This window comes from Vibrio sp. McD22-P3, assembly GCF_021568915.1.
Taxonomy (GTDB): Bacteria; Pseudomonadota; Gammaproteobacteria; order Enterobacterales; family Vibrionaceae; genus Vibrio; species Vibrio mediterranei.
Genome location: NZ_JAKGTN010000031.1, coordinates 1 through 57,671 on the forward strand (window position 1 = coordinate 1; position 57,671 = coordinate 57,671).

Sequence of the window (57,671 nt, forward strand, 5' to 3'; positions counted from 1 at the left end):
ACTACAAACAGTGTGAAGACCAACTGCTGTGCGACTTCTTAAATGGTGTGCAGTTTACCAATCGTCCCGATTCTGAAGAGTTTACTGGGTAATTTTTATCTCGAATCGAACGTGGTAATTGATTCAAAAAGCGAGAACCATTTCATTTTGGCTACTCGCTTTTATCATGTTAAGGACCGATACTAGAGCTTCACAATCACGTCTACTCTTTGTCTTTCTTCAGTAGATACCTATCATACCACGCTGAAATCTGGTCAGCTTTTAGAATCAAGACATACACCGCCCCTATAACCCAACTAAGATAAACCCAAGCTAAAACCTTAAGCCAGTTAGGTGCCTCTATTCTGGTCATTCGATCAGGGTCACGACTGACGCCATTAGTAACACGAATTTGCCCCTTTAAGAGTTGAGCTACTAACCGGAAAAATGCCCAAACTCAGGTCCTGTCATTCCTGCGAAGGCAGGGATCTACTGACAACGCCCACTGAATCATATGGTCCACTCCACAAACTGGCTGACGAAGCTAGCTTATTTTTGCCCCTTGTCGTGTTCACAGCATCCCCAAGAATTACAGTCATCCCCTTGAAAAAGGGGATCTCATTCAGCGCGTCGCGAAGCTGATTTACGTGACTTAGTCGAAGGTTTTCAGTTGCCTACACGCGGTAGGAGATCCTCACTTTCGTGAGGATGACGGCCAGTTGGGGCACGGAGAATACGAACAGACGTAGACTATTTTTGTCCATTTACTTACCATTCCAGCAATCACTGGCAGCGTACTTTTCGACTTTTAGTGTGTGCGTGAGTAGTTTCCGCATCAAATGCGGAATGACGAAAAATTGTACATTTTTGTTATTAGTGTCATAGATGATCTGTAATATTCTAAGTATTTTTGCCTTTCTAGAGCTTTTTGTTTACCCCTCAAAAAGAACGCTAACCACTTAGGTTCGCTTTTAAGTTCCTGGGGTGGAATCATCAAAAAAAAAAACAGAGTGTATATTTGATAACTAACGCTTGGCTAAAATAGGTATGCTATTGAAGTTCATTATATTATTAGTGATGTCATTTCGCGGATGTTAACTTACCGAATAGAGTCTAGCCCATCATCTGGGTAATAAAGGTTTGCTCATCATCCACAAAAGCCACAAAGCCGCCGTGATAGATAAACACCCGACCACGTCCTTCAACTAGGCAGGCAAGCTGTGGGTTCAAATCTTCTTCGTTATTTTGACGTTGAAATGTGCCGGTATCGGTGATTTCGCCGTCGAGTGAAGGCAAATATCCATGAGTACGTTTGGCTTGGTCAATCAGGCTTAATTCGCTGGTGTTAGAGAAGCAAGAGGGGATCGCTCCGGCATCTTCTATAAACATGGTTTTTAGTTCTTCAAAGGCTGTAATCACCAGCCAGTCGATGCCATTAACGTGATGGATAAACATAGTGTATCTCGATAATTCTGATGCGGAGATATTATCACTAATCAGGGGAGGGTGTAGCAGAGATTTAATTACTAAATCTGATAATTCGCTTTAATGCCAATATCGAAGTGAAGCGGCATTTGCCATTTCTTAAATGATAAGAAACCCATAATTCCGCCGACAGCGATGTAGAGCGCAACTAAAACTGGTAGTTTGTTCAGGGCAGTGCAAAGTACTGCAATAACGAGAAGAACAGGTATCAGTTTGAGCCCGGGTACTTTGAAGCAGAATGATTCTTTGAGTGCAATGCCGGAAAACACCACAAAGCAAAAGCCAAGGGATACCCACGTTGGGAGGTCTGTGACCACAAATAGGAGTGCTAACCAGCCACTCCACATTATCACCGTTCTTACCGTTTTGTCGTAAACGTGGATGTTGGCGGCGGATAAAACCGTGGATGTAAGCAGCATCCAGAATATCCATTGATCAAATGGAGATGTGACACTGGCGAGTGTGATACCTTCGTAGCTTAATGCGGCTGCCAGCAAACAGCCGATGGAAAATAGTGATATACCCAACCGATAAAGGCAGACACTGAGCTTATCCAGTGCATCTAAGTCTTCTTTAAATTCAGGATTTGCCATGATTATTTCACGCTTTTTATCTGGTTATTTATAAAACATAGCTGTTCATAAAGCATCTGAGTTTTTGGCATAGCGACACCTTGATCTTTCGCTAAATCAATCGCGTTTTTATACATGTATTGAATCTCAAGTTCTCGATGGTTGCGCCTGTCGAGTAACATGCTAGTGAGGTAAGGCTTCATCTTAGCGGTGTTTGATAGCATGGTATCAATCAAGGTGTCTGAAATGTCAGTGTCCGTGGTTTTTGCGGCATGTTGAACTTCAATCATGATTTCTTTTGAGAGATTAACCAGCTCCTCGCAGCTCATCATTTCAGCAGTATCGGTGTTGAGTACGGTCGACAGTCCATTGAAAGGGACATTCCACAACAGCTTCTTCCATCTTGCGTCTATGATACGTTGATCGACATCGACTTCTACGCCGCTTTGAGTCAGGTGATTGGCAAAGTCTTCGAGTGCTTCAATGCCGGCATCGCCATAAGTGCCGATAGTGATACGGCCGTAATCAATATGGTCAATATGTCCAGGTGCCACTTTATTTGAGCAAATAAAGCACAATCCGCCTCCGACAAAAGGAAGGTTAAATTGTTCAGCTACCTCTCGCTCCGCACCAATGCCATTTTGAAGCAACATAACAAGTGTATTGGGTTTTAATAAAGGGCGAAGCAGTGCTTCGAGAAGGTGGTTTTGGGTGGTTTTTAGCGCGACAAGAACGACATCGGCTTTGGGCATATCACGCGTTGCATTATAAGCATTTAAGCTTTCAGCTGAAATTGAATAATCGCCATAATGGGAGTCGACTTTTAAGCCGTTTTTGATGACATGTTGATAATCGCTGTTGAAGAGAAAGTGCACATCATCGCCGCCGTGATGGAGTCTTGCTCCGTAATAACCTCCAATAGCGCCTGTGCCAATAACTGCGAATACCTTTTTGCTCATGTCATATCCCTAAATCAATGTTGTTATCGTACTAATGTACATGAATTTTATTATGAATGAAGTGCTACGCTTGTAAGAGAGTGTTTTGACGGGAGACTGATGTGAACGTAACAAGTGTCGTACTGGTGATACTCAGCGTTGTTGTTGGGGTTGGTTTAGTGTCTCAAGCTGGCGTCAACGCGCAATTGAAAATTGGTATGAGTTCATCGTTACAAGCGGCCTTTGTTTCGTTTGTGGTTGGAACAGCTGTGCTAGGCATGCTGGTCGTGATTGAAGGCAAACCTTGGTTTCCTCAAGGCTCTATATCATCGCTACCTTGGTGGGCATGGGTAGGTGGGCTTTTAGGGGCTTTTAATATCGCTATGTCGATCTATTTAGCACCGCAACTTGGTGCGTTGGCGTTGGCGATTTCTATCGTCTGTGGTCAGGTTATCGCGTCGATTTTCTATGATCAGTATGGGTTATTGGGATATCCGACAATTGAAATGACGCCACAACGAATTGGCGGAGCGTTATTGATCATATTGGGTGTGATGTTGGTAACCTATCAGCCAAACAAAAGCGGCTGAATGACAGCCGCTTTTGAAAATGGGATGAGTATTGTTGGCTATTAACCCGCGATGACAACGCGTTTAACGTCGACTGTTGCATCTTCCAACGTGTCTTTGTCTACGCTACCAGTAATTGTTACACGGTCATTTGGAGTAACGTCCACACCGCGCCAATCTTCACGATCGATTTCAATCACAATGGTGTTCGCGCCGTCTGTAAATTGGTATTTCTCGTCACCCAAAGAGTGCGTGATGTTACCTGTTATTTGAACCGGAGCGTCATCATTGGCACTTAGCGCTTGAGCGACTGTTGTTTGTGCGCCTTTGATAGGGCCGTTAAAACCACCTTGCTCAGGCATAGATTTCGCAGCTGCAAAACCAGAAGTAAGGATAAGTGCTGTAGTGATGATTACTTTTTTCATAAAAACCTCAAAGTAGGCGTTGTGTTCATTTGATGGTGCTACTATGCCTGAGTCAATCTTAACGAGATTTGAAGTTAATATTCAGAATTCGTTCATCTAACAAAAAAATGCGCTTTTTTTTAAATTATTTCTTGAAATTGTTTATCTAGATAAAACAAAAGGCCCATTAAGGGCCTTCGATTTATTGCTATGTTTTGTTAACTGACTAAGCGCTTATCACGCTCGCCTTGAACGTCATAAGCTTTGTCGCCAAAGATATACGTCTCGCAGACTGTTCTATCGTCACCAAGGCTCATCAATACAAACAGTTTCTCTTCTAGAGTAGTGGCTTGCTTCATTCTAAAGCGCATCAATTGAGTTGCGTGAAGATCTAACACCACGAAATCGGCTTCTTTGCCAACGGCTAAGTTACCAATCTTGTCTTCCAAATGAAGAGACTTAGCGCCGCCCAGTGTTGCTAAGTAGAGCGATTTCAATGGGTGCAGCTTTTCTTGTTGGAGCTGCATGATTTTGTACGCTTCACTCATTGTTTGTAGAATCGAAAAGCTGGTTCCTGCACCCACATCGGTGCCCATACCAACACGCACGCCATGTTCTTCAAGCTTATTCAACTTAAATAGGCCTGAACCAAGGAACAAGTTGGAAGTAGGGCAGAAAGCGATAGCAGATTCTGTATCCGCCAACCTTTGACATTCGCAATCAGATAAGTGAATGCCATGAGCGAACACCGAACGCTTGTGAAGCAGTCCGTAATGATCGTAGACATCAAGATAGCTTTCACGTTCTGGAAAGAGGTCAAGTACCCACTCAATCTCTTTCTTGTTTTCCGATAAATGCGTATGCATGTAAACGTCTGGGTATTCTTCAAGCAGCTTGCCTACGGTTGCAAGTTGCTCTGGCGTGCTGGTTGGCGCAAATCTCGGCGTGACGGCATAGAGTAAACGGCCGCGATTATGCCACTTTTCGATTAGCTCTTTAGACGCTTGGTATCCTGATTCTGGCGTGTCGGTTAGATAGTCTGGTGCATTGCGGTCCATGAGCACTTTACCTGCTATCATACGAAGCTTACGTTTCTCTGCCTCTTCAAAGAAAACATCGACCGATTCTTTGTGTACAGTACCGAACACTAAGGCTGTAGTGGTTCCGTTACTCGCCAGTTCATCCAAAAATAGTTTCGCGACTTTGTGTGCGTAAACCGGGTTTTTGAATCGTCTTTCTTCTGGGAAGGTATAGTTTTCCAACCAATCCAATAGCTGTTCGCCGTAAGAGGCAATCATGCCTGTTTGTGGATAGTGGATATGAGTATCAATAAAACCTGACGTAATCAGCTTGTCTTTATAGGTGGTGACTTTTAGCGGCTTTGGGTGTCTTGCTAGTACGTCTGTAGCTGAGCCAATATCGATGATATGACCGTGTTCAACGACAATCATGCCGTCTTCAAAAAACTCATACGAGTTCTCTAACCCGACGTCTTTCGGGTCAGCAATGCTGTGTAAAATACTGGCTCTGTAGGCCTTACGCTGTGATGTCATGGTACTTCCTTTTAGCCAACTCCTCACAAATTGGCCTTCAAATTCTGAGTCCTTTAAGTAAGCATTTAACTTACTTCATGCAGTGCTTGCGACGGATCCGGACGTTTTTGCTCTACTGGATTGCCTTGATAGAGTGAGATCAGTTCCCCTGCGACAGATACAGCGATTTCTGCAGGGTGTTTGCCGGTAATTGCGCCTATACCGATAGGGCAGGTCATGGTGTTGATCTGCTCTTGTGTATAGCCGCGCTGAGATAACCTAAAGTCGAACTTCTTACGTTTGGTCAATGAACCGATCATTCCAAAGTACGCACTGTCATTACGATCAATGATGGCTTTTGACAGGTCGAAGTCGAGTTGATGATTATGAGTCATGACCAAATAGTAGCTATTCGGTGGCATGTGTTTGACTTCACCAACAGGGTCATCTGACACCAATTTCTTCACGCCATCTGGGAGTACTTCTGGGAACTCTGCCTCTCGTTCATCAATCCAGGTCACTCTAAATGGTAATGTCGACACTATGTGCAGTAGTGCTTTTGCGACATGACCAGCGCCGAATAACACCAAGTGTTTCTGCGCTGTTCCAATAGGTTCGAAGCTTAACGTCGCCATTCCGCCACAGCATTGACCGAGGCGGGCTCCAAGATTAAAACGCTCTACTTTTAGTGCGCCCTCTCCTGAAATAAGCATCTCTCGTGCCATTTTTGATGCTACATGTTCGAGATGACCACCGCCGATAGTGGCGATAATCTTGTCTCGTGTTACCAGCATCTTCGTGCCCGCGTCACGCGGCACAGAGCCTCGGTCTTCCAAAACGGTCACCATGACACAAGGCTCGTGGTTTTCTTCAAGCTTCGCGAGTTCATGAATCCAATTGTCCTTAAACATAGTGACCTCTCTTATTAGTTTGCTTCCGTTGTTGTAGTGGTTGTATTTTTCTGCCCTTGTGTGACGGCTTGTACCGCCATTAATACACGTTCAGGTGTTGCTGGTGTGTCGAGTTTTGGAATTGCACCGTCCACGGCGACATACGAGATCGCATCTTTGAGCGCACTCCACACTGACATACCTAGCATAAATGGTGGTTCACCAACGGCTTTTGAATTGAACACCGTATCCTCTGGGTTGCTGCGGTTCTCCAGAAGGTGGGTTCTAAAGTCGATAGGCATATCCGCAATCGCTGGGATCTTGTAACTTGCAGGTCCGTTAGTCATTAGGCGGCCCTGTTCATTCCAAACCAGCTCTTCGGTTGTTAGCCAACCCACACCCTGTACAAATCCGCCTTCAACCTGACCAATATCGATCGCAGGGTTAAGTGATGCGCCAACATCGTGCAAAATGTCGACGCGCAGGATTTTGTACTCACCTGTCAGCGTATCAATGATTACTTCTGAGCACGATGCTCCGTAAGCGAAGTAGTAGAAAGGGCGACCGCGCGCTTTCTCATGGTCATAATAGATTTTTGGCGTGCGGTAAAAGCCGGTGCTCGACAATGAAATTTGGTTCATCCATGCCAGCTGAGCAAAGTCCGCAAACGTCATAATTTCTTCACGAATCTGTACCATACCATTCTTAAAAATCACTTCCTCTGGCGTGACTTTAAAGTGTGACGATGCAAATTCTATGAGGCGCTGTTTGATGGTTATTGCAGCGTTTTGCGCGGCTTTACCGTTGAGGTCGGCGCCCGATGAGGCCGCAGTGGGCGAGGTGTTCGGCACCTTGTCGGTGTTAGTTGCAGTGATTTGGATACGGTCAACATCTACTTGAAACTCCTCTGCTACGATTTGAGCCACCTTGATATTCAAGCCTTGGCCCATTTCAGTGCCACCGTGATTCAAATGAATACTGCCATCGGTGTATATGTGAATCAGTGCTCCAGCTTGGTTTAGGAAAGTCGCGGTAAACGAGATCCCGAATTTCACTGGAGTAATGGATAAGCCTTTTTTCAAAATCGGGCTGTTGCGGTTGAACTCGGCAATTTCTTTACGTCGCGCGTGGTAATCACTGCTTTGTTCGAGTTGCTCAGTAATTTCCGGCAAGAAGTTATCTTCTACAGTTTGATAGTAGTGGGTAACATCACGACCTTCTTCACCGTAGTAGTTGGCTTTGCGCACTTCGAGCGGATCTTTTTTCAGGTAACGAGCGATCTCGTCCATGATGTGTTCGATAGTCATCATGCCTTGTGGACCACCAAACCCACGGTATGCAGTATTAGATGCCGTGTTGGTTTTACAACGATGGCCTGTTACGGTTGCATCGCCTAAATAGTAGGCGTTGTCCGAGTGGAACATGGCGCGGTCGACAATAGAGCTTGATAGGTCAGGGGAGTAACCGCAGTTACCAGCGACAATGATTTCAGCTCCCTCAATCACACCATCATCGTTGAAACCGATCTTGTATTGGTTGTAGAACGGGTGACGTTTACCCGTCATGGTCATATCTTCATTACGCAGCAAGCGCATTTTGGTTGGACGACCTGTTAGGTGTGCGATAACCGCTGCCATACAAGCAGGTCCAGCCGCTTGAGTCTCTTTACCACCAAAGCCACCACCCATGCGGCGCATGTCAATAACTACTTTGTGCATGGCAACGCCGAGCACTTCCGAGACAAGCTTCTGAACCTCAGTCGGGTTTTGGGTCGAGGTATAGACAATCATGCCACCATCTTCGGTTGGCATAACACTACTGACTTGGGTTTCTAGATAGAAGTGCTCTTGCCCGCCGATCTCAAGCTCGCCTTCAATAATGTGTTTGGCCTTTGCGAGTGCTTTTTGAGAGTCGCCACGCTTTTGCTGGTGGCTTTCAGTAACAAAGTGCTCTTTGGCAAGGGCTTCTTTGACATCAAGGATAGCAGGTAGTGCTTCATATTCGACGATGGCGGCATGAGCGGCTTTACGGGCCGTTTCTAGGTCGTTTGCAGCTACAGCGATAACAGGCTGGCCGTAATACTCCACAACGCCATCGGCTAACAGAGGGTCACCAGGTAGAATCGCGCCGATATCTAATTGACCGGGCACATCTTTGGACGTAATTGCGATGGCAACGCCATCGAATTCATAACAAGGCGATACGTCCAATTTGGTGATTTTCGCGTGCGCTTGTGTGCTTAAAAGAGCATACACATGCAGCTGATTTGGAAACTCAAGACGATCGTCAATGTAGACCGCTTCACCAGTTACCTGTTTAGGTGCACTGTCGTGCTTAACGCTCTTACCCACGCCGGTTTTCAAATCTTGTTTGACAATGGCAACCATCTCTTCGTGAGTCAGTTGCTGATGATTCACGTTAGACATAAGACGTTACCCTCGTTTCGATCAGATTACTGGTGTTATTGGTTTCAATGTAATAGCGCTTAAGCATATTGGCAGCTGAAATAGTGCGGTACTCTTGGCTTGCTCGGAAATCGGAAAGCGGCTCGAAATCGTTTTTCACCGCTTCCATCGCGGTGGCAATGGTCTCTTCATTCCATGCTTGACCGATAAGCGCTTGTTCGCAAAGTGTGGCGCGCTTCGGTGTTGCTGCCATGCCGCCGAAAGCGACTCGTGCGTCTGTCACGACGTTATCTTCCACAGTAATGGCGAAAGCGCCGCATACTGCTGAAATGTCATCATCTAAACGTTTTGACAATTTATACGCTCGGAAGCTGTCGTTACTTGGTTTTGGAATGATGATCTTTTCGATGAATTCACTCTCTTGCTGCGCTGTCACTTTGTAGCTAATGAAATATTCTTCCACCGGAATCACACGCGTTTCATCACCACAACGAAGCTGAATGCTAGCATCAAGCGCTATCAGTAGCGGCGGGGTGTCACCGATAGGGGAAGCATTGGCAATGTTGCCGCCAATCGTGCCTTGGTTACGCACTTGCAGTGAGGCGAAGCGATGTAGAAGTTCTCCGAAATCAGGGTAGTGCTTAGTCAGCAGTTGGTACGCATCGGAAATAGGCAGATTGGCACCAATTTCTAACGTTTGGTCCGTCTCTTTACACACTTTCATTTCTTCAACCAGATTTACACTGATTAACGTTTCGATTTCACGATGGAATTGAGTTACTTCCAGCGCTAAATCGGTGCCGCCAGCAACCAATTTGGCTTGGGGATGTGCTTTGTAAAGCTTGGCCAGTTCGTCAGTAGTTTTTGGTGAAAAAGCAGTGAGATGACCAAGGCGTAAGCTTGCATCTTCATTTTGAATACTCTCAAGCTTCTGAATGGTTGCACGCTCTAATTCAGAGAATTGGTCAACAATACGTTCTTCTGAGCAAAGTGATAAAGCCGAGTCGACGATAGGACGATAACCCGTACAACGGCATAGGTTACCCGCAAGAGATTCCATAACATCGGGCTTGCTTGCGTTAGGTTTATTTTTGGTCAATGCAAACATCGACATGATAAAACCCGGTGTACAATAACCACATTGTGAGCCGTGAAACTCGACTATTGCCTCTTGTACCGGGTGGAGTGATTGACCTTTTTCTTGTAAGTCTTCCACCGTAATGAGCTGTTTTCCGTGTAGAGCAGAAATAAACGTTAGACACGAGTTGACGCTGCGGTACTTCAGCTGCCCGTCGACGAGCTCACCTAATACGACAGTGCATGCCCCACAGTCACCAGAACCACAACCTTCCTTTGTTCCAGTTTTCTTTACATGAGTGCGTAGATAGTTCAGCACTGTCATGTTGGGGGAGACATTTACTTCCTGCTTGATTTCTTGATTGAGTAGAAAAGTAATCAAGAGACCTCCTTGTTCCGTGATAGTTCGTTTTTATAATTTTCTGACCTTTGGGTCAATAATTGGATAATTTGACCAAGAGGTCAACTAAAATTTTACAAAATAGCAACAAAACTAAGGCTTTTAATCGATTTTAGAATGAAGTAGGTGTTGTATGTATATGATTTTATTTAATAAAATGTGGGATAAGACGTCGATTCTGTGTTACAAAAAATCAGTCATGATTATTTCGTTGTTTAAAACGATAAGTTGCGGAAATTTCGAGGGAACAAGCAGGATCAAAAAAGCCAACCGTATTTGGTTGGCTTATAACGTGTTATCCAACTTAGCTCGCTTTGTTCTTAAGCACGTCTGAAAACACCACATGAAGATCGTTGGAGGCGTTGTTTCCATCGAGATTCAATTTAGAACGAATGTGTTCTAAGTGTTCTTTCATAAGCTCAAGTGCGACTTCTTCATCGCCGTTCTCAATGGCATCAAGCAACATGGTGTGTTCGTCTTGAGAACAGTTGGAGTGGTTGCCCGTTTCGTACATAGCAATAAGCAGTGACGACTGCGAGACAATACTGCGTTGAAAGGCTAGCAAAGGTGCGTTGTCTGCCATTTCGGCGAGCTTGATATGAAACTCACCAGATAAACGCAGGCCACTGCCGTAATCGTCTTTGGCAAAGGCGGCGTTTTCCTCTTCGACTAATTTACGGCACTCAGCAATTTGCGCCTTGGTTGCGCTTACAACCGCGAGTTCAGTAATGGCGAGCTCAAGCACTTCTCTAGCTTTGAAAATCTGTTGTGCTTCTTCAACCGAAGGCGCGGAAACAATAGCGCCACGATTCGGTCGAATATCGACGACTTTTTCAAGCGATAATCGAAGCAGTGCACGACGAATAATGGTGCGACTAACTCCAAAAATTTCCGCTAAAGCTTCTTCATTTAGTTTGGTTGCGGGAGGAAGGCGTTGTTCTAATATGGCATCAAAAATATGACAATAAACGACGTCATCTTGCGTCTGACCAGCGACTTTGGTCTTTACGCTTTTACTTACAGAGTTTTTCAGGCTTCCCATCTGATTACAGCACTCTCATGATTTATGTCCCTAATAAAACAATAATACTTCAGTTTGTATACAAGTGGCTATACAAAGATGGAATTGTGACGAACTAAGCAATATTGGCGCGTATTCACTGTTTGGGGTTGCATGTATCAATTTATGAATCAACGACATGTTTGGTTACATTCTGACATATTGCTCGTTAGAGGGTTTGGTGATTTACTTGCGATCCCTAAGTAACAGAGGTATTAACCCTAAATGGACGACCCCTATAGTCGACTTTACAATTCCATTGGTTCCACTTTCCTGGAGCCGCAATCATGTTAGAACTTTTCCTTCAGCCTGAAGCATGGGCTATTTTTGCCACACTATTTGCCTTAGAAATCGTACTCGGTGTTGATAACGTCGTGTTTATCTCCGTACTTTGTGAGCGCCTTCCACTACATCAACGTAAACTGGCTCGAAACCTGGGTATTGGCTTGGCGGTTATGGCGCGTATTGTGTTAGTTTTTTCGATCACTTGGGTCATGTCATTGACGCAACCGTTATTCGAAATCGCTAAATTCGCCTTCACCGGACGAGATGTCATTATGATCTTGGGTGGTGCGTTTTTGTTAGCCAAGAGTCTGAAAGAGCTTTGGAGCTGGCTGACTCACGATGAAAGTATGCATTCGACACGAGTAAGTGCAGGCTTGGCAGTGGTGTTATTGCAGATTGTCGCGGTGGATGCGGTCTTTTCTATGGACTCTGTCATTACGGCGGTTGGTTTAACAAGTGAAGTGCCAATCATGGTTGCTGCGATATTAGCGTCGGCGGTGGTCATGGTGTTGACGGCAGAGAAAATCAATAACCTTGTCACCCAGTACCCGGGCTTCAAAACCCTAGCGTTATTGTTCTTGGTGTTGTTAGGTGGCTTGTTGATGGCAGAAGGCTTCGCAATTCATATCAACAAAGGTTACGTATACTTTGCGATGGCGTTTGGTTTGATATTGGAACTTTGTCACATTCAATTAAAACGCACTCAAGCTAAAAGGTTGTCTGTGCAAGGTGGTCAAAATCCAATAACTATCCGGAAAATTCGTCCGTTTAGAGTGGGGACGATAGCCTAGTCAGGGTCCTGTATTTAAAGACTGGTATCAGTGTGCTAAGACTATTCAAACCATCAAAAAGGAGAGCTTATGCTCTCCTTTTTTGTATTTGTCTATGAGTTAAATTCCAAAATCGTAGCCTTGGTAGATATCTGACAATGTTTTGGGTTTCTTGCTACGTTTGCTTGGAGTGGGATGATATTCGTGTTTAATCGCATCAGCGTGTGCTTGCGCAGACTTCATGAATTCAGGATCAGACATCGCTTGTTTGCGAAGCTCATTGATGCGTTCTAGTTTTTCTTGCAACATAACTACACCTCATGAATTGCTGTATGTACAACCAGTATAGACTTGTGCTGTATAAATATCCAGTATTTTGTGTTGAGGGTAAAAATAACGCCTAGGTGAGTGATTAAACTCAACTAGGCGTCTGGTTTATGTTCAGAGTTCTAAGACCAGAATTAGGTAGGGATGGGCATTGGTTTTAATGCAGGGGAAATACGAAGTTCAGCTTCTGTTGCTTGCTGAACGTCTTCAACAGAAAACTCCGGAGCTAGTTCAGTGAGCAGCATCCCTTGTTCAGTCAGTTCTATGACGCCCATTTCCGTGACAATCAAATCCACTTGATTTACAGCCGTGAGTGGCAAAGTACAGTCGCGTAATAGCTTCGCTTTGCCTTTGACAGTGTGCTCCATCGCAACGATCACCTTCTTTGCTCCAACCACGAGATCCATCGCGCCACCCATGCCGGGCACCATTTTTCCTGGAATAATCCAGTTCGCGAGATTACCTTTTTCATCCACTTGCAATGCGCCCAACACGGTGGAATCGACATGGCCGCCGCGAATAATGGCGAACGAATCCGCGCTATTGAAATAGCAACTTCCTTCGATTGCGGTAATTGGTTGTGCGCCTGCGTTAACCAAGTCAGCGTCTATTTCATGTTCTTCAGCTAAATTATCAATACCAAGCAGTCCATTCTCTGCTTGAAGAAGGATTTCGACATCTTTGTCGACTTCGTTAGCCACTAGAGTAGGTAGACCAATGCCTAGATTGACGATATCTCCGTCACGCATTTCTTGAGCGACACGCCAGGCGATGCGACGGCGAATAGTATGTTTGTCTAGTTGAGTGCTCATTACGCGTCCTCCGTTAAGATATAGTCCACATATAGGCTAGGGGTGTGCACGGCTTCAGGTTGAATGTTGCCTATGTCTACCAGAGACTCCGCTTCAACAATTACTGTGTCAGCAGCGGTTGCCATCAAGGGGTTAAAATTTTGTGTGGTTTTGCTGTAAAACACATTGCCACGACGGTCGACGATGGAGCCGCGAATAAGTGCGATGTCTGCCCTCAAAGGGGTTTCTAGCAAGTAGTCTTTTCCTTGAACATTAATAACTTGTTTGCCTTCGGCGACAATAGTGCCCAGGCCAGTAGGCGTCAAAACACCACCGAGTCCGGCTCCTCCGCTGCGAATTCGTTCGGCAAGAGTGCCTTGAGGGACGAGTTCGACATCCAAGATTCCCTCGTTCATTTGTGTCCCGGTTTCTGGGTTAAGGCCGATGTGTGATGCATAAAGCTTTTTGACTCGCTTTTCAGCAATCAGTCGACTCGTACCTCTACCGGGTGATGCCGTATCGGTAGTAATGAGTGTGATGTCTTTGATGTCGAATTCGATTAGTAGGTCGATAAGTTTTTCTGGCGCACCGGTTGCCATAAAACCGCCTACCATGATGGTCATGCCGTCATGAAGAATGTCTTTGAGTTGTTGAGGTGATGCTGCTTTTTTCATGGTCGTTTCCTCTTTAACAACGTTTGATAATGACGGCTGTGCCCATGCCGCCACCGATACACAATGAAGCCAAACCCAAATCACTCTGAGTTCGATGCAATTGATAGACAAGAGTGGTAAGAATCCGGTTACCTGACGCCCCGATAGGGTGGCCGAGTGCGATCGCTCCACCACTTAAATTGGTTCGCTCTAATAGCCATGGCACATCAATGTTGTGTTGTTCCGCTAATGAATGAGCAACGCCAAGAGCTTGGGCCGCGAAGGCTTCGTTAAGCTCGAACACATCAATATCAGTTATCGACAAATTGGCTTTATTTAGTGCGTTGGCAATCGCGGGAACTGGACCAAGTCCCATAACCTCGGGCGCGATAGCTCCTTGTCCGTATTCAATAAGCTCTGCAAGTGGTATTAAACCATGACGTTGTACTGCGGATTCAGAGGCCAATAGAATGGCTGAACCACCGTCATTGATGCCAGATGCATTACCTGCGGTAACCGTCCCTTCGGCGGTGAATGCAGGTCTGAGTTTTTGTAGAGCTTCGTAGGTGCAATCGGGTTTTGGGTATTCGTCACTTTTTACTTCAGTTTGACGCCGGCGGCTTATAATAGTGAGTGGGGCAACTTCGTTGGTGAAATCACCGCTTTCTAAGGCGTGGACAGCTTTCTTTTGACTCGCCAGTGCAAAAGCATCTTGCTCTTCACGTGTTAGTTCAAATTTCTTGGCGATGTTTTCTGCCGTGATACCCATATGGTATTGGTGGAACGCATCAGTCAGCCCATCCTTAATGATGCTGTCTTCAAGGTTTTGATGGCCCATTTTATATCCGCGTCGGATTTGACCGTTGGCGATAAAGGGCGCGTTGGACATACTTTCCATTCCACAAGCCATGACGATGTCGGCATCGCCTGCTCGAATGTGGCTTGCGCCATCCATTACGACTTTCATTCCACTGCCACAGATCATGTTAAGGGTGTAGGCAGGAACGGAATCTGGGATCCCCGCTTTAATAGCCGCTTGGCGGGCAGGACCCATACCAGAACCTCCGGTTAACACATTGCCTACGATCACTTCATCGATCAGGTCTGGCGCAATATCAGCCTGCTCGATTGTGGCTTGAATAGCGTGTGCACCAAGCTCAACTGCGGATAGTGAGCTAAGTGAACCATTGAAGCTCCCTATAGGGGTACGTTTTGCTGCGACAATAAAAATTCGTTCCATCTCTGTCTCCCAATACCTTAAATGATGCGTCTGTTTGAGCGCTTTGTTTCAGTCTAAAAGGGAGCAGCGACTATGTGTTATAGACAAGAATTCAAAGCGGCTTTGCATAAATGCAAATACCAAATTGGTGGTTGATCACGTCTTTTCATTATTAACACTTTTATCTTGGTATCAGGATAATTGGAGAAAACGTTATGCATAATCGAATAGCTTGCGCCCCTTGCTGTTGGGGTATCGAAGAGCCAGACAATGGGCTGAACCCAAGTTGGGGTAAAGTGCTAATGGAGGCAAGTGACTGCGGATATCGTGGTATTGAACTGGGGCCAGACGGCTACTTTCCAGAGGAGTCGATGCTGACCAAAAGTGCGTGCCGAACGCGAGGACTAGAAATATGTGCTGGTAAGCTGCAACAACCCTTTAGTGACAGCGAAAAAATGCCAGCAATTCTCAAACAAACTGAGAAAACGTGCGCTCGTTTAAAGGCGCTAGGAGTGGGTACGCTACTGCTTATGGAAGGTAATCATCCTGAGCGCTTTGGCAGTCTCGGTCAAAGTGCAACAGCACCTCGATTAACCTCTGAACAGAAACCTCACCTCATCAACAACATGAGACAAATCATTAGTCTAGCTCAGGAGCATGGATTGCGTTGTTTACTGCATCCCGGTGTTGGTGGGTATATTGGGTTTAAAGATGAGATAGAGTTTGTATTGCATCAATTTTCCGATTCCGAACTTGGATTATGTCTCGATATTGGTCATACGTTTTTAGATGGAATGGACCCTTTGAGCCTGATCAGACAGTATGCGAATAGAATTGAGCATGTTCATTTGAAAGATGTATCTATCGACAAGTTACGTGTAGCAATTAGAGACAAACAGCCGTGGTTTGATGCCTATTCTGACGGGCTTGTTACTCCACTTGGAGACGGCGATATCAAACTCAATCAAGTCATTGCGAGTTTAAAATCAATTGACTATCAAGGGTGGTTAGTTGTGGAACACGAGCACAACGTTAAACAGTCGCAACAGGTAAAAGTTGACCTTCAGCGCAGCCGCAACTACCTCGCTTCATTAGGAGTCTAACCATGCCGATAGTCAGCGATCCTTGGTTTTACATAATGGCAATACCTGCTGTGTTGATTTATGGCATAGGTAAAGGTGGGCTAGGAGGGGCATTGGGGATCATCGCGGTTCCGTTAATGGCACTCATTATCTCTCCTACTCAGGCAGCGGCAATTTTACTGCCCATTCTTATTGTTATGGACGCGTTCGCCGTTCGTCACCATTACAAGAACGCTGATTATCGGATTTTAAAGCAAATGCTTCCTGGGTCGATTCTAGGTGTGGTGCTCGCGGGGTTATTCTTAAGTGTGACACCTGAAACTGGCCTAAAACTCACCATAGGTTTGCTGTCTTTGGCTTTTTGTTTTCAGCACTGGTTTGGCGGTAAACAGTCGTCATCGACTCCAGGGAAATTGAGCGCGTGGTTTTGGAGTGCATTGGGCGGGTTTTCCAGTACGGCTATCCATGCAGGTGGTGGCCCAGCAAGTATTTACTTGCTGCCACTGCGCTTAGAGAAAGTCACACTTATCGCAACTATGGCGGTGCTGTTTGCCATTATCAATGTGGTAAAAGTAGTCCCATATGTGGCGCTAGGGGAGTTTGATGAAACCAATTTATTCACTGCATTGTTACTTATTCCGTTCGCTCCGGTGGGAGTGAAACTTGGTGTAATGCTACTTCATAAAGTTAGTCAGGAGCGAATCTATCAGCTTTGCTACGCGTTCTTATTTTTATCTGGTGCGAAGCTATGTTACGACGCGATACAAAGCTTCGTAATGGTATAAGTCAGCTATGCCGTTCTTCTTTGCTGGCAAGCAAAAAATCCTTAAATTTTGTCGCCGTGGGAGAGGCGGTCTGCGGCGAATGATAATACAGATTTAAACTCCAAATACTGGTTTGATAGTCGGGCAGTAGTGCGATTAGCTTACCATTATCAATGTAACTTCTCGCGACAAACTCTGGCAGGTACGCAATTCCAATTCCATTCAAAGCCCCTCTTAACAACAAATCACTATCATTAACCTCAACGGTTTTCGGTACTTTTAAAATGATATTTTCCGCTTGCTGACGAAAGATCCAATCGTTACTTCCGGTGAGCGTGGTGGCGATCAAACAAGGGTGTTGAGCCAAGTCACTAGGGTGAGAAGGTAGGTTGTGCGATTCAAGATATTGTGGAGAGGCGACGACAATAAACGGACATTGCATCAATTCTCGCTTCACCAGCAGTAAATCTTTTTCGCGATAACCTTGGAAGCTGGCATTGGCGCTGATCATTAAGTCAGAGGTACTTGCATGGTCTAACGCCCAAGGCGTGACGTTGATATTAAATGTCACGTCTGGGTGAGCCTTGGAGTATTGGGCAATAATATCCATCAAATAATGATTGGCATAGACAGGCGTGCAGACGATGTCGATATGGCCTTTTTCTTGTGACTGGTAATCTTCTAGCTTTCTGCTGATGCGTTCTGCGCTATCGACTAGGGGGGAGAATTCTTCGAATAGAGTTTGACCGGCCTGAGTGGCTTCCAAAAGTCGATTTGAACGACGACACAAAGTGGTTCCAAAGTGGTTTTCAAGTTCCTGTAACCAGCGGCTGCCAGCCGAAACTGAAATATTGAATCGTCGTGCCGCAGAAGAAATGGAGCCAGAGCGAATCACGTAAACAAAAAACGCCATTTTATCGAGCATAAACGCCTCATTGTGTTGGCCAGGTTAAAAACAAAAAAGGAACAGACCTTAAGTTAGCCTGTTCCCGTTTTGTTGTGGAGTCTTATTGATTAAGCACGTGCTTCAGATGTGGACTGTGGCACTTTTTTGCCCAATTTTTTCGCCATGGCTTCTTCCATTTTTTCCAGACTGACGCCTTTGGTTTCAGGAACATACTTAACAACAACGTACATACAGATGATAGAAAGAATCGCAAATAACCAGAACGCAAATGCACCATTAAAGTTCTCTTTTAGATAGGCATTTTCGTTGAGCATAGGGAAAGATTGAGTGACGATAAAGCCAGTAAACCATTGAGCACCAACGGCGATCGCCATCGCTCTAGAGCGGATGCTGTTCGGGAAAATCTCAGAAATCATGGTCCAACATGCGCAGCCCCATGAAGTGGCATAGGAAACAACGTATAGACATAGCGCGAACAAGGCGGCATAACCTTCCGTTTGTTGATACAAAACATAGCCCACAACAAACATACCAAGTGCACAGCCGAAGGTACCGTATTTCATTAGCGGTAGACGTCCGACTTTGTCGATAAGATACATGCCAAGCGCATTACCTAGAATGAATACCACGCCAACGAAGGTAGTTTGGAATAGAGCGTTTTCTGTAGAGCCCGTAATCGGTTTCAGGATCTCAGGGGTGTAATACATGATGACGTTGATACCCGTTAACTGTTGCGCCGCAGCAACAAAGGTACCGATGACAAGAATAGCGAATAAGAGAGGAGAGCGTAAACTCACTTTGTTCTTAGCAGTGCTTAAACTGTCTTTAAGGGAGTCTTGGATTTCCAGAATAAGTTGTTCTGCATGTTTTGGGTTAGAGATTTTAGACAGAGTGGTTTTCGCTTCATCGATTCTTCCTTTGAGTACCAACCAACGAGGGGACTCTGGAATAATAAACAGTAACACTGCAAACAGTGCCGCCGGAATCACTTCGGAGCCCAGCATCCAACGCCAGCCTAGATCCACTAACCAAGCTTCTGACATACCTTTAGCGATAAGATAATTGACGTAGAAAACACCTGTTTGACCAATAACGGCAGACTGTTGGAACATACTGACGGCGCGCCCTCGAAAGTCTTTAGGAGCGACTTCAGACATATACATTGGGGAAACAACACATGCCAGACCGACGGCGACACCACCGACAATTCTTAAGATGACATAGAAGCTAAATGTGGCGGCTAAAGCTGAACCAATGGCCGAAATCATAAAGAGCACGGCTGCGATGAATAGGGTGTTGCGACGGCCATACTTAAGAGCAGCCCAACCGGCACTGACTGCGCCGATAATACTGCCTAGTACGACACTGGATACGGCCCAGCCAGTTTGTGCTGGGGTTAAACCAAAGTGTTCTCTAATAGGGCCAATGGCGCCTGAAATTACCGCGGTATCATATCCTAGTAGTATCCCGCCTAGTGCTGCAATACAGCAGATTCGAACAATATAGGCAATATTGTGTTTTCGTGCTTCTGCCTTGGATGTTGCTTCCATTTTATTTTCCTTATTGAGATTCCCCAAAGCTGTCCCTTTACCATCGAACCAGTTCCAGTTGGGTAACGCCCAATACTTCGGTTTGTAGGGTACGAGTATTGGCATTCTATAAGTCCAGCAGATGTTATAGTTGTGTAATTTGAAAATTATTTTTCATTTTGCTGGTGTTTTAATCATATTGACTCTTTTCTGTTTCGACTACCGCTAAACTGTCATTTTGTCCAAAAATGTTATCTTCATCAAACTATGAAAAATCTTTTTCAAATCCTACAAATGTTATAAGTATTTGAAAAGTATATATTTAATAAAAGTGAGATCTAGATCAAAAACAGTGGTAAGCCGCGTGCTATATAGGTTTTTTCCAATTTCATCTTGTTTTGAAAATCTCACTGGATGATATGAAAAATATTTTTCATTGATGTTTTTTTTGGCTAAAGTAGTCCTCAGTGAAACAACAGGAGATGTTCAAAGTTTGCTAATGCGATGAATTGATCAACATGAGCGCTTTGAATCACTTGGAAAATCTTTAAAACATTGTCGGAGAATAAAAATGAGCAACGTGCAATATGGAATTAGCCCACTGACTTGGACCAACGATGATATGCCAGAGCTTGGTGGCGAGATCCCTTTGGAAACGTGTTTAAGTGAAATGGCTGAAGCTGGATTCACAGGCACAGAGCTAGGCACCAAGTATCCACGTGAGCCAGAAGTATTAGTACCACTACTTAAAGAACATGGCCTTGTACTCGCGTCAGGTTGGTATAGCGGCAACCTAATGACGATGACGGCTGATGAAGAGATTGCAGCGATGCAAGACCACATCAAGCTTCTTAAGGCGGCAGGCTGTAAAGCAATGGTATATGGTGAAGTGAGCAACACTGTCCATGGCGACATCAACACACCACTTTCACAGCGCGTCATCTTATCAATGGATGAGTGGAAAATGTACTGCGAGAAGTTGACCAAAGTCGCTGACTATCTGCTAAACGAACACGATATTAAGCTCTCTTTCCACCATCATGTTGGCACTATCTGTGAAACAGAAGATGACATCAACCTTATGATGGAATTCACGGGTGAGTCTGTATTCCTAACATTGGACACTGGCCACATCACATACGGTGGCGGTAACCCAGTGACTATGATTGAGCGTTGGGGTCATCGCATCGGTCACATGCATTTCAAAGACCTTCGTCTTGATGTCATGAAAGCGGCTCGCGAAGCTGATAAATCCTTCTTAAATGCTGTTCTTGACGGTGTATTCACTGTCCCTGGTACGGGCGATGTGGACTATGACGACGTGTTTGCTGCGCTTAAAGCTCGTAACTATCAAGGTTGGTTATTGGTTGAAGCTGAACAAGACCCAGCAAAAGCTCACCCACTAACTTACGCAAAAACTGCTTACGAGAACATCACAGGCTACGCGAAGAAATACGGCTTGTAATTGAGCTCTGGATGATGGGGAGCCACGCTCCCCATCACAAAGCTACGGGGTTAGGGATGCAAAACGTAGCTTACTCATGGAATGGACAAAGTTGAGACTACCGAGGAATAGAATGAAAACTGTACGCCTAACTGTCGCAGAAGCGCTTGCACAATACTTAGCTGCTCAAATGATCGAAATAGATGGAAAAAAAGAGCAACTTTTCGGCACCGCTTTTGCCATATTCGGTCACGGCAACGTGACGTGCTTTGGACAGCAACTTAAGAACATTGAAGACAAAATTCCGACTTGGCGTGGTCAAAATGAACAGTCGATGGCGACGGCGGCGATTGCTTATGCAAAAGCAAACCAGCGCAGACGTATTGGTATCGCGACAAGTTCAATTGGTCCGGGTGCAACCAATATGGTGACCGCAGCGGGTATTGCTCACACTAACCGACTTCCTGTGCTATTGATTTCAGGGGACGCATACGTAAGCCGTTTACCTGACCCAGTATTACAACAGCCGGAGAATTTCTACGACCCATCTATTACTTGTAACGATGCTTTCAAACCACTAACTCGTTACTGGGATCGTATTATCTCGCCTTCACAGCTGATGCACTCATTGCCTCAAGCGATAGACACCATGCTTGATCCAGAGACCTGTGGACCTGCATTTATCGGCCTTCCTCAAGATATTCAAGGCGTTGCTTACGATTTCCCTGAAGTGTTCTTCGAAGAAAAAGTTCACCGTATTCGTCGACCAGAGCCAGAAATTGCTGACCTTGAGGACGCAAAAGCAGTACTGATGAAAGCGGAAAAACCACTGATTGTATCTGGTGGTGGCGTGCATTACTCACTTGCAACTGATGAGCTCGCGGCATTCGCAAAACAGCACAATATTCCGGTTGTAGAGACTATCGCGGGTCGTGCCACGATGTTGCAAGACAACCCGCTCAATGCAGGACCTATTGGTGTGACAGGCTCTGATTCGGCCAACTACATGGCGGCGCATGCGGATGTTGTCGTCGCAATTGGTACTCGTTTGCAAGACTTTACTACAGGTTCGTGGAGTGTATTCAAGAACCCAGACATGAAGCTTATCACTATTAACGTTGGCCGTTTTGATGCGATAAAACACCGCGCGCTGCCAGTCAAATGTGATGCCAAACGTGGCTTGGTTGAGTTATCGAAGTTACTTGGTGATTGGCAGGGTGATAATGCCTGGGCTCAAACTGCGAAAGAGCAGGCCGATGAGTGGAAAGCGGTCGTTCATCGTCGTACCAACCCTCAAGAGGGCGACCTGTTACCTGGACTGTCTTCATACGCAGAAGTGATTGGTAAGCTGAACAAGTCCATGCAGCCGGGTGATACCGTGCTGACAGCCGCAGGTGGCCTGCCTGCTGAATTAGCAATGAACTGGCAAAACTACCAAATCGGCAAGTTTGATATCGAGTTTGGTTTCTCATGCATGGGCTATGAAATTGCCGGCGGTTGGGGGGCTAAAGTGGCGAACCCAGACAACGATGTGGTTGTGCTTGTCGGTGACGGCTCCTACCTGATTCAAAACTCAGACATTTACTCATCCGTCCTTACTGGTCACAAGATGATAGTCGTAGTGTGCGATAACGGTGGCTTTGCTGTTATCAACAAGCTTCAGAACAACACGGGTAACGACTCTTTTAACAACCTACTTGAAGACTGTCGTCGTCCTGATGGTGAAGTGGCTCGTGTCGACTTCGCTAAACACGCTGAAGCGCAAGGGGCGATCAGTGAGAAGCTGACGTCGGTAGATGAGTTCGATGCAGCATTCCAACGCGCTAAAGAAGCCGACCGTACTTACGTTATCGTGGTTGATATTGACCCAGTATCGCCAGCAGCATGGTCTAAGTGCGATTGCTGGTGGGAAGTCGGTCTACCAGAGGTAACACGCAACGACCACGTCGCAGAGAAAGTGGTGAGTTGGGAAGAAGGCCGCGCCACACAGCGCCGCGGTGTCTAGTTCAGATTTCTATTTAATTTTCTAACACTTAATCTCGGCTCCTAGACACTAGGAGCCACACAAGGAGTCAAGCATGTTTAATGAAGAGCGTCATTTTGAACAGCCAATTCGTTGGGCAATGGTAGGTGGTGGTCGTGGTAGCCAAATTGGTTACTCTCACCGCAATGCAGCACAGCGTGATGGATTGTTTAAGTTGGTTGCGGGTGCGTTTGACCTAGATGCTGATCGTTGCCGCGATTTTGGCGTCAATCTTGGCCTAGATCCAGAGCGTTGTTACTCAAGCTATAAAGAGTTGTTTGCTCAAGAAGCTCAGCGTGAAGATGGCATTCAAGCTGTCTCTATTGCTACGCCAAACTCTACTCACTATGAAATCTGTAAAGCAGCACTAGAAGCCAAACTTCATGTGGTGTGCGAAAAGCCAATCACCTTTACGACGGAAGAAGCGCAAGAGCTAAAAACAATCGCGGCGCAAAACAATCGTGTTATCGGTGTGATGTATGGCTATACAGGTTTCCCTATGGTCCAACAGGCGCGTGAAATGGTGCAACGTGGTGACCTTGGTGAGATTCGTGTCATCAATATGCAGTTCGCTCACGGCTTCCATAATGAAGAATACGAGAAAAATGACCCAGGTTTGAAATGGCGTGTGAGCCCTGAAGTATCTGGCCCAACTTATGTGCTAGGTGACATTGGTACCCATGCGTTTTATCTCAACGAGGTAATGACCGGACTAGAAGTTGATAGCTTGGCATGTATGCGCCAAAGCTTTATCGAATCTCGTGCGCCACTTGAAGATAACGCACATGTGATGATCAAGTTCAAAGGCGGCGCAGTTGGTACGCTTTGGGCATCGGCTGTGAACTCTGGTTCGATGCATCAACAGAAGATCCGTATTGTCGGCTCTAAAGCATCGATCGAATGGTGGGATGAGTATCCAAACCAACTTCGTTACGAAGTACAAGGTGAAGCACCTCGCGTACTAGAGCGTGGCATGGGGTACTTGTATCAAGACGCAGAAGGTGTTGCCTCTAACCGTGTTGGTGGTGGTCATGCTGAAGGTTACTTTGAGTCTTGGGCTAACCTATATCACCGTTTCGCTATGGCATTTGATGCAGCTGACCGTGATGACCAAGAAGCCCTTGCGGGTATTTGGTTCCCTGGTATTGATGCCGGCATCGAAGGGGTTCGTTTGTGTGAGAAGTGCGTTGAGTCTGCAGACCAAGGCGCGGCTTGGGTTAGCTACAAATAATAGGAACGACGATGACGAAAATTGCATTTCAACATGACAGACCGTTGGATGCCATCGTTTTAGGACGCGCGGGTGTGGATCTATACGCCCGCGAATCAAAAACCGATATGGCGGATTTGTCGGGCTTCAACAAGTTTGTTGGTGGTTCAGCGGCCAATATTGCGGTCGCTGTGAGCAAACTAGGTGGCAAAGTGGGTTTCATTGGTTGTGTTGCTGATGATGCGTTTGGTGGCTATGTAAAAGGTTACATGTCAGGACAGGGGATCAACCTAGACGGCATGATGACTGACAACTCTGGCTCTCGCACTTCGGTCGCTTTCACTGAGATGAAACCAAGTGACTGTACGGTCCTTATCTATCGAAATAACGCTTCTGATCTGACGATAAAGCCAGAGCAAATCGACCCTGAATATATCGCAAGTTCAAAGGTTTTGGTGGTGACAGGCACGGCACTTTCTGAGAGCCCAAGTCGTGAAGCTACGCTGATCGCGATGCAACATGCGCGTCGCAGTAACACTTTAGTTGTCTTGGATGTGGACTACCGTCCTTATTCATGGCGCACCGATACTGATGCTTCTATCTATTACGGGATTGCCTCTAGCTTGTCCGATATCGTGATCGGTAATCGTGAAGAGTTCGACATGATGGAAACGGTGATTGCACCGGGCAATAAGGATGACGATGCCACAGCAGAACGCTTTATGCGCGACAACACCCAGATTGTGGTGATTAAGGCTGGTGAGTTTGGTTCGAAAGTGTATTGCCGTGATGGCTCTAAGTTCCAGCAAGGCATCTTCCGAGTTGAAGTGAATAAGCCATTTGGCTCTGGTGACTCCTTTGCAGGTGGTTTGATTTGGACCTTAGTGAATGGTGGCACACTGCAAGAAGGCGTGAGAAATGGATCCGCTGCGGCTGCGATTAATGTCAGTGGGGATAGCTGTACCGAAGCTATGCCAACGAAAGAGCAGCTTTTTGATTTTATTGAGACAAGAAACCAAGGTGTTTAGTGGCATCGACTGATGTGATTGAAGACAGTATTTAGTCTCCCGGGCCGGTATTTCGACCTCAGATACTCGCGAAAATACGCACCATCGTGGCCCGGTTTTTTTTATTAATGAACAAGTTTAGGGAATTGAAACTGCGCTCAAAGAAAAGAGCAGTGAGGAGAAAGAATATGGGTAAACACATACCACCCTACGATAATAAAAATGAGCCCATTGTAGGTATTAATGATGAAGTCACACCTTTGTGTTATTTCAACCAAGTTTGTTTGACTCAAGGCGGCACATTCAACCATGAGGTTGAAGGGTATGAGTCTGTCATCGTATTAGCTGGTGGCACTTGTAGTGTTTCAGTGACTAATGGGCAAGACACCCAAGTGTTCGACAACATTGGTAAACGTGCGTCAGTGTGGGACGGCAATCCAGAAGCGGTTTATGTACCACTTGGTTACACAGCGCAAATAGAGTGTGTCAGCGAGAATGCCGACATCATGATTGCTGGCGGTAAGTTTGAAGCGTCACTAGAACCGTTCTGCGTTCGTGAAGAGAATGTCGATATCGTTCAATACGGCTCAGACGACACCAAAACGCACCGTAAAATCAAACATGTTCTTGGTCAATCAAATGCTGACAAACGCGGTCGTTTGTTAGTCAGCGAATTGTTTACGGTTGGCGCTGGTGGTTGGTCAGGTTTCCCTCCACATAAGCATGATGAAGATCGTGTGAAAGAAGATGGCAGTCGAGAAACACTGTACGAAGAAGTGTATCAGTTCCGTTTTAACCCTGATTTCGGTTTTGGTGCTCAGTTCTTGTATGAACATGAAGATGACCATGGTCCGGTTTATCACGTTAAAACAGGCTCAGTAATCGCTATCGACAAAGGTTACCACCCAAGTGTGGCGGCACCGGGCTATGAGATGTATTACTTCACCATTATTGTTGGGAAGACTGACAAGTCTCTGATTCAACATTTTGACCCTCACCATGAATATCAAGTGAATACCATTCCCGGTATCAAAGATATGATTGCGAAGTTCAAATAGGAGACAAAGCATGTTAGTGAATCTTAATGATCTATTACCTGATGCGGCGGCTTCTGATTATTCAGTACCTTGTTTTAATATTTTCGGTTTCGAAGACGCAAGAGCAGTGGTAGAAGCGGCGGAAGAAGTTGGTAAGCCTGTCATTCTGGCTTGTAATAAAGACGTTGTCGATTTCTACGGTGTGGAAACCGCTGCGGCGATGTTCCTCAACCTCGCTCACAAGAGCAGCGTACCGGTCTGCCTACATTTGGACCATACTTATGAAGAAGACATTGTCTATCGTGCGCTTAAAGCGGGTTTCAGCTCGGTTATGTTTGATGGCTCTCAACTGACTCTGGATGAAAACATCGCTCGCACAAAAAAAGTGGTCGAAGTGGCTCACGCACTGGGTGCTTCTGTAGAAGGTGAGATTGGCTCAGTACCTTACGAAGAGGGACGCGACCATATCAAATCTATCTATACTGAGCCTGAGGATGCTGCTAGATTTGCCCAAGAAAGTGGCGTTGACTGTGTAGCAATCTCGGTAGGCAATATTCATCGTTTGACCGAGCCAACCTGTACTATCGACTTTGGGCGTTTAGATCGTATTGCCAATGAGGTCACTGTACCTTTAGTCATTCACGGAACGAGCGGTATTCGCGATGAAGACATGCTTAAGTTGAAACAGAGTCGCGTATCAAAATTCAATATTGGTACCTGCTTGCGTCAAGCTCTTGGTCATAACTTGCGCGGTTATATGAATGATGAACCGCAGAAATTTGATCGAATCTACTTTATGCAGAAAGCAATGCCGTATGTTAAGCAAGAAGCGATTCGCAACTTTGAATTATTATCATAAAATAGAGTCCCCAACCTAATTTGGGAAGGGGACCGGTTGACTATTTATTGCGTTCGAATAGGAGAGCGTTATCACTATGGATGTAGAAGTAAAAGTACCCGCTGATTTAGATTCGTTACGCGAACTTATCGTGAAACGCTATGACGGCCTGAGCAGTAGGCTGCAGCAGGTCGCCGACTTTGTCATGGAACAGCCAATGCTGGTCGCCGTAGAAACCATGGCAACCATCGCCCAACAAGCCAATGTACCGTTGTCGACACTAAGTCGATTCTCCAATGCGATGGGCTTTGATGGCTTCACGTCTATGCAGATACTGTTTAGAGATCAGTATTTGAATCGTCCTAGAGACTACAAAGAACGTGTTCGTAAAGCGCGTGAGATGGAAGATGTACCACACGATTCTCCACAAGCCATCTTTCAAGATTTTGGTGATGCCAATATTGAGGCGCTTGAACAACTTCAAGTTATGGTGTCGCCACAGAAATTGGAACGTGCTGTGGCCATGCTTGAAGGGGCTGAAACCATCTACATTCAAGGGATGCGCCGAGCTTACCCTGTAGCGTTCTACCTCTGGTATGCGTTAATGAAATCGGATAACAACGTTGTGCTCTTAGATGATCATGGTGGTATGTTGTCGCCCATGACGCGTCGTATGAACGAAAATGATGTGCTGTTCACGGTGACATTCAACCCTTACGCGCAAGAGACCAGTGACCTAATTGACGAAGCATACAAAAAGAACGTACCTATTATCGCCATTACCGACAATCAGATGACGCCTCAAGGCAGTAAGATGGAAGTGTGTTTTGAAGTGCAAGAAGGCGAGGTAATGGGGTTCCGCTCGTTGAGTAGTTCAATGTACCTAGCTCAGACATTAGCGGTTAGCTTAATGTGCCGCGAAGTAAATTAATCACAATTAATGAACATCCAGACTATTAAAGAGTAAGCCTTGTAAAGCAAATGCATCAAGGCTTAGCTTCTTGTTGCCAAAATTCAAGGAGATCCACTATGCGTTATGCTTTACATGGAATGTGTTCACTCCACAGCAATGTTATTTCTGACATTCGTTTAGCTCATGATACTGGGTATCAAGGGTTAGAAATCCACACCGACAAACTCTGGCGCTACATTAAAGCCGGCCTATCCGCAGAGCAATTTAAACAGCGTTTAGATCATTTCAACATAGAGCCTACAGCGATTGATATTATTGGCGCCATCGAAGTGACGGATAAAGCGTCGAAAGCTCAATTGTTCCAAGATGCCGAAGTGTTATGTCAGTTCGCTCAGCAAATAGGTGCACCTAACATTCAACTTAATGCCTTTGAAGCATTGAACGGACTCACTTTAGAGCAAAATATTGAGCTGACAGCTCAAAATATACGTTCGATTGCGGATATAGGTAAAGATTATGGCATTCGCTTTCAATATGAGGGTGCAGCATGGACTCCCATTGCTTCGCTCGACGATTACTATCGTTTGTTAGATGCTGTAGGGCGCGACAACTTTGGCTTTGTTCTCGATACCTGGCATTTTTGGGCATGCCGAGGCGCAAGTCTCGAGCAAATCGCCAACATTGATCCCTCCCTTATCTACAACGTCCATATTTCAGATGGTACTCGCCCTGAAGAAGGAGCAGCTTGGCCAGATGAAAGAGAGTTACGTGGTCACTTTATTGGGCAAGGCGATATTCCTTTGTCTGAGTGGGTTGATGCCATCCAGTCTACGGGTTACCAAGGCTTCTATTCGGGCGAATATCTAAATGATCAAATGTGGGAGCAAGATTATTACGATGTCGCTACTAAGATGCTTAAAGGTATGAAAGCCCTGTTCTAAGCAAATAATATGTCCACTTAACGGTTAAATATTCTCCGTATTAAGTGGACTTTGTTGTCTATGTCACGAAATAAATATTCCATATAAATATAATTGAATTAAATATTTCATATGGCCTATTGGCAACGGAGCGCTCTCAATGTCTTATCTACTTTCTAAGTATTGTCAATCATCTCTTGATTCTCGTGTTCAATCGATTACGCCAGAGAGTGCAAATTGGCAATATGTTGGCTTTTCAGTTTATGAGATCGCAAAAGGGGAAGTGTTAATGCTTGATCAAACGGCTACCGAGAAGTGTTTAGTCTTGGTGTCGGGAAGAGCAACTGTGACGGTTAATAATCAGGTATTTAGTAATATTGGTGAACGTATGTCGCCATTCGAAAAAGATGAAAACCAACAGCGTATTAAGCCACACTCAGTGTATGTCGCGCCCCAACAGAGTGTTCACGTACTGGCCGAAACGGATTTGGAACTGGCGGTTTGCGAAGCGCCAAGTGAAGGTACTTTTTCGACTCGTCATATCGCCCCTCAAGATGTTGATGCTGAACACCGAGGTAAACGACAGAACCAAAGGTACGTACACAATATTCTCCCAGATAACAAACTCGCGGACAGCCTGCTCGTTGTAGAGGTCTTTACTGAAGAGGGCTGTACGAGTTCTTATCCTAGCCATAAACACGACCAAGATATCGACGGCCAAGAAACCTATTTAGAAGAAACTTATTATCATCGCTTAGACCCGTCTCAAGGCTTTTGTATGCAGCGCGTGTACACCGATGATAGGGAGTTAGATGAGTGCATGGCGGTGTATGACAAAGATGTGGTCATGGTGCCAAAAGGTTACCACCCTGTAGCTACCATGGCAGGCTATGACAGCTATTACCTGAATGTAATGGCCGGACCTAAGCGCAAATGGCTGTTCAGTTGGGAGGGGCCTCATGCATGGATTAATTCTGAGGACTACATGTAATCGCGATGAGTGTCATATGGCTACCTACCGAAACCATGCCGCTCATGAGCAACTTATTCTGGTTTGACTCACCATCGAGTTGGACTAACGACAAGCAAAGGAAGGAGTGCAGAATGTATAATATCGCGCTGTTTGGAGCTGGGCGCATTGGGCAAGTTCATGCTGTGAACATTGCCAATCACCCTGAAACTAACTTGTATTCGGTGATTGACCCTTATGATGTCAATGCCAATCTTTTATGCGACCAATATGGTGCTAAACGTCAATCTATTGAAGACGCAATGGCCGACACAAGTGTTGATGCGGTATGTATTTGCTCCGCTACCGATACTCACGCTGATTTGATTGAACTGGGCGCGAAAGCTGGTAAAACGATCTTCTGCGAAAAGCCGATCGATCTCGATTCAAGCCGAGTTCGTGATTGCTTGGGTGTTGTTGAACAATATAAGGTGCCTTTACTTGTCGGTTTTAATCGCCGTTTTGACCCTCACTTTTCGAACCTGAAACAACGTGTGGTAGAAGGTGAAGTAGGTGAGCCTGCGACATTGACGATTACCTCTCGCGACCCAGAGCCGCCACCTGCAGAATACAGTAAAGTATCTGGTGGCATGTTCCGTGATATGACTATCCATGATCTTGATATGGCGAGATTCATTTTGGGTGAAGATCCAGTCTCGGTCACTGCTCATGGCAGTTGTAAAATAGACCCTGAGATCGGAAAGGCAGGTGACATTGATACCGGAGTGATTGTATTGAACTTTGCGTCTGGTGCAATCGCTATGATTCAGAATAGTCGTAAGTCTGGTTACGGCTACGATCAGCGTATTGAACTGCACGGCGAGAAAGGCATGCTTCAAGCGGAAAACGTCCGTGAGAACCTGATAAGTATGACTTCTGATCAAGGAGTAGAATGTGCGAAACCACTACACTTCTTCTTAGAGAGATATAAAGATGCGTACATTGCGGAGTGGCAACACTTCGTAGACATTCTTAATGGTGGTAAGCCTAATTGTTCCGGTATCGATGGCGAGTTTGCACTGCGTTTAGCAGACGCCGCAATTGAGTCAATGAATAGCAAGCGAACGGTCTTTATCTAGTTCTTGACGATGTCATAAAAACAGCGCCCAAATTAGGGCGCTGTTTTTATTCGTGTTCATTATTAATCGCCATGGCAACGGCAATACTCTGAACCAAACATAACGAAGCGGATTGAGAGCGAAAGGCGTCCACTTTGGCTTCTTTGATGACGAAACTGACATCGCTAAAAGCAGCGAGGGGGCTTACCTGACTATCTGTTATCACTATCTGCTTCGCACCTGCTTTGGAAGCCACTTCACTTAGGGCGACGGTTTCATTGGCATAAGGACTAAAGCTGATGGCAACAATGGCATCGTTTGGACCAATCATGCTCAGTTGTTCTTCATACATTCCCCCGAGGCCATCAATCAGAAATGCACGTTTGTTTAAATGACGTAGTGCATAAGTGAAGTAGGAAGCCACGCTAAAAGAGCGGCGTAAGCCAATTAGATAGATGTTTTCACAGCTCTGTAGAATATCGATAGCACTATTAAGATCGTGCTCTGAGGTTTGGTTTGCTAGGAAATTCATGGCTTGTGAGTTGGCGTTGGCAAACTCTTGAAGTATCTGTTTTGGGCTTTCAGGTGCTAATGGTTCAGTGTGTAGTTGCTTGTGGATTCTTGCTCGATCGGTATAGCTTGAGGTCTCTTCAACGATTTTGTTACGAAATAACTGTTTCATCTCATTGAAGCCACTAAAACCAAAGGCGCTGGCAAATCGAATTAAGGTGGAAGGTGGAACTTCGGCTTTCTGCGCAATGATAGCAACAGTTTCCAGTGCGATATCATTTGGGTTATCAAGCACATATTTTGCTACTTGTTGAAGTCGTTTACTTAAGCCGGAATATTCTAAACGTATTTGTTCTTGTAGTTCACTTAATGTAGCAGCCGCTATCATAGAGTTCTCCGAAAGCCAAAATCAAAGGATAGACGTACAAAATACCTCATTTTATAGTGGTTTGAAATATTTGTTTCATTGAGTGTGTAACGAGGAAGAAAAACGCGCCTTGTAAAAAGGCGCGATGAGCCAAACCGAGAGCGACTATACCGAGGCATCCAAGGTATCCTAGATAAGAGCCGCCTCGTACCCTACTCAAAGTTATTCTGTAGTTGCACTATTTACTCTTCTTATGGCGCTTCATATCAAACATAACGGCAAAGATAATGACTAAGCCTTTTACTACTTGCTGCCAGTAGGCCGAAACGTTGAGAAGGTCGAGACCATTTTGAAGTACACCCATAATCATGGTACCGATAATAGTTCCTTGTATCGTACCAATGCCTCCAGCGTGCGATACGCCGCCGACAGTCGCTGCTGCGATTGCATCTAGCTCGTACATGATCCCCAGACCCGGTTGACCAGAGTTGATTCGAGCCGCCAAAATCAGCGCAGATATACCCGCTAACAAACCAGCGTAGGTATAAACCAAGATCTTATAGCGCTTTACATTGATGCCAGAGACGTACGCGGCGGTTTCGTTACCACCGATGGCATAAGCGTATTTACCAAATCGGGTGTAGTTCAGTAGTACATATGAGACGAATGCCATCACAGCGAAAATGATAACAGGAACAGGAATACCCACGATGCTGCCTTGGCCAATCCATTGATAAGAATCAATGAGGCTACTTACAGGGCGGCCATCTGAGTAAAGCAGGGCAGCGCCACGGGCAACGATCATCATACCTAGAGTCGCAATGAATGGAGGAATACCAGTGTAAGCAATGAGTGCTCCATTGATATAACCGCATAATGCGCCAACAGCTAATGCCGCTAGAATAGGAACGATGATAGGTAGCTCTGGCATAGCAGGGTACATACGCATTGACCAGTCGATGGTTTGCGCCATACTAGCTGAGACCACTGCCGCTACCGCAAGCACTGAACCGGAAGATAAGTCAATGCCTCGGGTAATAATGATGATTGTAACGCCAAGAGCAAGAAGACCAATACTTGCCATTTGAGTCATTACATTCAATAAGTTAGCGACTGATAAGAAAACGGGTGAGAGGATGGACATCACTACGCACATAAAGACGAAGACGACGTATATCGCGTACTTGGATATCAATCGTTTGAAATTGGTTTGAGCTTGACCTTCTGATGAGGTCGCTTTAATCAGTTTAGCAATCATAACTGCATTCCTTGAGTTACTACTCTGGCCTCAAGTCCTAATTTGAAAGACTCGCGGTGTTTTAAATATTGGGGTTGTCTCAATGTTTAATTGAGTGCCATCGACATGATTTTCTGTTGCGTTGCATCAGGGCCGTCGATAAGACCTTTGAGTTTGCCTTCATGCATAACTAAGATGCGGTCGCTCATTCCCATGACTTCTGGAAGTTCTGATGAGATCATGACCAAGCTTTTACCCATGCCAGTTAGCAGACGCATTAGCTTGTAGATTTCTGACTTCGCTCCAACGTCGATTCCTCTGGTGGGTTCGTCTAGGAATAAGATGTCAGGTTTGGTCAGCATCCAGCGGGCCAACAAGACTTTTTGTTGATTACCGCCGCTCAGGTTGTCGATCATTTCGTACATTCCCGGCGTTTTTACTTTTAGCTTTTCACAGTGGGTTTGGCTGTCTTGCTTCATCTTTCTCACATCGAGCACATTGACGACTTTATTTCGGTAGGCGTCCAAATGAGCAATGGAGGTATTGGCGAAAATATCGAGCATCAGATAAAGCCCTGAATGTCGTCGATCTTCGGTTAGGAATGCCATTTTGTGTCGGATAGCATCTTGTGGTGTGTTAATTTCGACGTAATCACCATTGATTCGAATGGTGCCTGCATCTTTTTGCCTAACGCCGAAAAGCGTTTCAATTAACTCGGTTCTACCTGCGCCTACTAGACCCGCGATTCCAAGAATTTCTCCTTCGTGTAATTTGAAGTTGATATCGCTGAATGCGCCTTCAACGGTGAGGTTTTCAACCTCCAAGCGAGTTTTACCCGGTTTGGCGGTTGGGTGAGGGAATACTTCTCCCAAATCTCGACCTACCATCATCTGTACCAATTCGTCATTGTTGGTAAGCTTCGCTTCGCGCTCGCCAACAAAACAGCCGTCACGAAAGACAGTAATATCGTCACAGATCCTGAATATCTCATCCATCTTGTGACTGATGTAAACAATCGCACAACCACGAGACTTCAGCATTTCGATGATTTCGAACAGATGGTCAACTTCTTTATCCGTGAGTGCGGAAGTTGGTTCATCCATAATGATGATCTCTGATTGATAGGAGATAGCTTTCGCAATCTCCACCATTTGCATAGTTGCGACGGTCAGTTCACTCATTGGAGTTTTGGGGTCGAGTTTTAAGTCCAATTTACTTAATAACTCTGTGGTGTCACTGTACATCTTGGCGTGGTCTACAAGGCGCAGTGGCCCTTTTAGAGGTTCTCTACCCAGCCAGATATTTTCTGCGATGCTTCGATGCAGGATAGGAGATAGCTCTTGGTGTATCATTGAAATACCCGCTTCTAACGCTTCTTTGGCGCCTTGAAACTCAACATTTTCTCCCTTGTAGCGAATGGTACCGCTGTCTCTTTGGTAAATACCAAACATCACTTTCATTAGGGTTGATTTACCCGCACCATTTTCACCCATCAACGCCATAACTCGGCCTTGTTTCAAAGTGAGCTGCACATTATCGAGCGCTTTTACACCAGGAAAGGTTTTGGTGATTCCACGCATTTCTAGTAAGACTTGGCTCATACTATTACTACTCCGAAAAAAGCTCCGTATTCTAAAGAGGGGGAGAACACGGAGCGTGGGTGGTTAACCTTTTTGCTTCGCTTCGAATGCTGCTAAATTACTTTGAGTCACAAGCTCAGCGGGGATCCAAGTGACCTGTTGATGTTTTTTGCCTTTAACAGCATCTACCGCAGCATCGATAGCACCTCGTGCTTGGCCCGCGCCATCTTGGAATACAGTAGCGCTTAGGGCTCCATCTTTTACCGCGACCAAACCATCAGGTGTTGCGTCAACGCCAACGACTAAGGTGTCATCAAGCTTGCCTGCTGCGCGCAATGCTTGAATTGCTCCTAGAGCCATGTCGTCATTGTTTGCAACGATGACATCAAGCTTGTCTCCTGAATTGAGCCAGTTTTCCATAACCGTCATGCCTTGTGAGCGCTGCCATAGACCGGTTTGTTTTCTGACAACGTGGAAGTTTGGATTTTTAGACAAGTAGTCTTCGACACCTTTAGTGCGCATGATTGCGGCTTCATGAGTCAGCATGCCCATAAGAATGGCAACATTACCGCCGTCCACTGAATCTGTGATGTATTGAGCTTGTGTTTCGCCAAATTTCAGCTCTTCAGAACCAACGTAGAACACACTATCGGGCAGATAGTCAGGTCGACGGTTCAGATAAACAAGTTGAATCCCTGCCTTGATGATTCGGTCTGTAAGAGGTTGCGTGGCATCGGTGTTAACTGGAACCAAAATAATGGCGTCCATTTGCTGAACGATGAAGTTCTCTACTTGGCCTAATTGCTTGGCTGCGTCTTCTTTGGCGTCCACAAATGTGAGTTCGACTTTGCCATCAAACTGCTTAGCGTATTTATCCATGGCATCTTTCATATAAACCATGAAGGTGTCATCGAAGTTTGGTATCGCTACTCCAATGCGTGTTACATCGTCTTTTTTCTCTTCCTGACCACAAGCGGTAAGAACAATAAGTCCAAGAACTAATAGCGTTCCTTTAAGCAGTGCTTTGGTGTTTGATGCGAGTATTAACATTCTGTCCAGCAACATAGTAATCCCTTGTTTCTTAGTTGGCATAAATGCCTCCTTGGTATCCATCACACTTATCTATCGACAAATATGAATATTTCATTTCGTTATTAGATGAAATCTGTAGAGCATTTATTCAGTATTCACTCTGACTTTTTACTAACGGTGGTAGCAAACTTGATTGAAAAATATTTTCTACTATCCGTTGGTTTTTAACTATAAGGTGATGTTCAAAATATCACCACTGTTAATGTGTCGTAATTGTTAAAAGTGTTATCTCGATCTCACTTGATTTTCTTGCCTATTGGCGTTTTTCTATTTAAGTGTATGTTTTAAAACGGAATAAATAATCTGTAACGTGTGTTTTTTAAAAGTTATAAATGGATCGGGGCATGGTGGTGTGATTTGATAAACGATCTCGGTTAAATGAAAAATAATTTTCGATTTCGATCGTTTTTTAGGTTTGTTGATTAGATTGGACATAAAAACTGGCGGCCGATCACGGTTTTTATCGATAATTCCAATTTATAATAAAATGAAATAAACATTTCATTAATCTTGGAGGAGATGAGGTAATGAGGCAGAAGTATAAGAAGTTTGATGTGATTTGCATGGGCAGGGTGGCCGTCGATTTTTATGGTCAGCAAATTGGTTCACGGCTAGAAGACATGAGCAGCTTTTCGAAATACCTAGGTGGCTCATCTGGTAATGTCGCGTATGGCACAGCGAGACAAGGGTTAAAGTCGTCAATGCTGGCTCGTGTGGGCGATGAACATATGGGACGATTTCTTCGTGAAGAGCTTGAAAGACTTGGTGTAGACACCAGTTTCTTAATTACTGATAAAGAACGTCTAACTGCCTTAGTCATATTGGGTATCAAAGATGAAGATACTTTCCCGCTGATCTTCTACCGTGACAACTGTGCCGATATGGCCATTACGTCTGACGATATAGACGAAGACTATATTGCGTCAGCACGCTGCCTCGCTATCACGGGCACGCATTTGTCGAATCCTAAGACCCGAGATGCCGTGCTTACTGCACTTCGCTATGCAAGAAAGCACGGCGTAAGAACGGCGTTGGATATCGATTATCGTCCGGTGCTTTGGGGACTAACTTCACTGGGTGATGGTGAGACTCGCTTTATTGAATCAGGAGCTGTCACTGAACAATTACAAGAGGTACTCGGCCTGTTCGATTTGATCGTCGGGACAGAAGAGGAGTTCCATATTGCAGGTGGTTCAACCGAGACGTTACAAGCACTTAATGGGGTGCGCAAAGTCACTGATGCGACATTGGTTTGCAAACGAGGTGCTTTAGGTTGCTCGGTCTACGATTCGCAAATTCCAGACCACCTTGATGGTGCAATTAACGCAACGGGTGTACGAGTTGATGTGCTTAATGTGCTCGGCGCTGGCGATGCCTTTATGTCTGGACTATTGCGAGGCTACCTCAATGATGAAAGCTGGCAACAAGCGTGTGATTATGCGAATGCTTGTGGAGCACTAGTTGTCTCTCGTCACGGTTGCGCTCCGGCGATGCCTTCGAAAGAGGAGTTGGACGATTACTTATCACGTGCAGAGCAAGTCCCAAGGCCAGACTTAGATACAAGATTGAATCACTTACATCGTGTGACTACTCGAGATAAAGAGTGGGACGACCTTTGCATACTTGCCTTTGACCATCGAATTCAATTGGAGCAAATGGCTCAAGATGTCGGTGCGTCATTGAGTCAGTTGCCCAAGCTCAAGAAGCTGATACTAGAAGCGTATTCAGAAACAGTGCGTGAGCAGGGGTTACAAGGCGGAGCCGGTTTGTTATGTGATAGTACTTATGGACAAGCTGCACTCAATGAAGCAACAGGTAAAGGTTGGTGGATTGGAAGACCAATCGAGCTGCCAGGCTCTCGTCCTTTGGAGCTTGAACATGGCAATATTGGTTCGCAACTTGTGTCTTGGCCTAAAGAACACATTGTGAAGTGCTTAGTCTTCTATCATCCTGACGATGCTCTTGAACTCAAAAAGCAACAAGAGCGCCTACTAAGTGATGTTTATCTTGCATGCTGCCAATCAGGGCATGAATTACTGATTGAAGTCATTCTGCCAAGCTCGATGCCTCAAGGTGATAACTATTATATCGAAACGATACAGCGACTCTATCAGATAGGAATCAAACCGGATTGGTGGAAGTTGCCTCCTCTATTACCTGAAGGCTGGAGAGCGGTTGAAGATCTAGTGTCAAGCAATGACAGCCATTGCTATGGCGTTGTCTTACTTGGATTAGATGCCTCGAAAGAGGCGCTGGCTGAAGGGTTTAAACACGCTCAAGCCAGTAAGCTTGTTAAAGGGTTTGCTGTAGGGCGGACTATCTTTGGTGAGCCTTCGAAAGCGTGGCTTGCTAACCAATTAGATGACGACACATTCAAAGCGAATATAAAGGCGAACTATCTAACGCTTGTTTCAGCGTGGAAAAATCGAATGTAACTACATGCACTCAGGCCGAGTACATCGTAGTGATATTCGATGCCTGAGTATTTATTAGAATTGTGGAGATACTATGGAAACCATTCAAAACTATGTCGCAGGGGCGATTGTTAACAGTGAAAGTGAGCGCTTTGGTGCGGTCTATAACCCTGCAACCGGAGAACAAACAAAACAAGTGGTATTGAGTTACGCTCATGAAGCTGAGCAAGCGGTTGAAGTGGCGAGTACAGCCTTTAAAGCTTGGTCTAAGACGTCACCGCTCAAACGTGCGCGAGTGATGTTTCAATTCAAGGCGTTACTTGAAGCAAATATGGATCGGATAGCACGCACCATTTCAAATGAGCATGGCAAGGTATACTCCGATGCGATAGGGGAGGTGACTCGTGGGTTAGAAGTGGTGGAGTTTGCCTGTGGTATCCCTCACTTACAGAAAGGTGAGCACTCAGCTAATGTCGGTACTGGCGTTGACAGTCACTCTTTAATGCAACCTCTCGGTGTTTGTGTTGGTATTACTCCGTTTAATTTCCCAGCCATGGTTCCAATGTGGATGTTTCCAGTTGCCATAGCGACGGGTAATACTTTTGTGTTGAAACCGTCTGAGAAAGATCCGTCAACGGCTTTGATTCTTGCTGAATTGTTAAAACAAGCGGGATTACCTGATGGTGTCTTTAATGTAGTTAATGGTGATAAAGAAGTTGTAGACGCCTTGCTTACGTCACCTAAAGTAGAGGCGGTTAGTTTTGTTGGTTCCACACCAATCGCTGAATACATTTATGCCACAGCCTCTGCTCATGGGAAACGCTGCCAAGCCCTTGGCGGGGCGAAGAACCACTGCATCTTGATGCCAGATGCCGATATGGATATGGCGACCAACGCCATTATGGGGGCGGCATATGGTGCAGCAGGTGAGCGTTGTATGGCACTGTCCGTCGCAGTGGCAGTCGGCGATGAGACCGCAAACCGTTTGATTGAGAAGCTCACACAGCAAATTTCACAAATGAAAGTAGGCCCAGGTATTGTGGAGGGTACTGAAAACGATATGGGCCCGGTGATATCTGCGCTTCACAAACAAACCATTTGCGACTATATCACTAGCGGCGAAGAACAAGGTGCTGAAATTGTTGTTGATGGCCGCGACTTTACCGTTACGGGAAATGAAACAGGGTACTTTGTTGGCCCAACTCTGATTGATAACGTCACGCCAGAAATGACAGTGTATAAGGAAGAGATTTTTGGACCGGTGTTAGCCGTGGTTCGTGTCAGTGACTACGAAACGGCTTTATCATTAATCAATCAACATGAATATGGTAACGGGACCGCTATTTTCACTCGTGATGGGGAAACCGCACGTCAGTTTAGTGAGGATGTTCAAGCTGGCATGGTGGGTGTGAACGTGCCAATTCCTGTTCCAATGGCATTTCATAGTTTTGGAGGGTGGAAGCGTTCTATCTTTGGACCTTTAAACGTTCATGGAAATGATGGCGTACGTTTCTATACTAAGATGAAAACCGTGACTAGTCGTTGGCCTGCTAGTGTTCGATTAGAACAGCATGCAAGCTCATTCTCAATGCCGACGATGGAATGACCTATACTCAATGTTAACGAGTAAACGAAAGAGGAGCTTTGCTCCTCTTTTTTTGGTTCAGTTGCGGCAAATAGTGCTGAAAATGTGATACATGGTGTCAAGTTTCGTGAAAATCACCGTTAAAATTCAACACTTTTATGTTCTCAAATGTGATTTGTATCAAATAACAATCAATAGATGTTTGTTTGATATTTGTACGATTTAACAATTTTTATGCGTCTAGTTGTATTGCGGAGTTGATGATTAGTGGTGAAGGAATTGTTGCCAAAATGATTACTGAACAACATAAAGTTCGTATTACAACTTGCTGATAATATAGCGTTTTTACTTAATTCTAGTGAATGGCTATACGCAATCGACAGACTCAAAACGCGTAGGCTAAACGATTTTTGGCAAAGATGAATTTCTATTTATTCATTTCGATTGGGTAAAAATTGTTAAAATTTGTGACAATAAAGAGATGTATGTATAGTCTCTGGCCACTGACCAAATGTGTCCAAATGTTTCAATGGATGCAAGTTAAGGAGACTAATAATAATGATCACGAATGACGCAGTCATAATGGGCTTACTTGCTGCCATTCTTGGTGGAGTATTTATCACCGAGAGCAGCAAAAATCCTTTCTGGAGAAAATTCTACTCTTTTGTCCCAGGTCTGTTGCTGTGCTATTTCCTCCCGTCTTTACTTAATACAACGGGCATTATCGACGGTTCTGACTCTAAGCTATATTTTGTTGCTAGCCGATACTTACTGCCGGGCGCTTTGGTTCTGTTGATCGTTTCTGCAGACTTGAAGAAGATTTTCGGCTTAGGTTCGAAAGCGGTTATTATGTTCTTAACGGGTACATTGGGTATCATCATTGGTGGACCAGCCGCAATCGTAATTTTAGATTTTATCAATCCAGACCTCGTTTCTGGTGATGTATGGCGTGGCCTAACAACAGTTGCAGGTTCGTGGATTGGTGGCGGTGCTAACCAAGCTGCGATGAAAGAAGTGTTCGGTGTAGGCGACCAACTATTTTCTGCGATGATTACGGTTGATGTTATTTGTGCCAACATTTGGATGGCTATCTTGCTTATCATGGCTGGTCGTCAAAAGAAAATGGATGCATGGCTTAAAGCTGACACCTCTTCTATCGATGAACTAAAAGAAACCGTTGCGAAGTACGAAGAGGAAAACTCTCGTCCAATCACAACGACAGATATGATGAAAGTCGTGGCGATCGCCTTTGGCTTAACGGGTCTTGCACATTTTGGCTCTGATTTGATTGCTCCTTGGATCGCAACCAATGCGCCAGGGTTAGAGAAATACAGTCTGACGTCAGGATTCTTCTGGCTCATCGTTCTTGTTACGACATTTGCATTGATTGCTTCTATGTTCAAACCCGCGCGCACACTAGAACATGCTGGAGCCTCTAAAATCGGTTCAGCATTTATCTATATCCTAGTGGCGACTATCGGTATGCAAATGGACGTGACTGCGATTCTAGATAATCCGGGCTACTTCTTTATCGGTATCACATGGCTGACGATTCACGCATTGTTGATGATATTTGTGGCTAAGCTGATTCGTGCACCGCTATTCTTCATGGCTGTAGGTAGCCAAGCCAACGTTGGTGGTGCAGCATCAGCGCCTGTTGTCGCCGCGGCTTTCCACCCATCACTAGCACCAGTAGGTATTTTGATGGCAGTACTTGGTTATGCGCTAGGGACGTACGGAGCTTACATCTGCGGCATCATCATGCAAGCTGCTGTTGGTGTTGTGGGATAAGCAACAAACAGTATCTAGTTTAAGGCAGTGCGTAAAAGCACTGCCTTTTTAATTTGGGGTTGTCTCAAAAATCCAAAGTACTCTTTTGTTGTTTTTGCAGAGAAAACGGCTCATTTCACACAGTAAATACACATATTTATTGCCGATCAGCATAACCCTCTTGCCTTAGCGTCTGTTTTACGACAATGTGATGAATAGTTATTCAATATTCACAAGCAGGGAGGCTTATGAAACCTCAACTCAAACCGCAAAACCCTAACTTCTCTTCTGGACCATGTAGCAAGCGTCCGGGGTATGATCTCACTCAACTGGATGCTTCCACATTAGGCCGTAGTCACCGTTCGTCTTTAGGCAAAGCGGTTCTGGCTGAGTCGATAGAAAAAACCAAAGCAATACTGGGTATCCCAGAAGACTATCGTGTTGGCATCGTTCCTGCGTCCGATACTGGAGCGATGGAGATGGTGATGTGGTCGATGTTAGGTCATCGTCCAATCGATGTTTTCCACTGGGAGTCGTTTGGCTCAGGTTGGTTAGCGGACATCACCAAGCAATTGAAACTTGAGCAAGTAAATAGCTATTTAGCCGATTATGGGTCGCTACCAGATCTAACGCAGGCAAATCCACAACACGATACCATCTTTACATGGAATGGCACGACCTCTGGAGTGAAAGTCCCGAATGGTGATTGGATTAGTGATGATAGAGAGGGGGTGACTATTTGTGATGCAACCTCCGCTGTGTTTGCGATGCCTATGCCTTGGGAAAAACTGGATGTGGTCACTTTCAGCTGGCAGAAGGTGTTAGGTGGAGAAGGGGCTCATGGGGTCATTGTTTTGAGCCCTAAAGCGGTCGAGCGATTAGAGACTTATACACCCCCTTGGCCACTGCCGAAGATTTTCCGCATGACAAAGGGTGGAAAGCTCATAGAAGGCATTTTCAAGGGTGCGACGATCAATACGCCCTCTATGTTATGCGTAGTGGACTATATTGATGCTCTAGATTGGGTGGCAGATATTGGCGGTGTAGGTGCGGCGATTGAGAAATCAGAATCCAACCTTGCTGTACTAACAAACTTCGTGGAATCACGAGAGTGGATACACTTCTTAGCTAAAGAACCAACACAACGTTCTAACACCAGTGTATGCCTCACGCTTGATGCATCGGAGCAGCAAGTTAAAGCGATGATTAAATTGTTGGATGATGAAGGTGTCGCGTTTGATATCGGCGCTTATCGGGACGCGCCAGTGGGACTCAGAATTTGGGCAGGGGCTACCGTTGAATCTAGCGACTTGGAAGCGTTACTGCCATGGCTAGATTGGGCTTATGCTGAAGTCACACAATAATTACAAAGCACCTGCTGGTCAGGTGCTTTGTTGTCTCTGGCACAACAGAAAAAAGCCAGCTTTGGGACAATAACAGTACGCTGATGAGTAGAAATGGAATTTCAACTTAAGGTGAAGCGACAATGAAGAAAATAAAGACCTACAACGCTATTTCGAATCAAGGATTGGATAAGTTTTCACGCGACAAATATGAAGTATGTAGTGAGTTTGGTGAGCCTGATGCAATTTTGCTTCGTAGTCATAAACTCCATGATGAGTCCATTGCTTCAAGCGTTAAAGCCATTGCACGATGCGGAGCAGGGGTAAACAATATCCCGATCAAATCTTGCACAGAAAATGGAATCGTCGTGTTTAATACGCCGGGTGCTAATGCCAATGCAGTGAAAGAGTTGGTATTAACCGGGCTTTTGTTATCGGCAAGAGATGTCGTGGGTGGGATTCGTTACTCCCACACCCTTTCGGATATGACTGATGCTATGGCGATGGATAAGCTATTAGAGAAGGAAAAGAAGCGTTTTTCTGGCTCTGAAATCAAAGGCAAAACACTTGGTGTAATTGGTTTAGGCGCAATTGGTGCCTCTGTCGCTAACACCGCTATTGATCTTGGTATGAACGTGATTGGTTACGATTCAGCGCTGAGTGTTGAAGCGGCTTGGCGGTTATCAAGTCGTATTAAGCGAGCGGAGAATTTAGTGTCGGTGATTGCAAAATGTGATTTCGTGACCGTTCACGTTCCTGCACTGCCTTCAACTATAGGATTGATTAACCACGATTTATTGTCTTCAGCTAAACCAGGCATGGTGTTGCTGAATTTTGCTCGTAAAGAAATTGTCGATACAGACGCAGTAATAACCGCGCTCGAGAATCACCAAATTGATCAGTATGTGACTGACTTTCCAACGCCCTCTCTTATTGGGCGTGATGGCGTGATCCTCATGCCTCATATTGGCGCTTCGACGTCCGAAGCAGAGGAAAATTGCGCCATCATGGGGGCGGAGCAGCTCATTGATTTCTTGGAAAATGGCAACATTACTAATTCAGTTAACTTTCCTACGATTCGTTTAGAAAGGGCAGAGGGCTACCGAATTACGTTTGCTAACGATAATGTCCCTAGGGTCTTGGGTAGCGTATTGTCTCTGTTGGCTGATTTGAATATTAACGTGCTCGATATGCTGAATAAAAGCCGAGAGGAGGTCGCGTATACCATTCTCGATATTGAGCAAGAGCCTAACGATGAACTCCTTTCAGCTATCAGCAATGTAGAGCATGTGTTTAACGTAAGAACACTCTAGGTGACAACATTGGCGAACTTGCAGGCTATTTGGCGGAATTTGACTGCTCTAATGCATAAGGGTAGAGAGCATGATTACCAAGCGCTTTATACCATAGTGCTGTAAGCACAAGAGAGTTGGTATTGATGTTATAGGCGGTGTTAGTGCCGCCATTTTTATAACGACCAGTTGGGATACTTCGAGAGCTTAGACTGGTTTTAACAACCGTGTTGTAGAGTTGTTGTGAGAAATCGTCGGCATATAAAACACTTAGTCCGAATCCTATCTTTGAACTGAACGTCTGTGGGTTCTCGATCGGTTTACCCCCGGGGCTCACGCTCAGCCAAGGTTTGCCATAATAGTAAATATTGTTATAGGCAAACCAAGGACTTTTACTCATCGCGTCTTCAGCAAATACTTGAGGTTGTCCTAACTGTTTGGAACGTTTTTTATGCAGTTGGTAAAGTTGATCAAGTTGATTCCACCATACGTTCTTTGCCCCTATTTCTATGGCAGTTAGTACATAGGGATCAGTAGTGAAATAGGGGACGTTTCGATTATCCACATATACAGACATACCATCGACCGACACTTTTTCTACGTGCTGTTTGGTAAAGCTCTGCGCTAAGTTATAACCGAATAACTCAAACCCTTGTGCGGCGTATTGCAGATAGCCTAAGCGTCCTTCTTGTCGGTAGTGTTCTTTGTTTTTATATAGTTTGGTGCCATAAAGGGTACCTTTGTGAACTGCTGATGCCAGTTTCCAGTTTTTTTTTATGATGGCGACTTTACTAGCCAGTTCGGGCAGCATTTGTTCGGTGATGCGTAGCCAAATAAGTAATCGACCTATATCAAGCGCCGACCAACCATTGCCATTACTTTGGGTGTCGCTGTAACTGCCTGATGGTTTTCCATGTTTGGTGCTGTATTCCCTATTCGGGAGGGTATTTTTATACAAAGCTAGAGTAGCGAGAGTATCTAAAGTAAGACTAAGTTTATCTCTTACTTCTTCTCTGGAAATGAGTTGAAGTTCATAACTTGCTAGCGTTGCTGAAATTCCACTCGCAATGTCCCACATGGTCGCGTGATGATAGCCTTGTACGGAATCCCAGAACCCAGTTTCAGGATGATAATTTAAATCAAAGTAGTACATGGATTTTTTTGCAAGTAGCCAATCGTTGCGCGTTAAACGAGACAAATCTAGTTCAACAGTTTGACTTGAATTAGTTGGGGACAATGATGGTTTGTTAAGCTCAACATTTGAAGGGACATCAATTATCGTTTCGACAATAATTGGGGGAGCGAGCGCCCTTCTTTGGTATTCGATAGTGGAAGGTGCCTCAGAGGTATCACCCTGAGAGACGCCTCTTCCGCCATAAAAACTGGGTGCTTCTATTTCATCGGACGCAAAAGTGAGCACGGGAATGAAAGCAACGTAGAGAGCTAGCTTTGCCATCAACTTTTGCACTTATATTGCTCCCTTACTCTAGATTCCATACTTAACTAAATGATAAGACATGAATAATGTTTTTCTAATCTAGTTTTTACGATACTTATCAGGAGGTTTTAAATTAGAAGTAATTTGTATAATAATTGAACGTTTTTCTGTTCTTTTTCGATAATTCTGTTACTATGTTCTGCGTCAAAGGACTCTTCAAAAGTCAACGGATAGGCGAGCTGAAATTAAGGTGCTCCTATGCGAAAATTCATCGACTTACTCACTCAATCTAACGCTTCTCTCGTTCGCCAGTCAGCCAGTATCTTGGCTAATTTTCTTAAATCTGAACAACTCGACTATCAGCTAGATACCGTTCAGAAACAAAGGCTTGCTCAGTATTTAGAAACTACAACGCTCGTTAGCGAAAACTTTGGTTCACCACTCAATGCACATAGCGTAGTGGCATTTTCTTTCGGTGATAGCGAAGATGTCAACAAACGACTTGCCAATGTAGCCACTGATTTGGTTCGTGAAAACGGATTTCTTGACGCGCATATACAACAAGAAGTAGCAGAGCACATTACGGCTTTGCCCAATGCACATGTAATTGCTGATGACAACTACCAAACCACGACTGACGTAGCAAGAAAAGCGTTAGATAAATCCGTGGGCCGTAACGTGATAGTGGTTGCGCAAGCATGGCACGCCAAACGATGTATAGAGACGTGTCAGGAAGTAGGTTTGAACGTGGTTGGATTAAGAACGGTAGACCGCTTTCCGCAAAATGACCCACAGCCATGGGTGAGAAATCCAATTAATTGGGTGTTAAAAGAAAGCCAAAGACAGTTTGTGACTGGGCAAGAAATCAGCCGTCTTTTACAACTTGCCTAAACGATGTGAGCGTTATACTAAGGATTTGTTTCTAAAGAGAGTTTGATCATCAAATAATCTCGAAATACCCAACGTAGTTCCTATACTGCCCAGTACGAAGCAATTACAACAGTATAGAGAACACATGGAACGTATCAGAACAGCGTTTTCTCAGGCTCGCAAGGAATTGTGGGTAGCCGCTTGGTTCAGTCTTGCGATTAATTTCTTAGTTCTGTCTTTACCTATTTATGGTTTGCAGTTATTCGATCGAGTCTTGTCGAGTTATAGCATGGAAACCATGTTTGCGCTGATGGGGATTGTGCTGTTTCTTATTACCGCGCAGTTCCTACTAGAGCATATTCGAACAGAGCTTCTTCAAAAATCGGGACTTAAACTGGATGCTTCTTTAAGCGGCTTATTGTTGTCTCGAAGCATATCTCAATCCTCCCAAGCCAACAGAATTGAAAAGCAAGGTTTGCAGGATCTATCGGAGATCCGTAATTTTCTGGTGACGCCATCGACGTCTGCAATTTTCGATATTCCTTGGTCACCGTTCTTCCTCATTATTCTCTATATGCTTCACCCATACATTGGCTTAGTTGCTCTATTTGGGACTGTTACTTTTGTCTTGTTAGCAATGATCATGTTGGTTCAGTCAAGAACCACTAATGAAGAGTCTGTTCAGTTTTCGAATCGCACCAACATGGAGCTAAACGACTATTTGCGCAATGCCCCAATGCTTAAAGCGATGGGAATGTCAGAGAATATTGGCCGTGTATGGGAACATAAAAGTGAAAAGATGCTTGCCTATCAGTGGTTAGTTAATTCGAAAGCGGGAAAGCTACTGGCACTTAGTCGATACTTTAGAACCTTACTGCAAGTGGTAGTTCTGTCGTTAGGCGTGTATTTAGTTCTCAATCAACAGCTTGGTACAGGAGCGATCATTGCGAGCTCCATTATCATGGGGCGCGTGTTGTCCCCATTTGAACAGGCGGTGGGTAGTTGGAAATCTTGGTACGTTGCGTATAAGTCTTGGCGACGTTTAAGCGTGTTACAAAGCACCGAAGATGCAACGCAGAAAATTAAACTACCGGATCCTAAAGGGCAAGTGCATTTCAAGAATGTAGGGCTGAAGTTACCTAATGTGCAGGAGCCAATATTGCAGAACATTAGTTTTAAACTTGGGGCCGGTCAAGCACTTGCCATACTGGGTAATTCAGGCTCCGGAAAGTCTACCTTAGCGAAACTCATTATGGGGATCTATCAGCCAAGTGTTGGAATGATAGAAGTGGATGGGGCGGCTATAGGCCAATGGTCGGATATACAATTCGGGGAGCACATTGGTTATTTACCACAACATGTTGGTTTGCTGGCTGGGACGGTGAGAGACAACATTTGTCGTTTCAGTGACGCTGATGATGAGGATGTAGTTAGAGCGGCAAAATTAGCGTGCATACATGAACTGATTATCTCGCTTCCTGAAGGGTATCAAACCTACTGCGGTGAAGGTGGTTTGCAGCTGTCTGGTGGTCAGATGCAAAGAATTGGTCTTGCTAGAGCGATTTTCTCCAACCCTAAAGTGCTAGTACTTGATGAACCCAACTCAAACCTTGACCCGGAAGGTGAAGTCGCGCTCGCTATTGTGCTCCAACATTGTAAAGAGAACGAAATCACCGTTGTGATGATCAGTCATCGCCCTGGTTTTCTGCGTCAAATGGATTGGGTTGTGCTCTTAAAAGATGGGAAGGTCGAGAAAGCTGGTAAGAGTGAGCAGTTCCTCGGTTTATCTTCGAGTGTGGATACTACTCCAGAACCAGCAGCATCAACAGCGCGAACAGCAGGGTAGGAGGACTTATGGTTTTTGATACATCGAAAGTCATTAAATCAGGGATAGTACTTACCTTACTAACGGTGTTTGGTTTTGTCTGGTGGAGTACGAGTGTAGAGCTTAGCTCCGCATCTATCGCAAAAGGTGTCGTGGTAGTAGAGAGCAAACGTAAACCTGTACAACATCTGGAAGGTGGATACGTAAAACAGATTTTTGTGCGTGAGGGTCAGCATGTGGAAGTCGGTGAAGTTCTAGTAGAGTTATCGAACTCGAGGGCAGAAGCAGATTTTCAGCGCTTAGATCTCAAGCTTATGTCGTTAGAGTTTCAAAAACGCCGATTAAAAGCACTGCTCGAAGAGCGCAGTGTTGTTGATTGGAGTATGGGAGATAGGACTGAACTAGCCACTAACACCATTGAACGTACGCAGATATTGAGCAATATCGTGAGTAACGAGCAAGTCCAGTTTCAACAGGCTCTTTTGAAATCAGAGCTCTCACAAGGGCAGTACTTACAGCGTAAAGCCTTATTAGATGAGCAAGTACGAGGAGGGCAGTTTCAAAAGCGAGCAGTGGAACGACAACTCTCCTTAGTTAAACAAGAAATTGATATGACCAAGGGGCTGGTGGATAAAGGTTATGTCTCAAAGACTCGAATGTTGGAACTACAAAGAGCATTGGCAAGAATTGACGCAGAGCTTGCAGAGGTGAATGCCGATATTGAGGTTGGACTCAGGCAGCTAAACGCTTTAGAGCAAACCCATAAAGCGCAGCGCCTAGAACAACAGCAAAGCTATGCTGCTGAGCTAGCCTCGACTCAAAAAGAAGCGCGCGACGTCAAAGAAGCCTTGAAAGCGGCGTCGGATGTGCGCGAACGGGTAACAATACGCAGTGAACATCAAGGAACGGTTGTTGGTGTTAATATTGCTGGAGTAGGTGCAGTGGTGAATCCTGGTGATATCTTAATGCAAATCGTCCCTGACAGTGATGAGTTGATTATTGAAGCTTTGGTACCTCCACAAGATATTGATGTGGTGCGAGTCGGTCTTGAAGCCAAAGTCAGATTAAGCGCTTATAACATTCGAAAGACACCGCCTGTGGATGGTGAGGTGACTTATGTCGCAGCAGACCGTTTGGGTGATGATGCTGATGACAATGTCGTTGGCTACAAAGTACAAGTGAGGTTAAACGCCGAAGCGCTGCATCAGTTAGAAAACATCGAGCTATACCCTGGCATGCAAACTGAAGTATTTATTGTTTTGGAACAGCGAACACTTTGGGATTACCTAACAGCACCGCTAACGGTTAGCTATTATCGGGCGATGAGGGAAGTATAGATGGATTCAGACATGCTTTTTTGGCTAAGCTTTTATGGCGCGTTTTTTATTGCGAGTGGGGTAGTAGGAGCACTCAAAGGTCGACTAATTGCTGGGATTTTACTTGGTTATGTCTTAGGACCCATAGGGTTAGTTGTTATGCTACTTAGTAAAGATCAACGTATGATTCCTTGTCCGCATTGTGGTCAGAAAACCCACCATCACTCATACCACTGCCAGCACTGCAACGAAAAAGTATACGGTTATCTCCATTCTTAAAACCAATATCTTATCTCTAAATTTACTCCAGCTTTACTCTTAAATAGTGGCATAAAAAAAGCCCTTCTTTCGAAGGGCAAACAGTCAGGAACTCACAAGGAAAAAGGTTAAGCAATATCTGTTGGGACGTTGATATTGTCTTGGTCTAGGTCGCTCCAAATCGTGACCTCTTTACCGTCTGAGCTTTCAAGCTTGTAGCCGTATAGGTTAGATGTATCAAGATTTTGTGCTTCGTAGGCATCTTTCAAACCTTGATCCATGTCTGTTGTCGTACCTTTTAGCTCCCAACCCCAACCTGTGAGGTCGATGGAGTTGGCGCCAGTACACACGAATTGTCCACTCGCCTCTCCAGCGGTGTCGTTAACTACTATTTTGTCTAATGCAATGGATATGTCAGTATCGGAAGAGTTGACTCTTACCCCTTCTATTTCTTGGAATGCAGTTTTAGACATATCTATAGTTTGGTTGTCACCATCGCTGCCCACGACAAGGACATCAAACCCTTCGCCCCCGCTAAAATATACGGTGTTCGCATCACCAGAGGTCATTTCTTCACTATCAAATGTCAAAGTATCGTCACCGCTTCCTGCAAACAGTTGATCAAGACCCGACCCTCCATCTAGAGAGTCATTGCCCTCTTGACCAAAGACAAGATCATCACCGCTACCGCCGCGTAAGGTGTCGTTACCCACACCGCCATCTACATAGTCACTACCACCTCCGCCATCGAGCGTATCGTTCCCCTCCTTACCGGAGAGATTGTCGTTACCGCTACCGCCGAAGAGTTTGTCATCGCCCAACTCACCAAACATTTGGTCGTCACCGGATTGACCATAGAGAGTATCATTACCATCTTGCCCAAATAGGGTATCGTTTCCTGACCCGCCTTCTAAACGGTCATTGCCTTCGCCACCGTAGAGTAGGTCGACACCACTATCACCCTTGAGCTTGTCGTTACCAATACCACCAATTAGTTGGTCATCGCCATCACCACCAAACAACTGATCATTACCGGAACCGCCGTCGAGTTGGTCGTTGTCGCCGTAGCCGTAGAGTTTGTCATCCCCTTCGTTACCTTCTAAGACGTCATGGCCAGAGCCGGCATTGAGCGTGTCGTTGCCGTCGCCTCCATACAGTTTGTCATGACCTGCACCTGCAATGAGCGAGTCGTTGTCGCTTCCCCCATACAAGGTATCGTCACCTGCACCGGAACTAATCGTGTCATTTCCTTCATCACCGTAAAGGGTATTATTACCTGCCGAAGCGGCGATAGTATCGTTGCCTAATCCACCGCGAACCGTGTCATGTCCCCCTCCGGAAGTAAGCGCGTCATTACCTTCGCCCCCATCCAAAGTATCATTACCATCCGCTGAAGTGATAGTGTCGTCACCTGCGTTACCGGATAGCACATTACTACCAGACTCAGCGCTGATATTGTCATTACCAACACCACCAGAAACCGTATCGTTACCGGCGCCCGTTTTGATGAAATCATCACCGTCACCGCCTAAAATGGTGTCGTTTCCCGTGCCGCCCATTAGAATGTCGTCACCGCTACCACCATCAATCAGGTTATTTCCTGACTCACCAAATAGTTGGTCGGTACCATCGCCCCCAAGCAGGGTATCGTCGCCGCTTCCTGCGTAAATAAAGTCGTTTCCAGCATCACCACTTAAGGTGTCATCGCCTGCGCCACCAAGAAGTACGTCTGTTGCTTCCCCGCCGGATAGTTCATCATTACCATCCCCGCCATCCAGCGTATCTTCACCAGCGTCTCCTGATAGAACATCTGCGCCACCTCCACCTCCACCGGAGAGAGTATCGTTACCAAGCCCGCCAACAGCATGGTCACTTCCAGAACCGCCGAATAACGTATCGTTGCCTTCACCAAGGTCGACAGTATTGTTACCCGCTTCGCCATAAACCGTGTCATCCCCAGTACCAGCAGTGACAGTGTCCGCACCGTCTCCCGCGAATAGGGTATCGTTGCCGCCGCCGCCAGTAATGGTGTCGTTGTCGGCTCCTCCGTAAAGTGTGTCCGCGGCATCACTACCAATCAGCGTATCATCACCCGTGCCACCGTAGATATTGTGTGAGCCAGTCGCTGCCGCTGTGAGGGTATCGTTACCAGCTTCACCTAATAATGTGTCTTGTCCATCATCGGTCATGACATCATCGCCTGCGCCACCAGCGAGGAAATCATAGCCGTCACCACCCACTAACTCATCGTTACCGTCGCCACCAAAAATAGCGTCGTTTCCGTCTTGACCGTAGAGCTTGTCATCACCGTCACCACCATCAATGTGGTCATCACCTAAGCCTGCGTGCACAACATCATTGCCTCGGTCGGCATAAATAGCGTCATTACCTTCGCCTGCATCAACGGTATCAGCCCCAGTACCTCCGTAAACTGCATCATCTCCTGTACCAGTACTGATGGTGTTGCTACCCGCTTCGCCAAACACGGTATCATTACCTTCACCCGTGACCACGTTATCGGCACCTGAGCCGGCAAATATGGTGTCATCACCTTTGCCAGAAAATAGTTGGTCGTCGTCTGAACCACCAGCGAGTAGATCGTTTTCGTCAGAACCTGTTAGTACATCATTGCCAGAACCACCAAAGAGTTCACTGGCATTGTTGCCCGCAGTTAAGGTGTCATTGCCTGCCTCACCAAAAAGTTTGTTGGCCCCTTGTTGCCCCAAAACAACATCGTCGCCACCGCCTGCAAAAATAGAGTCGTTTCCTAGTCCTGCATTGATGGTGTCATTGCCGCCGCCCGCAAAAACTTCATCGTGTCCGTCACCCGCATCAATATCGTCGTCCCCTGACCCCGCGTAAACTTTGTCGTCACCAATCCCAGCCTTAACGGTATTGTTACCGTCGCCAGCATAGATGACATCGTCTCCAAGCCCAGAAATGACGTTATCTGCGCCATCATCCGCATAGATAGTATCGTCGCCATTTCCTGAATCTATTTGATTGAGTCCGGAGCCGGCAAAAATGGTATCGTTATCGGCACCCGAAGAAATGACATCGTCACCAGATTCGGTGTAAATAGTGTCGGCCCCCGTTCCTGTATCAATGACATTACTACCGCTTTGTCCAAATACAATGTCATCGCCTGAGCCTGTGTTGATGACGTCATTGCCTTCACCTGCATATACTTGATCGTTGCCTGCGCCTGTAGCGATAACATCGGCTCCTTCATTCGAATGCACTATGTCGTCACCATCGCCTGCGTCTATTGTGTCACTGCCTTCGCCACCATAGAGCTCATCGTTACCAAGACCTCCGACAAGCACATCATTACCTGAATCACCGATAAGCACGTCATTGCCGTCACCGCCGGAGAGCGTATCGTTACCAAATTCGCCAACAAGAACGTCATTTCCAGCGTCACCTTGCATTACGTCATCGCCATCGCCGCCGAGCAAGAGATCATTGTCGTCGCCTCCGGAAATAGTGTCATTACCAGCACCACCGATAACAAAATCTGCACCTGAACCACCAAGAATATTATCGTTACCTTCTTCGCCTTGTAACTCGTCCGCGCCTTCGCCACCCTCTAGGATATCATCACCTTTGCCACCAAAGATTTTGTCATCACCTGCATCACCGTATAGGGTGTCGGTGCCGTCGTCCCCAATGATAATATCTGCACCGTCGCCGCCGTGAATAGTGTCGTCACCAAGTTCACCTAACAGCGTATCGTCACCTTCATCTCCATGTAACGTATCGTTTCCGTCGCTGCCAAGTAGGGTGTCATTTCCGGTGCCGCCGGATAAATAGTCGTTTCCGTTACCACCAACTAAAACGTCATTGCCTTCTTCGCCGAACAAACGGTCGTCATTGATATCACCATCTAAGAAATCGTCACCCGTTCCACCATAAATGGTGTCGTTACCTTGTTGCCCCTTGAGAATGTCGTCTCCGGCGCCACCATAAATTTGGTCGTTAAAGATGTTGTGAACGGCGATATTGACGCTCTCAAGATCGTCATCAATGGGAGTACCATCAACGCTTTCTAACGAAAAAAAGACAGGTGTATCAGCAGACACTTGAGATTCAGTAAACTCAAAATCGATGACGACATCACCGTTTTCGTCAACAATGGCTTCTTGAGAGTGGATGACGACACCTTGGTCATCTTTGATTGTGACTATGACCGTCTCGTAGGTGCCACTTACATTGAAGTTTGCAGTGAGGTTGCCCGTTTGCTCTATGATGTAATTGCCTAGACGTACACCATGTACAATGGTTTCTTCTGATGAATTCGACTCTGAACCAGAATAGCTATAGACGGTTGTCGTGGTTCCCCAACTATCATCGCCACTGCTACTATCTGAAGTTTCACTGTTTGACGAGGAATCGTATTCCACATCACCTAGCACCGTGTCCGCACCTTCACCGGCTTGAATATGATCAGAACCTTCGCCACCCGCCACGAAATCATTACCTTGTTTAGCATGAATTTCATCATTACCGGACTTAGCATTTAGATTGTCGGCTTGGTCAGTACCTGTAATCAGGTCGTCGTTTTTTGTTCCGTCCATGGGATATCTCTCTAGCCAATTTCGTTGATGCGTTAACATATGAATTAGGAGGTTTTGAACTGTTTTCCACAAAACCGTCGCAATCGGAGTAGAGCAGAATATGTGCCAATTTGCTCATGGCTATAACAATCTGAAAACTAGAATAAAAATTCTTAGAAGATGTTCTGTGTCATTTTGATATTTACGTGGAAGCCAATATGAGACGCAATTTGCACGAAAAAGTTAAGAGACTCAAAATGCAAATGAATATGCAATGGTGATGGAGCCATCTAGGAAACGGCCAGTGCCTTCAGCCGCGTTACTAGGGTTCCAACGGTTACCGGAGTAGTTGTTATATTGCAAAGTAATTGTTCCTGGCCGCCAATCGAAATACCCGAACCCATAGGTATAATCGGGATTCCAGGGTTGTTGTTGGGACTTATCAAAGTAATAGAATGCGGTGGCGTTAACGTACCAGTTCCCGAAAATAGCGTACTTACACCCTAGAGACGCGGCCCGATGATGAGCCTTGTAGCTGGAGGACGCAAGGTCGAAGTAAGAGGGTGTCCAATTGTAGTCGACTTGACACCCAATGCTCCCCTCTTTGGAAACTCGAGTCCACTCTAGTAGCTTTCCGGTAATTGGAAACTTCCATCCAAGCGATACTGTACCCTCGTCAAAATTGGTTCTTGAGCCGCCTGGTTCAGGTGAAAAACGATTCCCACCGTAATTGGAATACAAAAGACTAAAAGTGTATGGACGCCAATCGCTGTAACCAAAAACATAGGTAAAGTCTGGGTTCCACGTTTGTTGCTGATCTTTATCGAAATAGTAATAAAGAGTGCCAGAGGCAAACCAGTTGCCGATTAATACATATTTCAACGATAAATTTGCTGTGTAATTGACATTGGAAGGGCCATTTGTTACGCCGGAAGGCAAATTGGCATCTTGGGTTTGAATTAATGGCAAGTTAAGTGAAAAGTTACCACTTAGCCCCGATAACCCTTCTCGGTCTTTTAGTTCACCAAATGGCAGTTCGAAGGAGCTTTCTACGCCTCGCCAAATTAAGCCTAATTCATTGTCTTTATCTTTATTATTGATGGAATTGTCACTATTGGTCAGGTTTGGGGATATAGGCGCAGGCGCATGCTCGCGTGTATTTGATAGATATTCATCACCAAAACACAACGAGGAAAATGTGATGGTTGATAAGCCAATAATGACGTATTTCTTCATTTATTATTGCGTCCTTGCAAGCCGTAGTCCTAACTTCAGATATACAACCTTGCTCTAAGGTAAAGAAAAGCAAAATATTTTTTTGTTTTTTCGTTCTCAGTTTCTATTCTAGTAAATAATGCTTCATAAGTGAGACGGAATCTCGTAAATGACACAAAAAGAGTTCAAAGACGCAGCAGAATCTAAAGAGGTTTTATTGGTGGAAGACAATAAAACCACGCAGATTCTAATGAGCTCACTTCTTAAGAAGAAGGGGTATAGTGTCACTGTAGCCAGTCATGGTTATGAAGCCTTAGAAATATTGCAGAAAAGCGAACATATTCAATTCGTATTGAGTGATTGGGTTATGCCTAAAATGGATGGGGTTCAATTGTGCCAAGCTCTAAAATCGACAGATTACAATCGCTATATATTCTTCGTTTTATTATCTGCTAAAGATGATAATGACTCGATTGTCAGCGGAATTAATGCTGGTGCTGATGATTTTGTTGCCAAAAATACGGCTATAGACGAACTAGATGCGCGTATTCGAGCTGGCTTTAGAAATTTAAACCTTCATAACGAATTACTCAAAAAGAATCAGGCGCTTGATAATGCGTATGCCACCATCCGACAAGACTTAGACGCCGCAGGCGATTTTATTCGTCAATTACTACCAACGAAAGTTGAATTCAACAACGTGTTGATGAATTACACATCAATTCCGAGTGCGCAGATTGGTGGTGATATTTTGGGTTATTTCGAACTCGACGAGCAGCATATTGGTTTCTATTTATTAGACGTGTCGGGACATGGGGTATCTTCTGCATTGTTGTCCTTCTCCGTTCAACAAACGCTGTCTATCGCAAGTGGTCCAAACTCAGTGGTTTATAAGGAATCGTCCTCAGGAAAAGTAATTCGCCGAACTGATGAGGTAGTGGCGAAACTAAATGACATATATAGCCAAGATGATTCAAACCCCCTTTATTTTACTATGGTATATGCCGTATTGAACCAGGCAACTGGGCAGCTCGATTATTGCATTGCTGGTCATCCACCAATTGTGTGGTATCAGCATGAAACGCAGTCTACGGAATTTCTTGGAGAGGATAACTTTGTTGTCGGTATGTTTGATTTTGCAGACTACAAGCAAAAGTCGGTGACGCTTGGTCCTAGCGATGAGGTTTGGATTTATACCGATGGCATCACTGAAGCTAGATTTGAAGGTGAGTTTTACACCGAAGAAAGGTTAAAAGAAAGGATACAACACAATGCTGCTACAGACTTTGAAAACAAACCGAATGCCATTGTGTCAGAGGTGAGAGAGTGGCAAAAGAGTGACGTTTTTGATGATGATATCAGTATGTTAGTTTGTAAATGGGCACCAAACCAATAGGAAAATTACTATGAATTACGAAGTGTCGAACAACGACCTATTTACGGTTGTGGAAGTACAAGAATCGCGTTTTGACGCAAAGTTGGCTCCAACGTTTAGACAATCTATGGAAGATATTCAGGGCGATATTAAACCTAACTTGTTGCTTGATCTATCGAACGTAAATTTCATGGATAGCAGTGGATTAGGAGCTGTAATGGCAGTTTATAAGCTTCTTCGAGATAGGCAAATAGCTATTGTTGGCGCCAAGCAGCCTGTCAGAGATCTACTGAAGTTAACCCGAATGGATAGGCTAGTAAAAACCTATGACACAGTCGAGGATGCAATGACAGCGTCGGTTTAAGTATTAGTTCTAATGATTAGGCTAGGGGACAGGCAATGAAAGGAATGATATTGGCAGCGGGTAAGGGAACTCGAGTAAGACCCATTACTCAACAGATACCTAAACCTATGATTCCGATACTGGGCAAACCCGTAATGGAATCAATGATTGAGTTATTCGCTCAACAC

48 protein-coding genes and 1 pseudogene (1 of these 49 running past the window's edge) are annotated in these 57,671 nt (G+C 45.2%); 27 read left to right on the forward strand and 22 right to left on the reverse strand.

Features of this window, described 5'->3' with window-relative positions; translation table 11 throughout:
- Nucleotides 1–92: pseudogene (locus L2W36_RS24930) on the forward strand (DUF1456 family protein); the annotation flags it as partial.
- A 1,000-nt stretch (nt 93–1,092) separates the two neighbouring features.
- Here the strand turns inward: L2W36_RS24930 and L2W36_RS24935 are convergent.
- From L2W36_RS24935 to L2W36_RS24945, 3 genes are all read right to left on the reverse strand, one after another.
- Nucleotides 1,093–1,434 (reverse strand): hypothetical protein, encoded by a 342-nt coding sequence (locus L2W36_RS24935; protein ID WP_038228404.1) that lies wholly within the window; start codon nt 1,432–1,434, stop codon nt 1,093–1,095.
- Between the two features lie 71 nt (nt 1,435–1,505).
- Entirely contained in the window at nt 1,506–2,057 is a 552-nt protein-coding gene (locus L2W36_RS24940) for a DUF2301 domain-containing membrane protein (RefSeq protein WP_171388624.1), read from the reverse strand.
- A gap of 2 nt (nt 2,058–2,059) precedes the next feature.
- The gene (locus tag L2W36_RS24945) at nt 2,060–2,995 is read right to left on the reverse strand and encodes a 2-dehydropantoate 2-reductase (RefSeq protein WP_236111861.1); all 936 of its coding nucleotides are present in this window, start codon (nt 2,993–2,995) and stop codon (nt 2,060–2,062) included.
- Between the two features lie 101 nt (nt 2,996–3,096).
- Here L2W36_RS24945 and L2W36_RS24950 point away from each other — a divergent pair, with 101 nt between their 5' ends.
- Nucleotides 3,097–3,564, forward strand: coding sequence for a DMT family transporter (locus tag L2W36_RS24950; protein ID WP_236111862.1), 468 nt, complete (start codon nt 3,097–3,099; stop codon nt 3,562–3,564).
- Between the two features lie 41 nt (nt 3,565–3,605).
- Here the strand turns inward: L2W36_RS24950 and L2W36_RS24955 are convergent, their stop codons facing one another.
- The 6 genes from L2W36_RS24955 to L2W36_RS24980 all read right to left on the reverse strand — a co-directional run bounded on the left by L2W36_RS24955 (nt 3,606) and on the right by L2W36_RS24980 (nt 11,293).
- Complete coding sequence (locus L2W36_RS24955; RefSeq protein WP_006070629.1) at nt 3,606–3,968, reverse strand: YgiW/YdeI family stress tolerance OB fold protein; 363 nt, start codon at nt 3,966–3,968, stop codon at nt 3,606–3,608.
- 197 nt (nt 3,969–4,165) lie between these two features.
- Entirely contained in the window at nt 4,166–5,500 is a 1,335-nt protein-coding gene (guaD, locus tag L2W36_RS24960; protein ID WP_006070630.1) for a guanine deaminase, read from the reverse strand.
- Between the two features lie 65 nt (nt 5,501–5,565).
- Complete coding sequence (gene xdhC, locus L2W36_RS24965) at nt 5,566–6,390, reverse strand: xanthine dehydrogenase accessory protein XdhC (protein WP_236111863.1); 825 nt, start codon at nt 6,388–6,390, stop codon at nt 5,566–5,568.
- Nucleotides 6,391–6,404: 14 nt separating this feature from the next.
- On the reverse strand, nt 6,405–8,795 hold the full coding sequence (xdhB, locus tag L2W36_RS24970; RefSeq protein ID WP_006070632.1) for a xanthine dehydrogenase molybdopterin binding subunit: 2,391 nt from the start codon (nt 8,793–8,795) through the stop codon (nt 6,405–6,407).
- Nucleotides 8,788–10,176: a xanthine dehydrogenase small subunit gene (xdhA, locus tag L2W36_RS24975; protein ID WP_236111883.1), complete on the reverse strand. Its 1,389-nt coding sequence runs from the start codon at nt 10,174–10,176 to the stop codon at nt 8,788–8,790. The genes xdhB and xdhA overlap by 8 nt, the downstream gene beginning before the upstream one ends.
- 379 nt (nt 10,177–10,555) lie before the next feature.
- Nucleotides 10,556–11,293: a GntR family transcriptional regulator gene (locus tag L2W36_RS24980; protein ID WP_006070634.1), complete on the reverse strand. Its 738-nt coding sequence runs from the start codon at nt 11,291–11,293 to the stop codon at nt 10,556–10,558.
- A 305-nt stretch (nt 11,294–11,598) separates the two neighbouring features.
- On the opposite strand from L2W36_RS24980, the gene L2W36_RS24985 reads away from it, so the two are divergent.
- Nucleotides 11,599–12,387, forward strand: a complete 789-nt coding sequence (locus L2W36_RS24985; RefSeq protein ID WP_236111864.1) for a TerC family protein — start codon at nt 11,599–11,601, stop codon at nt 12,385–12,387.
- A 99-nt stretch (nt 12,388–12,486) separates the two neighbouring features.
- Here L2W36_RS24985 and L2W36_RS24990 read toward each other — a convergent pair whose 3' ends face one another.
- The 4 genes from L2W36_RS24990 to L2W36_RS25005 form a co-directional block, all read right to left on the reverse strand.
- A complete protein-coding gene (locus L2W36_RS24990) occupies nt 12,487–12,675 on the reverse strand; it encodes a hypothetical protein (RefSeq protein WP_006070636.1) in 189 nt (62 codons plus the stop codon).
- A 152-nt stretch (nt 12,676–12,827) separates the two neighbouring features.
- Entirely contained in the window at nt 12,828–13,505 is a 678-nt protein-coding gene (locus L2W36_RS24995) for a 3-oxoacid CoA-transferase subunit B (protein ID WP_006070637.1), read from the reverse strand.
- A complete protein-coding gene (locus tag L2W36_RS25000; RefSeq protein ID WP_236111865.1) occupies nt 13,505–14,158 on the reverse strand; it encodes a CoA transferase subunit A in 654 nt (217 codons plus the stop codon). Before L2W36_RS25000 ends, L2W36_RS24995 begins: the two co-directional genes overlap by 1 nt.
- Before the next feature lie 13 nt (nt 14,159–14,171).
- The gene (locus L2W36_RS25005; protein WP_062460153.1) at nt 14,172–15,377 is read right to left on the reverse strand and encodes an acetyl-CoA C-acetyltransferase; all 1,206 of its coding nucleotides are present in this window, start codon (nt 15,375–15,377) and stop codon (nt 14,172–14,174) included.
- A gap of 194 nt (nt 15,378–15,571) precedes the next feature.
- On the opposite strand from L2W36_RS25005, the gene L2W36_RS25010 reads away from it, so the two are divergent.
- Both L2W36_RS25010 and L2W36_RS25015 read left to right on the forward strand, forming a co-directional pair.
- Entirely contained in the window at nt 15,572–16,459 is an 888-nt protein-coding gene (locus L2W36_RS25010; protein WP_236111866.1) for a sugar phosphate isomerase/epimerase family protein, read from the forward strand.
- Between the two features lie 2 nt (nt 16,460–16,461).
- Nucleotides 16,462–17,223: a sulfite exporter TauE/SafE family protein gene (locus L2W36_RS25015; protein ID WP_006070641.1), complete on the forward strand. Its 762-nt coding sequence runs from the start codon at nt 16,462–16,464 to the stop codon at nt 17,221–17,223.
- A 1-nt stretch (nt 17,224) separates the two neighbouring features.
- Here the strand turns inward: L2W36_RS25015 and L2W36_RS25020 are convergent, their stop codons facing one another.
- Together L2W36_RS25020 and L2W36_RS25025 are read right to left on the reverse strand one after the other, a co-directional pair.
- The gene (locus L2W36_RS25020; protein WP_096441246.1) at nt 17,225–18,127 is read right to left on the reverse strand and encodes a LysR family transcriptional regulator; all 903 of its coding nucleotides are present in this window, start codon (nt 18,125–18,127) and stop codon (nt 17,225–17,227) included.
- A gap of 89 nt (nt 18,128–18,216) precedes the next feature.
- Nucleotides 18,217–19,659 carry a sugar porter family MFS transporter gene (locus L2W36_RS25025; RefSeq protein ID WP_006070643.1) on the reverse strand — a complete coding sequence of 481 codons (1,443 nt, stop codon included), beginning with the start codon at nt 19,657–19,659 and terminating at the stop codon, nt 18,217–18,219.
- A gap of 550 nt (nt 19,660–20,209) precedes the next feature.
- Between L2W36_RS25025 and iolE the strand changes: the two genes are divergently transcribed.
- From iolE to iolG, 10 genes are all read left to right on the forward strand, one after another.
- Nucleotides 20,210–21,103 carry a myo-inosose-2 dehydratase gene (gene iolE, locus L2W36_RS25030; RefSeq protein ID WP_006070644.1) on the forward strand — a complete coding sequence of 298 codons (894 nt, stop codon included), beginning with the start codon at nt 20,210–20,212 and terminating at the stop codon, nt 21,101–21,103.
- A gap of 112 nt (nt 21,104–21,215) precedes the next feature.
- Nucleotides 21,216–23,087 carry a 3D-(3,5/4)-trihydroxycyclohexane-1,2-dione acylhydrolase (decyclizing) gene (gene iolD, locus L2W36_RS25035; protein WP_006070645.1) on the forward strand — a complete coding sequence of 624 codons (1,872 nt, stop codon included), beginning with the start codon at nt 21,216–21,218 and terminating at the stop codon, nt 23,085–23,087.
- Nucleotides 23,088–23,160: 73 nt separating this feature from the next.
- A complete protein-coding gene (locus tag L2W36_RS25040) occupies nt 23,161–24,336 on the forward strand; it encodes a Gfo/Idh/MocA family protein (RefSeq protein ID WP_236111867.1) in 1,176 nt (391 codons plus the stop codon).
- 11 nt (nt 24,337–24,347) lie between these two features.
- Nucleotides 24,348–25,343 carry a 5-dehydro-2-deoxygluconokinase gene (gene iolC / locus L2W36_RS25045; RefSeq protein WP_006070647.1) on the forward strand — a complete coding sequence of 332 codons (996 nt, stop codon included), beginning with the start codon at nt 24,348–24,350 and terminating at the stop codon, nt 25,341–25,343.
- 167 nt (nt 25,344–25,510) lie between these two features.
- Nucleotides 25,511–26,380: a 5-deoxy-glucuronate isomerase gene (locus tag L2W36_RS25050; RefSeq protein ID WP_006070648.1), complete on the forward strand. Its 870-nt coding sequence runs from the start codon at nt 25,511–25,513 to the stop codon at nt 26,378–26,380.
- Nucleotides 26,381–26,390: 10 nt separating this feature from the next.
- Complete coding sequence (locus tag L2W36_RS25055) at nt 26,391–27,218, forward strand: class II fructose-bisphosphate aldolase (protein WP_006070649.1); 828 nt, start codon at nt 26,391–26,393, stop codon at nt 27,216–27,218.
- Nucleotides 27,219–27,294: 76 nt separating this feature from the next.
- The gene (locus L2W36_RS25060) at nt 27,295–28,128 is read left to right on the forward strand and encodes a MurR/RpiR family transcriptional regulator (RefSeq protein ID WP_006070650.1); all 834 of its coding nucleotides are present in this window, start codon (nt 27,295–27,297) and stop codon (nt 28,126–28,128) included.
- A 98-nt stretch (nt 28,129–28,226) separates the two neighbouring features.
- Nucleotides 28,227–29,051, forward strand: coding sequence for a sugar phosphate isomerase/epimerase family protein (locus L2W36_RS25065; protein WP_236111868.1), 825 nt, complete (start codon nt 28,227–28,229; stop codon nt 29,049–29,051).
- 139 nt (nt 29,052–29,190) lie between these two features.
- Nucleotides 29,191–30,021 (forward strand): 5-deoxy-glucuronate isomerase, encoded by an 831-nt coding sequence (iolB, locus tag L2W36_RS25070; RefSeq protein WP_236111869.1) that lies wholly within the window; start codon nt 29,191–29,193, stop codon nt 30,019–30,021.
- Nucleotides 30,022–30,134: 113 nt separating this feature from the next.
- Complete coding sequence (iolG, locus tag L2W36_RS25075) at nt 30,135–31,118, forward strand: inositol 2-dehydrogenase (protein WP_236111870.1); 984 nt, start codon at nt 30,135–30,137, stop codon at nt 31,116–31,118.
- A gap of 46 nt (nt 31,119–31,164) precedes the next feature.
- Here iolG and L2W36_RS25080 read toward each other — a convergent pair whose 3' ends face one another.
- The 4 genes from L2W36_RS25080 to L2W36_RS25095 form a co-directional block, all read right to left on the reverse strand.
- Nucleotides 31,165–31,995 carry a MurR/RpiR family transcriptional regulator gene (locus L2W36_RS25080; RefSeq protein ID WP_006070654.1) on the reverse strand — a complete coding sequence of 277 codons (831 nt, stop codon included), beginning with the start codon at nt 31,993–31,995 and terminating at the stop codon, nt 31,165–31,167.
- 217 nt (nt 31,996–32,212) lie between these two features.
- Nucleotides 32,213–33,232 (reverse strand): ABC transporter permease, encoded by a 1,020-nt coding sequence (locus tag L2W36_RS25085; RefSeq protein ID WP_062460176.1) that lies wholly within the window; start codon nt 33,230–33,232, stop codon nt 32,213–32,215.
- Between the two features lie 86 nt (nt 33,233–33,318).
- Entirely contained in the window at nt 33,319–34,812 is a 1,494-nt protein-coding gene (locus tag L2W36_RS25090; RefSeq protein WP_236111871.1) for a sugar ABC transporter ATP-binding protein, read from the reverse strand.
- 63 nt (nt 34,813–34,875) lie between these two features.
- On the reverse strand, nt 34,876–35,883 hold the full coding sequence (locus tag L2W36_RS25095; RefSeq protein ID WP_006070657.1) for a sugar ABC transporter substrate-binding protein: 1,008 nt from the start codon (nt 35,881–35,883) through the stop codon (nt 34,876–34,878).
- Between the two features lie 527 nt (nt 35,884–36,410).
- Between L2W36_RS25095 and L2W36_RS25100 the strand changes: the two genes are divergently transcribed.
- From L2W36_RS25100 to L2W36_RS25120, 5 genes are all read left to right on the forward strand, one after another.
- Nucleotides 36,411–38,318, forward strand: a complete 1,908-nt coding sequence (locus tag L2W36_RS25100) for a bifunctional 5-dehydro-2-deoxygluconokinase/5-dehydro-2-deoxyphosphogluconate aldolase (protein ID WP_236111872.1) — start codon at nt 36,411–36,413, stop codon at nt 38,316–38,318.
- 73 nt (nt 38,319–38,391) lie between these two features.
- The gene (locus L2W36_RS25105; protein WP_236111873.1) at nt 38,392–39,903 is read left to right on the forward strand and encodes a CoA-acylating methylmalonate-semialdehyde dehydrogenase; all 1,512 of its coding nucleotides are present in this window, start codon (nt 38,392–38,394) and stop codon (nt 39,901–39,903) included.
- Nucleotides 39,904–40,440: 537 nt separating this feature from the next.
- A complete protein-coding gene (locus tag L2W36_RS25110; RefSeq protein WP_038228439.1) occupies nt 40,441–41,673 on the forward strand; it encodes a DUF819 family protein in 1,233 nt (410 codons plus the stop codon).
- 227 nt (nt 41,674–41,900) lie between these two features.
- The gene (locus L2W36_RS25115; protein ID WP_236111874.1) at nt 41,901–43,016 is read left to right on the forward strand and encodes a phosphoserine transaminase; all 1,116 of its coding nucleotides are present in this window, start codon (nt 41,901–41,903) and stop codon (nt 43,014–43,016) included.
- Nucleotides 43,017–43,138: 122 nt separating this feature from the next.
- The gene (locus tag L2W36_RS25120; RefSeq protein WP_006070662.1) at nt 43,139–44,308 is read left to right on the forward strand and encodes a phosphoglycerate dehydrogenase; all 1,170 of its coding nucleotides are present in this window, start codon (nt 43,139–43,141) and stop codon (nt 44,306–44,308) included.
- 25 nt (nt 44,309–44,333) lie between these two features.
- Here L2W36_RS25120 and L2W36_RS25125 read toward each other — a convergent pair whose 3' ends face one another.
- Nucleotides 44,334–45,755 carry a DUF3131 domain-containing protein gene (locus L2W36_RS25125; protein ID WP_236111875.1) on the reverse strand — a complete coding sequence of 474 codons (1,422 nt, stop codon included), beginning with the start codon at nt 45,753–45,755 and terminating at the stop codon, nt 44,334–44,336.
- A gap of 228 nt (nt 45,756–45,983) precedes the next feature.
- Here L2W36_RS25125 and L2W36_RS25130 point away from each other — a divergent pair, with 228 nt between their 5' ends.
- The 4 genes from L2W36_RS25130 to L2W36_RS25145 all read left to right on the forward strand — a co-directional run bounded on the left by L2W36_RS25130 (nt 45,984) and on the right by L2W36_RS25145 (nt 50,015).
- Nucleotides 45,984–46,616, forward strand: coding sequence for a hypothetical protein (locus tag L2W36_RS25130; protein WP_236111876.1), 633 nt, complete (start codon nt 45,984–45,986; stop codon nt 46,614–46,616).
- A gap of 124 nt (nt 46,617–46,740) precedes the next feature.
- Nucleotides 46,741–48,441, forward strand: coding sequence for a type I secretion system permease/ATPase (locus tag L2W36_RS25135; protein ID WP_236111877.1), 1,701 nt, complete (start codon nt 46,741–46,743; stop codon nt 48,439–48,441).
- Between the two features lie 8 nt (nt 48,442–48,449).
- Nucleotides 48,450–49,757, forward strand: coding sequence for an HlyD family type I secretion periplasmic adaptor subunit (locus tag L2W36_RS25140; RefSeq protein WP_006070666.1), 1,308 nt, complete (start codon nt 48,450–48,452; stop codon nt 49,755–49,757).
- A complete protein-coding gene (locus L2W36_RS25145) occupies nt 49,758–50,015 on the forward strand; it encodes a membrane protein (protein WP_006070667.1) in 258 nt (85 codons plus the stop codon). It begins immediately after the preceding gene.
- 107 nt (nt 50,016–50,122) lie between these two features.
- On the opposite strand, the gene L2W36_RS25150 is transcribed toward L2W36_RS25145, so the two are convergent.
- Both L2W36_RS25150 and L2W36_RS25155 read right to left on the reverse strand, forming a co-directional pair.
- On the reverse strand, nt 50,123–54,571 hold the full coding sequence (locus L2W36_RS25150) for a beta strand repeat-containing protein (RefSeq protein WP_236111878.1): 4,449 nt from the start codon (nt 54,569–54,571) through the stop codon (nt 50,123–50,125).
- Nucleotides 54,572–54,802: 231 nt separating this feature from the next.
- A complete protein-coding gene (locus L2W36_RS25155) occupies nt 54,803–55,786 on the reverse strand; it encodes a hypothetical protein (protein WP_236111879.1) in 984 nt (327 codons plus the stop codon).
- A gap of 148 nt (nt 55,787–55,934) precedes the next feature.
- Between L2W36_RS25155 and L2W36_RS25160 the strand changes: the two genes are divergently transcribed.
- The 3 genes in view from L2W36_RS25160 to L2W36_RS25170 are tightly spaced (at most 35 nt apart) and all read left to right on the forward strand, a layout consistent with a single transcriptional unit that may run on beyond the window.
- A complete protein-coding gene (locus L2W36_RS25160) occupies nt 55,935–57,161 on the forward strand; it encodes a PP2C family protein-serine/threonine phosphatase (RefSeq protein ID WP_236111880.1) in 1,227 nt (408 codons plus the stop codon).
- Between the two features lie 10 nt (nt 57,162–57,171).
- Nucleotides 57,172–57,504, forward strand: coding sequence for an STAS domain-containing protein (locus L2W36_RS25165; protein WP_006070671.1), 333 nt, complete (start codon nt 57,172–57,174; stop codon nt 57,502–57,504).
- 35 nt (nt 57,505–57,539) lie between these two features.
- Nucleotides 57,540–57,671 carry the 5' end (the start) of a sugar phosphate nucleotidyltransferase gene (locus tag L2W36_RS25170; RefSeq protein WP_006070672.1) on the forward strand. Its footprint extends 993 nt past the window's final position, so the window shows 132 of its 1,125 coding nt (coding positions 1–132); the start codon lies at nt 57,540–57,542; the stop codon falls past the right edge of the window.

Excerpts from the sequence above, each read along its gene's own strand:
- L2W36_RS25020 (WP_096441246.1), bottom strand. The coding sequence starts at position 18,127 with ATGCTCGATAAAATGGCGTTTTTTGTTTACGTGATTCGCTCTGGCTCC.
- L2W36_RS24980 (WP_006070634.1), bottom strand. The coding sequence starts at position 11,293 with ATGGGAAGCCTGAAAAACTCTGTAAGTAAAAGCGTAAAGACCAAAGTC.
- L2W36_RS24990 (WP_006070636.1), bottom strand. The coding sequence starts at position 12,675 with ATGTTGCAAGAAAAACTAGAACGCATCAATGAGCTTCGCAAACAAGCG.
- iolE (WP_006070644.1), top strand. The coding sequence starts at position 20,210 with ATGAGCAACGTGCAATATGGAATTAGCCCACTGACTTGGACCAACGAT.
- L2W36_RS24955 (WP_006070629.1), bottom strand. The coding sequence starts at position 3,968 with ATGAAAAAAGTAATCATCACTACAGCACTTATCCTTACTTCTGGTTTT.
- L2W36_RS25120 (WP_006070662.1), top strand. The coding sequence starts at position 43,139 with ATGAAGAAAATAAAGACCTACAACGCTATTTCGAATCAAGGATTGGAT.
- L2W36_RS25055 (WP_006070649.1), top strand. The coding sequence starts at position 26,391 with ATGTTAGTGAATCTTAATGATCTATTACCTGATGCGGCGGCTTCTGAT.
- L2W36_RS25050 (WP_006070648.1), top strand. The coding sequence starts at position 25,511 with ATGGGTAAACACATACCACCCTACGATAATAAAAATGAGCCCATTGTA.
- L2W36_RS25135 (WP_236111877.1), top strand. The coding sequence starts at position 46,741 with ATGGAACGTATCAGAACAGCGTTTTCTCAGGCTCGCAAGGAATTGTGG.
- L2W36_RS25095 (WP_006070657.1), bottom strand. The coding sequence starts at position 35,883 with ATGCCAACTAAGAAACAAGGGATTACTATGTTGCTGGACAGAATGTTA.
- L2W36_RS25085 (WP_062460176.1), bottom strand. The coding sequence starts at position 33,232 with ATGATTGCTAAACTGATTAAAGCGACCTCATCAGAAGGTCAAGCTCAA.
- L2W36_RS25060 (WP_006070650.1), top strand. The coding sequence starts at position 27,295 with ATGGATGTAGAAGTAAAAGTACCCGCTGATTTAGATTCGTTACGCGAA.
- iolD (WP_006070645.1), top strand. The coding sequence starts at position 21,216 with ATGAAAACTGTACGCCTAACTGTCGCAGAAGCGCTTGCACAATACTTA.
- L2W36_RS25015 (WP_006070641.1), top strand. The coding sequence starts at position 16,462 with ATGCCGATAGTCAGCGATCCTTGGTTTTACATAATGGCAATACCTGCT.
- iolG (WP_236111870.1), top strand. The coding sequence starts at position 30,135 with ATGTATAATATCGCGCTGTTTGGAGCTGGGCGCATTGGGCAAGTTCAT.
- L2W36_RS24995 (WP_006070637.1), bottom strand. The coding sequence starts at position 13,505 with ATGAGCACTCAACTAGACAAACATACTATTCGCCGTCGCATCGCCTGG.
- L2W36_RS25005 (WP_062460153.1), bottom strand. The coding sequence starts at position 15,377 with ATGGAACGAATTTTTATTGTCGCAGCAAAACGTACCCCTATAGGGAGC.
- xdhB (WP_006070632.1), bottom strand. The coding sequence starts at position 8,795 with ATGTCTAACGTGAATCATCAGCAACTGACTCACGAAGAGATGGTTGCC.
- L2W36_RS25040 (WP_236111867.1), top strand. The coding sequence starts at position 23,161 with ATGTTTAATGAAGAGCGTCATTTTGAACAGCCAATTCGTTGGGCAATG.
- L2W36_RS25145 (WP_006070667.1), top strand. The coding sequence starts at position 49,758 with ATGGATTCAGACATGCTTTTTTGGCTAAGCTTTTATGGCGCGTTTTTT.
- guaD (WP_006070630.1), bottom strand. The coding sequence starts at position 5,500 with ATGACATCACAGCGTAAGGCCTACAGAGCCAGTATTTTACACAGCATT.
- L2W36_RS25155 (WP_236111879.1), bottom strand. The coding sequence starts at position 55,786 with ATGAAGAAATACGTCATTATTGGCTTATCAACCATCACATTTTCCTCG.
- L2W36_RS25140 (WP_006070666.1), top strand. The coding sequence starts at position 48,450 with ATGGTTTTTGATACATCGAAAGTCATTAAATCAGGGATAGTACTTACC.
- L2W36_RS24985 (WP_236111864.1), top strand. The coding sequence starts at position 11,599 with ATGTTAGAACTTTTCCTTCAGCCTGAAGCATGGGCTATTTTTGCCACA.
- L2W36_RS25090 (WP_236111871.1), bottom strand. The coding sequence starts at position 34,812 with ATGAGCCAAGTCTTACTAGAAATGCGTGGAATCACCAAAACCTTTCCT.
- L2W36_RS25150 (WP_236111878.1), bottom strand. The coding sequence starts at position 54,571 with ATGGACGGAACAAAAAACGACGACCTGATTACAGGTACTGACCAAGCC.
- L2W36_RS25130 (WP_236111876.1), top strand. The coding sequence starts at position 45,984 with ATGCGAAAATTCATCGACTTACTCACTCAATCTAACGCTTCTCTCGTT.
- L2W36_RS25100 (WP_236111872.1), top strand. The coding sequence starts at position 36,411 with ATGAGGCAGAAGTATAAGAAGTTTGATGTGATTTGCATGGGCAGGGTG.
- L2W36_RS25000 (WP_236111865.1), bottom strand. The coding sequence starts at position 14,158 with ATGAAAAAAGCAGCATCACCTCAACAACTCAAAGACATTCTTCATGAC.
- L2W36_RS25080 (WP_006070654.1), bottom strand. The coding sequence starts at position 31,995 with ATGATAGCGGCTGCTACATTAAGTGAACTACAAGAACAAATACGTTTA.
- L2W36_RS25160 (WP_236111880.1), top strand. The coding sequence starts at position 55,935 with ATGACACAAAAAGAGTTCAAAGACGCAGCAGAATCTAAAGAGGTTTTA.
- L2W36_RS25165 (WP_006070671.1), top strand. The coding sequence starts at position 57,172 with ATGAATTACGAAGTGTCGAACAACGACCTATTTACGGTTGTGGAAGTA.
- xdhA (WP_236111883.1), bottom strand. The coding sequence starts at position 10,176 with ATGACAGTGCTGAACTATCTACGCACTCATGTAAAGAAAACTGGAACA.
- L2W36_RS25105 (WP_236111873.1), top strand. The coding sequence starts at position 38,392 with ATGGAAACCATTCAAAACTATGTCGCAGGGGCGATTGTTAACAGTGAA.
- L2W36_RS25115 (WP_236111874.1), top strand. The coding sequence starts at position 41,901 with ATGAAACCTCAACTCAAACCGCAAAACCCTAACTTCTCTTCTGGACCA.
- L2W36_RS24945 (WP_236111861.1), bottom strand. The coding sequence starts at position 2,995 with ATGAGCAAAAAGGTATTCGCAGTTATTGGCACAGGCGCTATTGGAGGT.
- iolC (WP_006070647.1), top strand. The coding sequence starts at position 24,348 with ATGACGAAAATTGCATTTCAACATGACAGACCGTTGGATGCCATCGTT.
- xdhC (WP_236111863.1), bottom strand. The coding sequence starts at position 6,390 with ATGTTTAAGGACAATTGGATTCATGAACTCGCGAAGCTTGAAGAAAAC.
- L2W36_RS25065 (WP_236111868.1), top strand. The coding sequence starts at position 28,227 with ATGCGTTATGCTTTACATGGAATGTGTTCACTCCACAGCAATGTTATT.
- L2W36_RS24935 (WP_038228404.1), bottom strand. The coding sequence starts at position 1,434 with ATGTTTATCCATCACGTTAATGGCATCGACTGGCTGGTGATTACAGCC.
- L2W36_RS25010 (WP_236111866.1), top strand. The coding sequence starts at position 15,572 with ATGCATAATCGAATAGCTTGCGCCCCTTGCTGTTGGGGTATCGAAGAG.
- L2W36_RS25110 (WP_038228439.1), top strand. The coding sequence starts at position 40,441 with ATGATCACGAATGACGCAGTCATAATGGGCTTACTTGCTGCCATTCTT.
- L2W36_RS24940 (WP_171388624.1), bottom strand. The coding sequence starts at position 2,057 with ATGGCAAATCCTGAATTTAAAGAAGACTTAGATGCACTGGATAAGCTC.
- iolB (WP_236111869.1), top strand. The coding sequence starts at position 29,191 with ATGTCTTATCTACTTTCTAAGTATTGTCAATCATCTCTTGATTCTCGT.
- L2W36_RS25025 (WP_006070643.1), bottom strand. The coding sequence starts at position 19,659 with ATGGAAGCAACATCCAAGGCAGAAGCACGAAAACACAATATTGCCTAT.